General features: G+C 43.3%; 48 protein-coding genes, 21 tRNA genes, 1 rRNA gene, 1 riboswitch and 1 other annotated feature. Of the genes, 18 read left to right on the top strand and 52 right to left on the bottom strand.

Annotation, left to right across the window (positions count from 1 at the left end):
* Positions 1–243: 243 nt before the first annotated feature.
* Positions 244–1,338: a tetraprenyl-beta-curcumene synthase family protein gene (locus J7I80_RS19655; RefSeq protein WP_214740581.1), complete on the bottom strand. Its 1,095-nt coding sequence runs from the start codon at positions 1,336–1,338 to the stop codon at positions 244–246.
* Positions 1,339–1,362: 24 nt separating this feature from the next.
* Positions 1,363–2,166 carry an alpha/beta hydrolase gene (locus tag J7I80_RS19650; RefSeq protein ID WP_214740580.1) on the bottom strand — a complete coding sequence of 268 codons (804 nt, stop codon included), beginning with the start codon at positions 2,164–2,166 and terminating at the stop codon, positions 1,363–1,365.
* A gap of 105 nt (positions 2,167–2,271) precedes the next feature.
* Here J7I80_RS19650 and J7I80_RS19645 point away from each other — a divergent pair, with 105 nt between their 5' ends.
* Entirely contained in the window at positions 2,272–2,787 is a 516-nt protein-coding gene (locus tag J7I80_RS19645; protein WP_192473430.1) for a gamma carbonic anhydrase, read from the top strand.
* A gap of 85 nt (positions 2,788–2,872) precedes the next feature.
* The gene (locus tag J7I80_RS19640; protein WP_214740578.1) at positions 2,873–3,757 is read left to right on the top strand and encodes a C39 family peptidase; all 885 of its coding nucleotides are present in this window, start codon (positions 2,873–2,875) and stop codon (positions 3,755–3,757) included.
* A gap of 3 nt (positions 3,758–3,760) precedes the next feature.
* Here the strand turns inward: J7I80_RS19640 and asnB are convergent, their stop codons facing one another.
* Positions 3,761–5,656: an asparagine synthase (glutamine-hydrolyzing) gene (gene asnB / locus J7I80_RS19635; RefSeq protein ID WP_214740576.1), complete on the bottom strand. Its 1,896-nt coding sequence runs from the start codon at positions 5,654–5,656 to the stop codon at positions 3,761–3,763.
* Between the two features lie 294 nt (positions 5,657–5,950).
* Positions 5,951–7,153 (bottom strand): methionine adenosyltransferase, encoded by a 1,203-nt coding sequence (gene metK, locus J7I80_RS19630; RefSeq protein ID WP_214740574.1) that lies wholly within the window; start codon positions 7,151–7,153, stop codon positions 5,951–5,953.
* A 284-nt stretch (positions 7,154–7,437) separates the two neighbouring features.
* Positions 7,438–7,579, bottom strand: a riboswitch (SAM riboswitch).
* A gap of 316 nt (positions 7,580–7,895) precedes the next feature.
* Here metK and pckA point away from each other — a divergent pair.
* The gene (pckA, locus tag J7I80_RS19625; protein ID WP_214740572.1) at positions 7,896–9,485 is read left to right on the top strand and encodes a phosphoenolpyruvate carboxykinase (ATP); all 1,590 of its coding nucleotides are present in this window, start codon (positions 7,896–7,898) and stop codon (positions 9,483–9,485) included.
* A gap of 207 nt (positions 9,486–9,692) precedes the next feature.
* Here the strand turns inward: pckA and J7I80_RS19620 are convergent, their stop codons facing one another.
* The 3 genes from J7I80_RS19620 to J7I80_RS19610 form a co-directional block, all read right to left on the bottom strand.
* Entirely contained in the window at positions 9,693–10,703 is a 1,011-nt protein-coding gene (locus J7I80_RS19620; RefSeq protein ID WP_251027869.1) for a DUF3231 family protein, read from the bottom strand.
* A 146-nt stretch (positions 10,704–10,849) separates the two neighbouring features.
* Complete coding sequence (locus J7I80_RS19615; protein ID WP_214740570.1) at positions 10,850–11,092, bottom strand: DUF2584 domain-containing protein; 243 nt, start codon at positions 11,090–11,092, stop codon at positions 10,850–10,852.
* Positions 11,093–11,133: 41 nt separating this feature from the next.
* The gene (locus J7I80_RS19610; RefSeq protein ID WP_251027868.1) at positions 11,134–11,922 is read right to left on the bottom strand and encodes an alpha/beta hydrolase family protein; all 789 of its coding nucleotides are present in this window, start codon (positions 11,920–11,922) and stop codon (positions 11,134–11,136) included.
* A gap of 119 nt (positions 11,923–12,041) precedes the next feature.
* On the opposite strand from J7I80_RS19610, the gene J7I80_RS19605 reads away from it, so the two are divergent.
* Genes J7I80_RS19605 through J7I80_RS19595 form a run of 3 tightly spaced genes read left to right on the top strand, consistent with a single transcriptional unit; the run spans position 12,042 to position 14,617 of the window.
* Positions 12,042–13,037 carry an ABC transporter substrate-binding protein gene (locus tag J7I80_RS19605; protein ID WP_214740568.1) on the top strand — a complete coding sequence of 332 codons (996 nt, stop codon included), beginning with the start codon at positions 12,042–12,044 and terminating at the stop codon, positions 13,035–13,037.
* A 16-nt stretch (positions 13,038–13,053) separates the two neighbouring features.
* Complete coding sequence (locus J7I80_RS19600) at positions 13,054–13,830, top strand: ABC transporter ATP-binding protein (protein ID WP_214740566.1); 777 nt, start codon at positions 13,054–13,056, stop codon at positions 13,828–13,830.
* Positions 13,772–14,617: an ABC transporter permease gene (locus J7I80_RS19595; RefSeq protein WP_214740564.1), complete on the top strand. Its 846-nt coding sequence runs from the start codon at positions 13,772–13,774 to the stop codon at positions 14,615–14,617. Before J7I80_RS19600 ends, J7I80_RS19595 begins: the two co-directional genes overlap by 59 nt.
* 205 nt (positions 14,618–14,822) lie before the next feature.
* On the opposite strand, the gene ytkD is transcribed toward J7I80_RS19595, so the two are convergent.
* A complete protein-coding gene (gene ytkD, locus J7I80_RS19590; protein WP_353050140.1) occupies positions 14,823–15,287 on the bottom strand; it encodes an RNA deprotection pyrophosphohydrolase in 465 nt (154 codons plus the stop codon).
* A gap of 86 nt (positions 15,288–15,373) precedes the next feature.
* Entirely contained in the window at positions 15,374–15,694 is a 321-nt protein-coding gene (locus J7I80_RS19585) for a hydrolase (protein ID WP_214740560.1), read from the bottom strand.
* A 252-nt stretch (positions 15,695–15,946) separates the two neighbouring features.
* Here J7I80_RS19585 and J7I80_RS19580 point away from each other — a divergent pair, with 252 nt between their 5' ends.
* On the top strand, positions 15,947–16,204 hold the full coding sequence (locus J7I80_RS19580; protein WP_023626881.1) for a DUF6154 family protein: 258 nt from the start codon (positions 15,947–15,949) through the stop codon (positions 16,202–16,204).
* 107 nt (positions 16,205–16,311) lie between these two features.
* On the opposite strand, the gene J7I80_RS19575 is transcribed toward J7I80_RS19580, so the two are convergent.
* Complete coding sequence (locus J7I80_RS19575) at positions 16,312–16,752, bottom strand: Dps family protein (RefSeq protein WP_214740558.1); 441 nt, start codon at positions 16,750–16,752, stop codon at positions 16,312–16,314.
* A 133-nt stretch (positions 16,753–16,885) separates the two neighbouring features.
* Here J7I80_RS19575 and ytzI point away from each other — a divergent pair, with 133 nt between their 5' ends.
* Both ytzI and yidD read left to right on the top strand, forming a co-directional pair.
* Positions 16,886–17,047 carry a YtzI protein gene (gene ytzI / locus J7I80_RS19570; RefSeq protein WP_214740556.1) on the top strand — a complete coding sequence of 54 codons (162 nt, stop codon included), beginning with the start codon at positions 16,886–16,888 and terminating at the stop codon, positions 17,045–17,047.
* A 49-nt stretch (positions 17,048–17,096) separates the two neighbouring features.
* Positions 17,097–17,351 (top strand): membrane protein insertion efficiency factor YidD, encoded by a 255-nt coding sequence (gene yidD, locus J7I80_RS19565; RefSeq protein ID WP_041968034.1) that lies wholly within the window; start codon positions 17,097–17,099, stop codon positions 17,349–17,351.
* 2 nt (positions 17,352–17,353) lie between these two features.
* On the opposite strand, the gene J7I80_RS19560 is transcribed toward yidD, so the two are convergent.
* Positions 17,354–17,917, bottom strand: coding sequence for a beta-class carbonic anhydrase (locus J7I80_RS19560; RefSeq protein WP_214740554.1), 564 nt, complete (start codon positions 17,915–17,917; stop codon positions 17,354–17,356).
* A 224-nt stretch (positions 17,918–18,141) separates the two neighbouring features.
* On the opposite strand from J7I80_RS19560, the gene J7I80_RS19555 reads away from it, so the two are divergent.
* Both J7I80_RS19555 and J7I80_RS19550 read left to right on the top strand, forming a co-directional pair.
* Complete coding sequence (locus tag J7I80_RS19555; protein WP_214740552.1) at positions 18,142–19,167, top strand: metal ABC transporter solute-binding protein, Zn/Mn family; 1,026 nt, start codon at positions 18,142–18,144, stop codon at positions 19,165–19,167.
* Between the two features lie 117 nt (positions 19,168–19,284).
* Positions 19,285–19,440 carry a DUF1540 domain-containing protein gene (locus J7I80_RS19550; RefSeq protein ID WP_214740550.1) on the top strand — a complete coding sequence of 52 codons (156 nt, stop codon included), beginning with the start codon at positions 19,285–19,287 and terminating at the stop codon, positions 19,438–19,440.
* 37 nt (positions 19,441–19,477) lie between these two features.
* Here the strand turns inward: J7I80_RS19550 and J7I80_RS19545 are convergent, their stop codons facing one another.
* From J7I80_RS19545 to J7I80_RS19530, 4 genes are all read right to left on the bottom strand, one after another.
* Entirely contained in the window at positions 19,478–20,110 is a 633-nt protein-coding gene (locus J7I80_RS19545; protein WP_214740548.1) for a CPBP family intramembrane glutamic endopeptidase, read from the bottom strand.
* Positions 20,111–20,116: 6 nt separating this feature from the next.
* Positions 20,117–20,917 (bottom strand): alpha/beta fold hydrolase, encoded by an 801-nt coding sequence (locus tag J7I80_RS19540; protein ID WP_214740546.1) that lies wholly within the window; start codon positions 20,915–20,917, stop codon positions 20,117–20,119.
* A gap of 99 nt (positions 20,918–21,016) precedes the next feature.
* Positions 21,017–22,654: a methionine--tRNA ligase gene (gene metG, locus J7I80_RS19535; protein ID WP_214740544.1), complete on the bottom strand. Its 1,638-nt coding sequence runs from the start codon at positions 22,652–22,654 to the stop codon at positions 21,017–21,019.
* Between the two features lie 69 nt (positions 22,655–22,723).
* Positions 22,724–23,000, bottom strand: a binding site (T-box leader).
* 472 nt (positions 23,001–23,472) lie between these two features.
* Positions 23,473–24,477, bottom strand: a complete 1,005-nt coding sequence (locus tag J7I80_RS19530; protein ID WP_214740542.1) for a DUF3231 family protein — start codon at positions 24,475–24,477, stop codon at positions 23,473–23,475.
* A gap of 216 nt (positions 24,478–24,693) precedes the next feature.
* Here J7I80_RS19530 and J7I80_RS19525 point away from each other — a divergent pair, with 216 nt between their 5' ends.
* From J7I80_RS19525 to J7I80_RS19510, 4 genes are all read left to right on the top strand, one after another.
* Complete coding sequence (locus J7I80_RS19525; RefSeq protein ID WP_214740540.1) at positions 24,694–25,260, top strand: histidine phosphatase family protein; 567 nt, start codon at positions 24,694–24,696, stop codon at positions 25,258–25,260.
* 277 nt (positions 25,261–25,537) lie between these two features.
* On the top strand, positions 25,538–26,014 hold the full coding sequence (locus J7I80_RS19520) for a DUF2975 domain-containing protein (protein ID WP_214740538.1): 477 nt from the start codon (positions 25,538–25,540) through the stop codon (positions 26,012–26,014).
* A 9-nt stretch (positions 26,015–26,023) separates the two neighbouring features.
* Entirely contained in the window at positions 26,024–26,242 is a 219-nt protein-coding gene (locus tag J7I80_RS19515; protein ID WP_214740536.1) for a helix-turn-helix domain-containing protein, read from the top strand.
* A 612-nt stretch (positions 26,243–26,854) separates the two neighbouring features.
* The gene (locus tag J7I80_RS19510; RefSeq protein ID WP_214740534.1) at positions 26,855–27,184 is read left to right on the top strand and encodes a hypothetical protein; all 330 of its coding nucleotides are present in this window, start codon (positions 26,855–26,857) and stop codon (positions 27,182–27,184) included.
* A gap of 395 nt (positions 27,185–27,579) precedes the next feature.
* Here the strand turns inward: J7I80_RS19510 and hmpA are convergent, their stop codons facing one another.
* From hmpA to J7I80_RS19475, 7 genes are all read right to left on the bottom strand, one after another.
* A complete protein-coding gene (gene hmpA, locus J7I80_RS19505) occupies positions 27,580–28,794 on the bottom strand; it encodes an NO-inducible flavohemoprotein (RefSeq protein ID WP_214740532.1) in 1,215 nt (404 codons plus the stop codon).
* Positions 28,795–29,206: 412 nt separating this feature from the next.
* Positions 29,207–30,313 carry an o-succinylbenzoate synthase gene (gene menC / locus J7I80_RS19500; protein ID WP_214740530.1) on the bottom strand — a complete coding sequence of 369 codons (1,107 nt, stop codon included), beginning with the start codon at positions 30,311–30,313 and terminating at the stop codon, positions 29,207–29,209.
* Positions 30,303–31,793, bottom strand: coding sequence for an o-succinylbenzoate--CoA ligase (locus J7I80_RS19495; protein ID WP_214740528.1), 1,491 nt, complete (start codon positions 31,791–31,793; stop codon positions 30,303–30,305). Before J7I80_RS19495 ends, menC begins: the two co-directional genes overlap by 11 nt.
* Before the next feature lie 352 nt (positions 31,794–32,145).
* The gene (menB, locus tag J7I80_RS19490; protein ID WP_192473565.1) at positions 32,146–32,964 is read right to left on the bottom strand and encodes a 1,4-dihydroxy-2-naphthoyl-CoA synthase; all 819 of its coding nucleotides are present in this window, start codon (positions 32,962–32,964) and stop codon (positions 32,146–32,148) included.
* Positions 32,965–32,979: 15 nt separating this feature from the next.
* On the bottom strand, positions 32,980–33,789 hold the full coding sequence (menH, locus tag J7I80_RS19485; protein WP_214740526.1) for a 2-succinyl-6-hydroxy-2,4-cyclohexadiene-1-carboxylate synthase: 810 nt from the start codon (positions 33,787–33,789) through the stop codon (positions 32,980–32,982).
* Positions 33,786–35,537: a 2-succinyl-5-enolpyruvyl-6-hydroxy-3-cyclohexene-1-carboxylic-acid synthase gene (menD, locus tag J7I80_RS19480; RefSeq protein WP_214740525.1), complete on the bottom strand. Its 1,752-nt coding sequence runs from the start codon at positions 35,535–35,537 to the stop codon at positions 33,786–33,788. The genes menH and menD overlap by 4 nt, the downstream gene beginning before the upstream one ends.
* Positions 35,534–36,940 (bottom strand): isochorismate synthase, encoded by a 1,407-nt coding sequence (locus J7I80_RS19475; protein ID WP_214740523.1) that lies wholly within the window; start codon positions 36,938–36,940, stop codon positions 35,534–35,536. Before J7I80_RS19475 ends, menD begins: the two co-directional genes overlap by 4 nt.
* Positions 36,941–37,273: 333 nt before the next feature.
* Between J7I80_RS19475 and J7I80_RS19470 the strand changes: the two genes are divergently transcribed.
* Positions 37,274–38,206, top strand: coding sequence for a 1,4-dihydroxy-2-naphthoate polyprenyltransferase (locus J7I80_RS19470; protein WP_214740521.1), 933 nt, complete (start codon positions 37,274–37,276; stop codon positions 38,204–38,206).
* A 109-nt stretch (positions 38,207–38,315) separates the two neighbouring features.
* The gene (locus tag J7I80_RS19465; RefSeq protein WP_214740519.1) at positions 38,316–39,083 is read left to right on the top strand and encodes a TraR/DksA C4-type zinc finger protein; all 768 of its coding nucleotides are present in this window, start codon (positions 38,316–38,318) and stop codon (positions 39,081–39,083) included.
* Positions 39,084–39,697: 614 nt separating this feature from the next.
* Here the strand turns inward: J7I80_RS19465 and J7I80_RS19460 are convergent.
* The 3 genes from J7I80_RS19460 to J7I80_RS19450 all read right to left on the bottom strand — a co-directional run bounded on the left by J7I80_RS19460 (position 39,698) and on the right by J7I80_RS19450 (position 41,623).
* Positions 39,698–40,147, bottom strand: a complete 450-nt coding sequence (locus tag J7I80_RS19460; RefSeq protein WP_214740516.1) for a hypothetical protein — start codon at positions 40,145–40,147, stop codon at positions 39,698–39,700.
* A 15-nt stretch (positions 40,148–40,162) separates the two neighbouring features.
* Entirely contained in the window at positions 40,163–40,609 is a 447-nt protein-coding gene (locus J7I80_RS19455; RefSeq protein ID WP_251027867.1) for a DUF2243 domain-containing protein, read from the bottom strand.
* A gap of 114 nt (positions 40,610–40,723) precedes the next feature.
* Positions 40,724–41,623, bottom strand: a complete 900-nt coding sequence (locus tag J7I80_RS19450) for a cupin domain-containing protein (RefSeq protein ID WP_251027871.1) — start codon at positions 41,621–41,623, stop codon at positions 40,724–40,726.
* A 132-nt stretch (positions 41,624–41,755) separates the two neighbouring features.
* Between J7I80_RS19450 and J7I80_RS19445 the strand changes: the two genes are divergently transcribed.
* The gene (locus tag J7I80_RS19445) at positions 41,756–42,628 is read left to right on the top strand and encodes an EamA family transporter (RefSeq protein ID WP_214740514.1); all 873 of its coding nucleotides are present in this window, start codon (positions 41,756–41,758) and stop codon (positions 42,626–42,628) included.
* A gap of 173 nt (positions 42,629–42,801) precedes the next feature.
* On the opposite strand, the gene J7I80_RS19440 is transcribed toward J7I80_RS19445, so the two are convergent.
* From J7I80_RS19440 to rrf, 27 genes are all read right to left on the bottom strand, one after another.
* Complete coding sequence (locus J7I80_RS19440) at positions 42,802–45,204, bottom strand: glycogen/starch/alpha-glucan phosphorylase (RefSeq protein ID WP_214740511.1); 2,403 nt, start codon at positions 45,202–45,204, stop codon at positions 42,802–42,804.
* The gene (gene glgA / locus J7I80_RS19435; RefSeq protein WP_214740509.1) at positions 45,194–46,645 is read right to left on the bottom strand and encodes a glycogen synthase GlgA; all 1,452 of its coding nucleotides are present in this window, start codon (positions 46,643–46,645) and stop codon (positions 45,194–45,196) included. Before glgA ends, J7I80_RS19440 begins: the two co-directional genes overlap by 11 nt.
* Entirely contained in the window at positions 46,642–47,670 is a 1,029-nt protein-coding gene (locus tag J7I80_RS19430; protein WP_214740507.1) for a GlgC family sugar phosphate nucleotidyltransferase, read from the bottom strand. Before J7I80_RS19430 ends, glgA begins: the two co-directional genes overlap by 4 nt.
* A gap of 22 nt (positions 47,671–47,692) precedes the next feature.
* Positions 47,693–48,841 carry a glucose-1-phosphate adenylyltransferase gene (locus tag J7I80_RS19425; RefSeq protein ID WP_251027866.1) on the bottom strand — a complete coding sequence of 383 codons (1,149 nt, stop codon included), beginning with the start codon at positions 48,839–48,841 and terminating at the stop codon, positions 47,693–47,695.
* Positions 48,759–50,717 carry a 1,4-alpha-glucan branching protein GlgB gene (gene glgB, locus J7I80_RS19420; protein WP_214740505.1) on the bottom strand — a complete coding sequence of 653 codons (1,959 nt, stop codon included), beginning with the start codon at positions 50,715–50,717 and terminating at the stop codon, positions 48,759–48,761. The genes J7I80_RS19425 and glgB overlap by 83 nt, the downstream gene beginning before the upstream one ends.
* Before the next feature lie 884 nt (positions 50,718–51,601).
* Positions 51,602–51,673 (bottom strand) — tRNA-Glu (locus J7I80_RS19415).
* A gap of 3 nt (positions 51,674–51,676) precedes the next feature.
* Positions 51,677–51,767 (bottom strand) — tRNA-Ser (locus J7I80_RS19410).
* A 7-nt stretch (positions 51,768–51,774) separates the two neighbouring features.
* Positions 51,775–51,849, bottom strand: a tRNA-Asn gene (locus J7I80_RS19405).
* 13 nt (positions 51,850–51,862) lie between these two features.
* Positions 51,863–51,936, bottom strand: a tRNA-Ile gene (locus J7I80_RS19400).
* 3 nt (positions 51,937–51,939) lie between these two features.
* Positions 51,940–52,013 (bottom strand) — tRNA-Gly (locus tag J7I80_RS19395).
* 6 nt (positions 52,014–52,019) lie between these two features.
* Positions 52,020–52,095, bottom strand: a tRNA-His gene (locus J7I80_RS19390).
* A 38-nt stretch (positions 52,096–52,133) separates the two neighbouring features.
* A tRNA-Phe gene (locus tag J7I80_RS19385) sits at positions 52,134–52,206 on the bottom strand.
* 145 nt (positions 52,207–52,351) lie between these two features.
* Positions 52,352–52,427 (bottom strand) — tRNA-Asp (locus J7I80_RS19380).
* Positions 52,428–52,469: 42 nt separating this feature from the next.
* Positions 52,470–52,543 (bottom strand) — tRNA-Met (locus tag J7I80_RS19375).
* 21 nt (positions 52,544–52,564) lie between these two features.
* A tRNA-Ser gene (locus J7I80_RS19370) sits at positions 52,565–52,657 on the bottom strand.
* Positions 52,658–52,676: 19 nt separating this feature from the next.
* A tRNA-Ile gene (locus J7I80_RS19365) sits at positions 52,677–52,753 on the bottom strand.
* A gap of 39 nt (positions 52,754–52,792) precedes the next feature.
* A tRNA-Met gene (locus J7I80_RS19360) sits at positions 52,793–52,869 on the bottom strand.
* 23 nt (positions 52,870–52,892) lie between these two features.
* Positions 52,893–52,968 (bottom strand) — tRNA-Ala (locus J7I80_RS19355).
* Between the two features lie 15 nt (positions 52,969–52,983).
* Positions 52,984–53,060 (bottom strand) — tRNA-Pro (locus J7I80_RS19350).
* Between the two features lie 17 nt (positions 53,061–53,077).
* Positions 53,078–53,154, bottom strand: a tRNA-Arg gene (locus J7I80_RS19345).
* 25 nt (positions 53,155–53,179) lie between these two features.
* A tRNA-Leu gene (locus tag J7I80_RS19340) sits at positions 53,180–53,268 on the bottom strand.
* 10 nt (positions 53,269–53,278) lie between these two features.
* A tRNA-Gly gene (locus J7I80_RS19335) sits at positions 53,279–53,353 on the bottom strand.
* 22 nt (positions 53,354–53,375) lie between these two features.
* A tRNA-Leu gene (locus tag J7I80_RS19330) sits at positions 53,376–53,460 on the bottom strand.
* A 17-nt stretch (positions 53,461–53,477) separates the two neighbouring features.
* A tRNA-Lys gene (locus J7I80_RS19325) sits at positions 53,478–53,553 on the bottom strand.
* A gap of 10 nt (positions 53,554–53,563) precedes the next feature.
* A tRNA-Thr gene (locus tag J7I80_RS19320) sits at positions 53,564–53,636 on the bottom strand.
* A gap of 39 nt (positions 53,637–53,675) precedes the next feature.
* A tRNA-Val gene (locus tag J7I80_RS19315) sits at positions 53,676–53,751 on the bottom strand.
* Between the two features lie 10 nt (positions 53,752–53,761).
* A 5S ribosomal RNA gene (rrf, locus tag J7I80_RS19310) occupies positions 53,762–53,877 on the bottom strand.
* Positions 53,878–53,989: the final 112 nt, after the last annotated feature.

Raw genomic sequence — 53,989 nt, 5'->3', positions numbered from 1 at the left:
ATCAAGTTTTTGTCCATCATCAACCTAATGACGGACACTTTTTCATGATTCCATCGAGTTTTTGTCCATCATCGCCTTGATGACGGACACTTTTTCATGATTCCATCAAGTTTTTGTCCATCATCTTCCTAATGATGGACACTTTTTCCAGGATTCCGACTGATTTTTGTCCATCATCCCCTTTATGATGGTCGGTCCTCATAAAAACACAGCCTGGAAATCAAACTCCTGGCTGTTGCCATCCTACTTTATAAACGCCTTCACAACTCCAGCAGGAACCCACCTCTGCAATGACCGATATGCTCGTCCATTGATATAAAAGAAGTAGCTGACAGGGCCGGCGGTTTTGATCATTTCCCTGGCCAGCTTCCTGATCCGCTCCTGGCGCCTTACTTTTTCATCGGACAGGTAAACGCCGAGCAGCCCGCGATTAATTAGTTTGTGGAAGTTTCGATGCGGCAATCGAGCCGTGTGATGATCGGCATTTTCCACGAAGTGCCGGAGCCGCTCGAATAATGCTTCTTCATTTTCATAATAGAAGCAGAAGTTCAAATCGCCGCCTTCGCGGTCCTCCTCCTGGTCAATAAAATAATCGAGCAGGATGTGCAGCCCTTGTATGTATGGAAAATAGCCATTCCGGATACTGTCAGCATACTCTGGTGTGAAATCATTGCGAAGCGCGTAGCTCACTAGGCAAAAGATTCCGAGCGTCGAGCCGGTACAGGCAGAGAATTCATACCACTCCATGTCCGGAACCCCTTCTCGGTGGCCGTCGAACCATGTTTGCAGTCTCGGGACACGCTCTTTGACCTCAACATGCTTGTGAATCTGCAAATCACAGTAATAATCACATAGCTCCAGCAGATGGTGCTGAATCTCATGATAATGATCCAGCTCTCTAAGTACTTCTCGGCAAACGGTCACCAGCTCGATCAGATATCCGCCATCATTCTGGTCTTCCCGTTCGCGATAGTAATTTTTCAGCTGGCTGTCAAGAGTAAGGGCATCCGCCATTGATTCATGCAGCGCTGAAAAATCCGCGGGGTCCATGGACGTGCTGCGATCACAGAGATTGTCGAGATAATCGCTGATTGTCTGGTATGCGACAATGAACCGGATTGCTTGCTTATATTGTTTTTTCGCGGTCAGGCTTAAAATCGAACCACCCTCACAATGGAATGTCTTATGCTCGATACTGGCCAGCGCCTGTTTTCTTAATTCCGGATTGGGAATCTCCTCTGCCCTGCTTTTCCAGTAGGCAAGCTCACGGTGTACTTGAGGCAGGACTTGCCTGTATACACGGTACATCAAACTGATGGGCATTGATGGGATCATCATGCTGCAGCTTCACCCTCTCCATATCTAATACACATAACCAATCGCCTTCAGCTGACTGATGACAAAATCATGTGCATAATCAAAAACCTCTTCTCGTTCAGGTTCGTTGAACACTTCATGATAACACTTCGGCCATTCTTTATATCTTTTTTCCGACAAGGGAGCATTATTGAACCATTCCTTAACAGAACGTTTATCTACAATCTGATCATCGCCGCCTTGAACTAGCAAAGTCGGGACGTCCTGTACTTTGTCTATATTTTCAAAGGCCTGCTCCATTGCAGCCACCAGTTCGCGGTACCAGCGCACCGACACCTTGGTGATGTACAGTGAATCATTCGCGTCGACTGCCCTGACATCCTCATTCCTGGTGGCCATCTCGACTGACAGACCAGGTGAAATCCTGAAAGTCGGCACAATGACATTCAAGCCATGCGACAGCATATCCAGCATTTTCGAAGGATAATTCACCAAACCGAGGCAAGGCGATGACAAAATCAGCCCGGCAATTTCGACCCTCTCCTCCTGCAGCATGCGGATGGCAACGAGCCCGCCCATGCTATGGCCCAGCAAAAACACCGGGAGGTCAAAGTCATACGCAGCTTCAACCCACTCTTTCACTTCCATGATATATTCGTCAAATGAATCAATATGGCCACGGTTCGCCCTTGTCGTCATGCCCTGCCCAGGCAAATCACCCATTATGACATGAAATCCGGATGAGCGCCAGGCTTCAATCAGCCAGCCATACCGGCGATGATGCTCCAGCGCACCATGAATCATCACGATTACAGCCTTAGGATCCCCATCAGCTTCCCATTTCCACATGACCATTCCCCCACTCAAATACTTTTTCTTTCTTTAAAAGAACTATAATATATAATTAGTAAAAAATAAAAACGAAAGCATCAATAAATTATAGGAGTGTGCGCAATGATTTACCCTTACAAAGGAAAAACACCTAAAATAGCGGATTCCGCTTTTATTGCGGATTATGTAACGATTACCGGAGACGTTGAAATCGGCGAGGAATCGAGTGTCTGGTTCAACACCTCGATCCGCGGCGATGTCTCCCCTACCATTATTGGGAATAAAGTGAATATCCAGGATAACTCAGTCTTGCACCAGAGTCCGAACAATCCATTAATCCTCGAAGACGAAGTAACGGTCGGACATCAGGTCATCCTCCACAGCTGCATCATCAGAAAAAAAGCCTTAATTGGGATGGGCTCGATCATCCTTGACCAGGCTGAAATCGGAGAAGGTGCGTTTATCGGTGCCGGCAGCCTTGTTCCGCAGGGAAAGAAAATCCCGCCCAACACGCTTGCTTTTGGTCGTCCGGCAAAAGTCATCCGTGAATTGAATGAAGATGACATCCGCGATATGGAACGTATTTCCAGAGAATATGCTGAAAAAGGACAATACTATAAAAGTTTGCAACAAAGGTGAATGAATCTCTAAAAAAACTCCCTCACCAGTCCGATATTAAATAATATAATATACCCTTTTATTTTTGAAATATGCGGACGTGGTGATGGATGTGGAAAAACTGTATTTACCGCTTGCGGCAATCATACCTCTGCTGCTCTTGTTTTATCTGTTGATCCGAAAACAAAATAGCATGATGAAATCCATCCTGATGTTCCTGTTTGTTTTCACATCGATCCTCGGGGCTTTCCTGATGGAAAATGTGCAGGCTTCCCATGTTGCGAAAGCCGTTCAGTCAGTGAAAAGCTGGCTTGAAGAACCTGAACCGTCTGCCGAAAAGGCACCTGTGATCATCGAAAATGATGAACCTGATATTATCCCGATCAAAAAACAGGTAGTCCTTGACGCTCCAGTTATCTGGCAAATGCCAGAGCTCCCAAGAGGATGTGAGGTCACAAGTCTGGCCATGCTCCTGCAGCATCAAGGGGTTCAGGCTGACAAGCTGACACTCGCAAGAGAAGTGAAGAAAAACCCTGCCGAATATCGTCTCAGTGATGGCAAAATCTATTTTGGCGACCCGAATAAAGGGTTTGTCGGCAATATGTACACCTACACAGAACCTGGACTTGGAGTCTACCACAAGCCGATTGCCGACCTGGCAGAACAGTATCTTCCCGGCAAAATAAAAGATTTGACGGGCGCCGAATTACAAGAGCTGAAAATCCACCTGTCAGATGGCCGGCCGGTTTGGGTAATCACGAACACGGAATACAGAAAACTGGACGAAGGCTTTTTCCAGACATGGTACACGCCTGATGGGCCAGTAAAAGTAACCATGAAGGAGCATTCGGTCCTGATTACAGGCTATGATGAAAATTCCATTTACTTCAATGACCCATTAACGGGCGAAAAAAATAAAAAAGCACCCATGAAAGACTTCGTGGAAGCCTGGGTGCAAATGGGAAGGCAGGCCATTACCTACCTTCCCTGATTTTTAAGACTGCAATACTTTTTGAGCCTCATACTCCTTCTGGAAGGAGTATTTTTTTTCGACATACACATCATGCCACATCATGAACATCAATACCGTCCAGATTTTGCGGCTGTTATCCGCCTTGTTCTGGCAGTGGTCATCCAATAGCTTCAAAAGGTATGACTTATTGATGAGATGCTCTGTGTTGCTTTCCTTGATGATATTCTTTGCCCATTCATTCATTTCGTTCTTCAGCCAGTGGCGGATCGGCACCGGGAAGCCCAGCTTCTTGCGGGTTAACACGTGCTCAGGAACCACACCTTCAGCCGCTTTACGTAAGATATACTTTGTTGTATTATTAGCCGTCTTCAGGCTTGTAGGAATCTTCGAAGCTGTTTCGAAAACAATCTTATCCAGGAATGGTACACGAAGCTCCAGTGAATGAGCCATCGTCATTTTATCAGCCTTCAATAAAATGTCGCCGCGCATCCATGTATGGATATCGATATATTGCATCGTATCAACCGGGTCATATCCTCTGCTCTCTCTGTAAAGAGGCTTCGTGATATCCCTGTAATCGTACTGGCCGTTATATACGTGCAGCAGCTCGCTCTTCTCTTTTTCAGAGAACATCTTCGCATTTCCGATATAACGCTCTTGCATTGGTGTCACGCCGCGTTCAATGAAGCTTTTCCCCTTCATTCCCTCTGGCATCATTTTCGCGATGCCTTTGAGCATGACCTTCCCTGCCTGAGGGATTTTGTTGAACATCTCAAGATCCTGCGGTTCACGGTAGATATTATATCCGCCGAACAATTCATCCGCTCCTTCACCTGAAAGGACAACCGTTACATGCTTCCGCGCTTCACGGGCAACGAAATACAAAGGGATCGCTGCCGGGTCGGCAAGCGGGTCATCCATATGCCACATGATTTTCGGCAGTTCATCCATGTACTCCTGCGGGCTGATCACATAGCTGATGTTTTCGACACCAAGTCGATCAGCTGTTTCCTTCGCGACGTCAATTTCACTGAAGCCATTCTGTTCAAAACCAACAGAGAATGTCTTGATCCCAGGATGGTACTGTTTCGCAATCGACGCGATGATCGAAGAATCAATTCCGCCAGAAAGGAATGATCCAACTGGCACATCACTGCGCATGTGGATTTTTACGGATTCAAACAGGACGTCCCTGATCTCCTTCGTAAATTCATCCTCGGTTTTGTGGATTGGCGAAAAGCTCGCTTTCCAGTAACGCTTGATTTCCATCGGCGAACCGATTTTCTTTGTAAAATAATGCCCCGGCTCAAGCTTGTAAATGCCTTCGGACATTGTATTTGGTTCTGGAACGAACTGATATGTCAAATAATGCTGCAGTGCCTTGTAATCAAGGACATCGTTTTCCAGCGCAAGCAGGATACTCTTTTTCTCAGAACCAAAGAACGTACGGTCGCCATCTTCAAAATAGAAGAATGGCTTGATTCCGAAATGGTCACGCGCACCGTAAAGAACCTGCTCTTCTTTATCCCAGATGACAAATGCGAACATACCACGCAGCTTGTCGACAGCCTGCTCTTTAAGATGGCTGTAAAGAGCAATGATGACTTCAGTATCCGAGTGAGTTTCGAAGCTGAGCCCTTCTTCCATCAACTCTTCACGAAGCTCAAGATAATTGTAGATTTCCCCGTTGAAAATGATCCAGTAACGCTCATTTTCATAGGTCAATGGCTGATGACCAGCCTCGAGATCAATGATGCTCAGACGGCGGAAGCCGAATTGGATATGCTCATCATAGAAATATCCATCATCATCAGGACCGCGATGGGTGATGATGTCATTCATATTTTTAAACAGCTGCTTATCATCGCCGCTGAATTCTTGTGCATTCTCATGTACACAACCGATAAAGCCACACATTATGTACTTCACCTTCTCCATTTCAGAAAAAATTTAGTTTTGCGCTGATTTACGTTCAAAGCGCGATTTTTATAACAAAGAACCTAATAGAAATGATCTTCCTAAAAACATACCATCTAATACTATCATTAAACGCAATTTTTTTGCAGTAAAATCTAAGGGAAATTTAAGGTAATACTCTATTTTACACCTTTTGGACCATACACAAACCTGATGGGATTTTGAGTGTTCCCTGATTAGACGGCAAATAATAAAGGGAGTTACATATTTCTATGCAACTCCCTTTGTACTTTTTTATTTTCCTAGTGCTTGAGTGCGAAGTGTTTCAGCTTTGTCTGTACGTTCCCAAGGAAGGTCTACGTCAGAACGGCCGAAGTGTCCATAAGCAGCTGTCTGCTTGTAGATTGGCTTGCGCAGGTCAAGCATATTGATGATCCCAGCAGGACGAAGATCGAAATTGCTTTCTACAACGTCGATCAATACATCTTCGCTGACTTTGCCTGTTCCGAAAGTATCAACTGAAATCGATACCGGACGAGCAACACCGATTGCGTATGCAAGCTGAACTTCAACTTTTTCAGCAAGGCCGGCAGCTACGATGTTCTTGGCAACGTAACGTGCAGCGTATGCAGCTGAACGGTCAACTTTTGTTGGATCCTTACCAGAGAATGCGCCTCCGCCGTGGCGAGCGTATCCGCCGTAAGTATCAACGATGATCTTGCGACCAGTAAGACCTGCATCACCCTGTGGTCCGCCGATTACGAAACGGCCAGTTGGATTGATGAAGTATTTTGTGTTTTCGTCGATCAATTCTGCTGGAACAACAGGTTTGATGACATGTTCTTTAAGGTTGCGCTGGATTTGCTCGAGTGAAACTTCCGGGTGGTGCTGAGTTGAGATAACGATAGTATCGATACGGACTGGCTTGTCGTTCTCATCGTACTCTACTGTTACCTGAGTTTTTCCGTCTGGACGAAGGTATGGAAGGATTTCTTCCTTGCGCACTTCAGTCAGACGGCGGGAAATTTTGTGTGCTAATGAGATTGGAAGAGGCATAAGCTCTTTTGTCTCATTACATGCAAAACCAAACATTAAGCCTTGGTCCCCTGCACCAATTGCTTCGATTTCCTCATCTGACATTTGGCCTTCACGAGCTTCAAGAGCCTGGTCGACGCCCATCGCGATGTCTGCAGACTGCTCGTCGATAGAAGTCAAAACTGCGCAAGTTTCAGAGTCGAAACCATACTTCGCGCGAGTGTAGCCAATTTCCTTTACTGTTTCACGAACGATTTTCGGAATATCTACGTATGTAGATGTAGTGATTTCGCCTGCAACTAGTACAAGGCCTGTCGTAACTGATGTTTCAGCAGCAACACGTGCATTAGCATCTTTTGCAAGGATCGCATCCAAAATCGCGTCAGAAATCTGGTCGCAGATTTTATCCGGATGGCCTTCTGTTACTGATTCAGAAGTGAACAAACGGCGTTTGTTTGACATCTGAGTTCCTCCCTTATTTATAAAAATTGATCGAGGCTGTCCCAATACAGACCCCGGGTTGATACGGTACTCATTCCCTATGTAGTATGAAATAAACGCTGAGTTTTTATTAGAAAAATTTGTTTAGAGTTCATGGTGAATTTCTTTTTTCCTAATTTCACCCACGGGAGCAATGACACCTAAGAAGGCAGTCCAGCAGCATTTCCTGCATTGGACAGAAATAAGCAATATAAAAAACCTCTCCAATTACGAGGAAAGGTTTTTGCTTAAATCCGCGCCTTTCGCTCTTATCGTTCAAGGGCAGTTCCCTTGCGTCAGGTTAGCACCTTTGCCCGGAAAAAGATCAGCATTCCAAAGGCTGTTTTTTCACGTCTGCAGGTTGCTGGGTTTCATTGGGCCTGTCCCTCCACCAGCTCGGGATAAGAGAGTATCCGTTCAAGTCCAAATCATAACGAAACTATAATTGCATGTCAATGGTTTTCTCGGTAATTTTGTCGATTGTTGTTGAAAGTTTTTTTGGAAAATAAAGTCGATTGTTGTTGAAAGTTTTTTTGTGAAAAAAAGCGCCTGAAAAGCATCCTTTTCGCTTGACTATATAAAGAAAGAATTATATAACGCAAGTTAGGTACAAGGTAATTTTTCGAGTCATTAGTATAGATTAATTAAACAAATGTGTTATACTAATATCGATATGTAAACACTTACAAATTATTAATCTTTTAAAAAAGGAAGGTATTCTCCGATGAATGTTGTAGGAATATCAAATGAACTTTCAGCTTTATTAAAAGGAAGCAATGTACAGGTGCAGTTATCCGTTCCCCAGCTTGTTGAAAAAGTCCTGAACCGGAACGAAGGGCTTCTGACTTCAACTGGTGCAGTCAGAGCGACTACTGGTAAATATACGGGCCGTTCACCTAAAGATAAATTCATTGTCGAAGAAGAGTCCGTGAAGGATAAAATTGATTGGGGTTCTGTCAACCAGCCGATATCCGAGGAATCTTTTACAAAACTATATAACAAGGTATTGAATTTCCTTAAAGAAAAAGAAGAAGTATTCGTATTCAAAGGATTCGCGGGTGCCGACAAGAAATACCAGCTTCCGATCCAGGTCATTAACGAATACGCCTGGCACAACCTTTTCGCACATCAATTGTTCATCCGCCCAACGGAGGAAGAGCTTGTTGACCACGAATCTGAATTCACGGTCATCTCTGCACCGACTTTCAAAGCGGATCCCGAGGTTGATGGAACGAATTCCGAAACATTCATCATCGTTTCCTTTGAACAGCGGGTCGTGTTGATCGGCGGAACAGAATATGCGGGTGAAATGAAAAAATCGATTTTCTCTGTGATGAACTACCTGCTTCCTGAAAACGGCATCCTTTCCATGCATTGCTCTGCAAACGTCGGACGCGAAGGTGATGTTGCCTTGTTCTTCGGCTTATCCGGAACTGGAAAGACCACTCTGTCAGCTGATAACAATCGCCGTTTGATTGGTGATGATGAGCATGGCTGGTCAGCTAATGGTGTTTTCAACATCGAAGGCGGCTGCTACGCGAAGTGCATCAACTTATCGAAGGAAAAAGAACCGCAGATTTATGATGCGATCCGCTTCGGATCTGTTCTTGAAAATGTCGTGATCGATGATGAAACCCGCGTTGCGGATTATGATGATGGCAGCCTGACTGAAAATACTCGTGCAGCTTATCCGATCCAGGCGATCGATAACATCGTGGACCCTAGCATTGCCGGTCATCCAAACGCAATCGTATTCCTGACTGCTGATGCTTTCGGAGTATTGCCTCCAATCGCCAAGCTTACGAAGGAACAGGCTATGTACCATTTCTTGAGCGGATATACATCAAAGCTCGCTGGAACTGAGCGCGGCATCACTTCACCGCAGGCAACGTTCTCGACTTGCTTCGGCTCACCTTTCCTTCCGCTTGCAGCAACAAGATACGCGGAAATGCTCGGTGAAAAAATCGACGAGCACAATGCGAAGGTCTTCCTAGTGAACACAGGTTGGACAGGCGGGGAGTATGGCACAGGCAGCCGCATGAAGCTGGCTTACACACGCGCCATGGTCCAGGCAGCTCTTGAAGGAGAACTGAACAATGTCGAAACCGTCAAAGACGAAATCTTCGGCCTGGATATCCCTGCACATGTACCTGGTGTACCTGACGATGTCCTCCAGCCAGTCAAGACATGGAATGACAAAGAAGCATACTACGCAAAAGCAAACGAACTCGCAGGCAAGTTCCGCGAAAACTTCAAAAAGTTCACAAACGTACCATCCGTGATCGAAGAAAAAGGCGGACCGACAGCGAAATAATTAGAAAAGCGGAAGCGCCTTGGTCAGCGCCGACAAGCGCTGGAAGGCCGACCGGGTGAAGTCGTTCTTTGACTTCATTGGGCGGACTGAAGCGACTCGAGGGGCTAGGCGCTGTAGCTGGACAATTCTCAAAGTAAAATCTATCCTTTCTTATTGCAACAATGAGGCCATTTCCGATTGGAAATGGCCTCATTGTTGCAATTCATACTAATTACTTCTATTTCTTAATGCTTCCCTGTCAACATTTTGTGGAGGCTGTTCCATCCATCTGTTATTAATCATTATTTTAATTCCGTCATTTGCATATTGAAGGATTTCAGTCACAAGTCTTGTGTAATGTCCGCCTATATCTTTTCTTAGGCTCGCTCCAATTGCAGTTCCGTACCCGCCAACACTGATAGCACTTAAACTGTTGGTTTGAAACATCATTAGCTTATCTGAAAAAGGCGGGACAATTGATTGGGATATCGCTGAATCCCAGGTACTTGGGAGCGGAACTCCATCTTGTAATAATATTTCTCTAAATACAGTCTCATGCTTAGCGGCTATTTCTGTACCTCTTTCCATAAATTTTCGTACCTCTGGTGATTGGGCTGTTTGAGAAAAACCAGCCAAAAATGTTCTGCCAATCGAATTTGTCTCTGTATTTTTAGATATATGAGCCAGTTCCACTGCGGTTAGTGGCCGATGTCTTCCAATTAAACTAGATAAAAATGATTCATCCTGCAGATATTCTGCTTTCTCCATTGGAGGTATTGTTGGCGAGCGTACGAATGTACCTTTTTTAAGAAGTAAGTCACATGATTCATTATAAAGTTTCATAAATATCTCAGAAGTCTTCGAAAATAATTCTCTTACATCATTCCTTGCCAATACTTCCAGAAATGCTGCTGATGCAACAGTTCCTGCCGAAGCCATATATTTAATATATCGCAAAGTGAAAAGATCTGAATACACTCGGCCTGCCTCTAGATTTACGTCCTCCTGAGTAAAACCGATAGGCAGAGCATGTTGGTCTTTTTCGAAAATCGATTTGACTTGATCCGCAACAAATTTGCAGTTTGATAATGCAGTATTTAAGATTTCCGTCATTGAGGTATCTTCATTTACCTTTGCAAAATGCTGAACAATACAGTGAGCCATTGAATTCTGCATATACGCTCCCCACATTGCCGCAACCTCTGATGAAGTCAATTGAGGGTTATGTTCCATTTTCATTCATAACTCCTTTTTTCCTTATTTTTGCACTAAAAAAGAGATAATATTCTTTGATAACTATTCAGCTATTTTAAGTACTGTTATTAAAGAGTTTAAACTCAAATAATGACTGTAAAGAAAAAAACAGAGCACAATATGTGCCCTGCTTAGTTGGTGGAGTTTAAGGATATTAATTGATACGTAAGGGTTGTGGTGTTTTCTGTCCACTCGACTTTCTTGATGACACCTGTTCCTGTAAGGTCACCTTCGATTGTCTTTTTGACTTCTAGCGGAATGTCAACTGGATAAAGCCTGTAGCCTTCCTTTTTTAAAGAGAAGAAGTTGTCTTCGAGCCTTTCTTCCCGGCCCTTTGTCACAATCATCGTATTAAACTCTAATGGCATCCCCATGATTTTCGCTCCTCTACACTAATAACTTCACATTCATTTTATCATTGTTGTGGCAGCAATTTCATCCAATTCGTTAAATCGGTGACCACTTTACGGTTCATCACCGGCGGGAAATAGTGTGTATATTCATCAAAGTACCAGCTTTCCACAGGCTTTTCCAACTCTTTTAACCGTTTTTCCAGCCGGTATGAATGCTCAGCTGATACATTGCGGTCATTGCGGCCGTGGATGAGCAGCACTGGTGCCTTGAGGTTTTCAATTTCGTACAAAGGTGTCCTGAATTTATATCTGCTTGGCACCTTTTTCGGCGACCCGCCGATTACCCTTTTCATCATCCTGCGCAAATCCTTCCTTTCCACATACGTTAAAAACATATCTGTAACACCGCCCCAAGTCACGACCGATGCTGTCTCCGGAAATTGAATGGCCGTCAGCAAAGCCATCAACCCACCGCGTGAAAATCCAAAGATATGAACCTTTCCCACGCCTGGCAAGGATTGAAGCAGCTTGAATCCGGCGAATGCATCAATCCGATCGTCACCTCCGAAGTCCTCATCCCCTTCACCCCCCTGGTTCCCCCTGTAAAAAGGAGCGAAAACCGTGAATCCTTCAGACGCAAATTGCGCAATCCGTGCGGGGCGTACCTTGCCTACATTTTTGATTCCGCCACGCAGATACAAAAATCCTTCTGTACCGCTTCCGTCAACTGGCCTGGCCAGAAGACCCTTGACCCGCAACCCGCCTGCATAATAGGTGACCATTTCCAGCTCGACGGCCGGATTGGGGGAAGGAAATTTATAAGCTGAGATTATTTGCCCGTCATATTCCAAAGTAAACACTCCTCTTATATGGATTTTTCCAAATTTGGTTCCTGGGCATTCACACATTTTTAGGTGATTCATACGATACTGTAAGCCCAAATTAAGACAGATTTTTAGGAGGCATCATTATGAAAAAATGGTTCAAAGCTGGTTTTGCTTTATTTTTGATTGCAGTACTTATTATACCTCTAGCTGCCTGCGGTCAAGACAAGGTACAGACTGTCAAAGTTGCAGAGGTAACACGTTCAATCTTCTATGCTCCTCAATATGTTGCCCTTGAAAAGGGATTTTTTGAGGAAGAGGGATTGAAAGTTGAATTAACGACAACATGGGGCGGCGACAAGACCATGACAGCCGTACTCTCTAATGCAGCAGATATCGGCCTCGTCGGTTCTGAGACATCGATCTATGTTTATGCCCAGGGATCAAATGATCCGGTCATCAACTTTGCCCAGCTGACGCAAACCGATGGCACCTTCCTCGTTTCCAGAGAAAAAATCGATGATTTTTCATGGGATCAGTTAAAGGGAGCTACCTATCTCGGCCAGCGTACAGGCGGGATGCCGCAAATGGTCGGTGAATTCGTCCTCAAGAAGCATGACATCGATCCAAAGGCAGATTTAGAGATGATCCAAAATATTGATTACGCGAATATACCTAATGCCTTCGCTTCCGGAACTGGAGACTTCGTCCAGCTATTTGAACCGCAGGCCAGCATGTTTGAATTAGAGGGCATAGGCCATATCGTCGCTTCTTTCGGAACCGAGTCCGGTCATGTACCATATACCACATTTATGGCCAAACAAAGCTACATGAAGAAAAACCCGGAGACAATCGAGAAATTCACCCGCGCAGTCTATAAGGCCCAGAAGTGGGTGGAATCACACAGTGCAAAAGAAACAGCGGAGATCATCCAGCCATATTTTAAGGATACAGATTTGTCACTGATTGAAACAGTTGTTGATCGATACAAGAGTCAGGGATCATTCGCAACTGACCCGATTCTAGATGAAGAGGAATGGGAAAACCTGCAGGACATCATGGATGAAGCAGGGGAACTTCCTGAGGAAGTCAGCCATGACACCTTAGTCAACACAGAGGTGGCAGAAGAAATCATGAAATAACAGGAGGTTGCAGCCAATGGACTTTTTGACATTAACAGGGATTCAGCACACTTATTTCACACAAACAACCGCTGTCAATGCTTTGAATAATATTTCACTCGATGTCCAGGAAGGTGAGTTCGTTTCCTTCCTGGGTCCGAGCGGCTGCGGCAAAACAACGTTGCTTTCGATCATCGCCGGGCTGATTGAGCCTACTGATGGACTGGTAAAACTGGCAGGAAAATCAGTCAAGGAGTCTGCAAATCAAACCGGATATATGCTGCAGCAGGATTATTTATTTCCTTGGAAAACAATTGAGGAAAATATCTTTCTTGGCTTGAAGATTAGCGGAACTATGGAAGCTTCAAAAAAGGATGAGGTTTTATCGCTGCTAAGGCAAATGGGTTTGGAAAATGTAGAAAAGCATTATCCAAAACAGCTTTCCGGCGGAATGCGCCAGCGTGTGGCACTGGTAAGGACACTGGCAACAGAACCGAAGCTGCTCATGCTCGACGAACCTTTCTCCGCATTGGACTATCAAACGAAATTGAAACTTGAAGACCTGGTTTCTAATACATTCAAGACTTTCGGAAAAACCGCGATTCTCGTCACCCATGATATCGGGGAAGCAATCGCAATGAGCGACCGGATCTTCCTGTTTTCGCCAAGACCAGGCCGTTTGCATAGAACTTTTACCATTCCGGAGGAGCTGCGGAACCTAAGTCCATTCGAGGCAAGAAACCACCCTTTGTACAATGAACTATTCCAGAAGATATGGAAGGAGTTGGAATCAATTGAACCAGAAGAACACTGAACTCCTCCATCAACAATACCTGAAAAAGCTAAGCCGCGAGCGGAAAACCGTCCGAGTCTACCAACTGCTGATTTTCATTGCCTTTTTTGCCCTTTGGGAAATCTCAAGCCAGCAAAAATGGATTGACCCGCTGCTTTTCAGTTCCCCGTCAAAAATCTGGAATATGTTAATTGAGAAAACGATGGATGGGTCATTAGCTGTTAACCTTGGAGTGACACTGGCGGAAACCGTACTGGGATTTATCCTGGGAACACTGGCCGGCACGATATTGGCCGCTCTTTTATGGTGGTCGCCGATGCTGTCAAAAATTCTTGACCCATATCTTGTTATCCTGAATTCAATGCCAAAGGTCGCGCTGGGTCCAATACTCATCGTAGCCCTTGGCACTAATATGACGTCGATCATAGCGATGGGCGCGATTATCTCCGTGATCATCACGACAATCGTAGTGTATACGGCTTTCAAAGAGGTTGACCCGAACTACCTGAAAGTGCTGCAGACATTCGGAGCAACAAGGACACAGTGTTTTCGGGAAGCTATCCTTCCAGCCTCCTTCCCGACTATTATTTCTACGTTGAAAGTGAATGTCGGCCTGAGCTGGGTAGGTGTTATTGTTGGAGAATTCCTCGTTTCGGCACGTGGTCTTGGATATATGATCATCTATGGATTCCAAGTTTTCAACTTCACGCTCGTCTTTTTGTCACTGCTCGTCATTGCTTTGTTTGCCACCGTGATGTATCAGCTCGTCGAACTGCTTGAAAAGAAACTGATTAAAAGCAATCAGTAACGAAGCCGGAATAAGATGTCCGGCTTCTCTTTATTTCCTCAGTAAGCAGCTTATTTAGAGTAAGTAGCGGCAGCGCCAATAAAGTTGTGAACTCCGCCAATAAAATCTGATTTTCGCCAATATCCAGTTTCAGGGGTTATACCTACAGTCAAATCCGATGCAAATTAATCACATAAGAATAAAAAAAGCGGCGAATCCGCCACTTTCACAACTTTTTCTGCAAAAATCTCAGACTATGCTTCATCACATCGTCCTTCATGATAAAACTGTACTCGTCCTTCATTCTTTCCACCAGCATATCGCCAGTTACAAGGACCGGTCCGGCAGTTTCCAAGTAATCATCTTTTGGCTCGATTTTTTCTGCTTCACCGTAAAAGATTCTTTTAACAAACGAACCCTCTTTATCACTCACCTGATACTCCCCAATGCTCACTAACCTGGCTAAGGCTGCGCCAGTCTCCTCCATGACCTCACGGCGAGCTGCGTCCTCCAGCGTTTCCCCTTTTTCCACTTTGCCGCCGGGGAACTCAAGACCTCTGACTCTATGTTTGGTCAAAAGCCATTTGCCTTGATATATACAGATGACCAGCACGTGGCGTGCACTTTTTTCAAAGGCATTTTCCTGAAAGGATAAGTTAACCTCTCCACCGTTCATGTCTTTAAATTTCATCATGAAAACTCCCTGCCTAAATTCATAACCTAATTATATAGAAAACCAGAAAATGAATAAACCGCAGACATCTGCCTGCGGCTGCTCTATTTTTCAGGAAGGATCCCCATGCTTTCAATATGGTTCTTGGCTTCTTCATCGCCGAGATTATAGATCATTTCATATGTCTGGATCAGCTGTCTGTCGAGGGCATCATTTTCACGGTCATAATGGTATTGTACATATGGGACGTGCGCCCTCATGAAATTCTGCCAGCCTGTGGAATGGCTCTGATCGAATATTTCCCTCAATGCGGTGATTTCCTCATCATTTGCCTCAATTTTAAAATTCCATGGAGATGCAGTTGAATCGCTTGAAATATGGCCTTCACTGATGTTGATATAATATGTTTTTTTGCCTTCTGGCATGTGCCTCACCTCATGGATATCGTTCCCTGCGTCTATATTCGTTTATACTGAATATCTATAAAATAAATAATTTTTTCTGCCCTCCAAATTACTCTTAAAGTTGTCAGTATGTTAAAATTAGACCAAATATAGATATAAGCAACCCACTACCCCAATAGGAAAATACTTCAATTCCAAGGCATATTTTTTCCGATGGAGGGTATTTAATAAGTATAAGGAATTATGGACGATTAAGAAGGAGAGGTGAAATTCATGAAACTGATTGATGAGCTATACGAACTGTACCGCAATAAATTGACCGGTGATGAAGAGGATATCGATATGCTCGCTTTTGCCTTCCTTGAAGAAATGAGCCGTGAAGACTTGTTGAAGATCATCCAGGACCTTGATAAACAGGAGCTATATGATTTGATGGGCCTTTATTTGATTGAGAGCTTGAAAGGAAAGTTTGCCCAGGACGATTTCGGCGCGCGCTCTGTTAATTCATATCCTTCCAGGAATGTGCACTAACCTTTATAATAACCATACATATAAACCGGCTGCGGCCGGTTTTTCTTTTTGTCTTGATTTCCTATAACATTGAAAAAAACTGGCCGTTTTTTCGGCCAGTTCTCCTTTTATCCAAGATAAGCTTTGAACATCCACATATGTTTGCGCAGGCTCATTTTCACTTCTGTCAGCATATCGGCTGTAGCTGTGTCTTCTGCGTTTTCCGCAAGTTCAATTGCACTATGGAGCTCGTCCACGATTGTAGCAAAATCATCGTGCAATTGTTGGACCATTTCTTCTTCATTTTCAGACCCTGTTGCTTCTTTAACTGATGATAGTTCAAGATATTCCTTAAGCGTTGCAACAGGCTTTCCTTCTAATGCGAGAATTCTTTCGGCGAATTCATCAATGATTGTCGCAGCTTCGTTATAAAGCTCTTCGAATTTCGTATGGAGTGTAAAGAAATGACGGCCTTTCACATACCAGTGATAGTTATGAAGCTTTGTGTAAAGTACCGTCCAGTTTGCAACCTGCTTATTCACTGCTTGGATTAAATCTGTTTGTGCCATTAAATTTCATCCTCCCTTTCAGTCATAGTATATATTCCCCTTCCAGCTTTATAAAAAACATGATGGCAGCAACTTTTTTCCTATCGCTGAAAAGAACATGCTACAATAATTTTGAAGCAAAGGAGGCCTTTTTATGTATACCGTTTTGATTATCTCAGTCATTATCGTTATCATTGTTTTAATATTAAGCGTAGTCACTACTTCGAAGGCTTATCAGTTTAAACATACTGTCGATCCGATTGATAGAAGTAACGCCCATGAGGATTCTACTGATGCATCTGAGGAAAAAAAATAAAGGAGCTGCTCTCAGCTCCTTTTTAGGATTAAAGAAGGGATGAACCACCATGCTAAAAAAAGCATTCATCGGCATCATACGTTTTTATCAGGTTGTCATTTCTCCATTGAAGCCGCCTACATGCCGATTTTACCCGACATGCTCCCATTACGGGCTTGAAGCGATCAAAAGGTTTGGTCCCTTCAAAGGCGGATGGCTGACGATTGTACGCATCCTTAAATGCCAGCCGTTTCATCCAGGAGGCATGGACCCGGTACCGGAAGAGTGGCCATCAAAGAAGAACGCTAAAGCTCATAACCATTAAATTTACTTTTGGTATCCATCGATGACTTGATCAAGCCTTCCCGTTGAAGGATCGATTACAAGGCCATGGACCGGAACATCCTTAGGCATCAAGGGATGGTTTCTTACGATTTCAACACTGTGGGCAACGCTGTCCTTTACGTTCTCGAAACCGTGAAGCCATTCCTTCACGTCTATACCTGAGTAATTCAATGTATTCAACATGTCATCGCTGACTCCGCGCCGCTTCATTTCCTCAATCATACCATCTGGCTTCATCCCGCTCATACCGCAGTCGTAATGGCCAATGATCGCCACTTCCTCCGCCTGCAGCTGGTAAACCGCGACAAGCAGACTTCTCATGATACTTCCAAACGGATGCATGATCAGCGCACCGGCATTCTTGACAATTTTCACATCACCATTGCGAATATTCAAAGCTCTCGGCAACAGTTCAACAAGCCTTGTATCCATACAAGTTAAAATGACCATCTTTTTATTTGGAAACTTAGTAGTGGTGAATTCTTCATATTTTTTCTCTGCTACGAACTTTTCATTGAAATCAAGAATTTCATCAAGCATTCTCATTGTTATCATTCTCCTTTTAAACATTCTCTTTCTAATAGAATACCGTAAATTGAATATGAACCAAAATGTTTTACTTGATTTTGCTCCAATCCTTTTGTATGATACAGAAGGTAAATCGTAACCATTACGAATTAATATTTTTTCCTTATGACAAGAAAACTAATAACAAATAAAATTTATTTTCTAAATCGTAATGAGTCCGTTTTGACTAACAGGAGGCATATATGAAAAAAACTGCAATTATTTTATCTCTATTTATGGTCATTGCTGCTTTTCTAAGCGGTTGTGGTCAGGATGCTGCTAATCAAGAGAAGAACGATGATTTGCTTCAAGTCTATACCACGGTTTATCCACTCCAGTTTTTCGCACAGCAAATTGGCGGTGAATATGTAAAAGTTGAAACCATCTACCCACCGGGAGCGGATGAGCATACATTCGAGCCTTCCCAAAAAGATATGATGGCACTGGCAGACGCAGACTTATTTTTCTATATCGGTCTGGGCCTTGAGGGATTTGTTGATAAAGCCAGCAAAACACTTAAAAACGAGGATGTAAAAATGGTTCCGGTTGGTGAATCTTTGCATCTTGATGAAAATGACGAACATCAGGACGAGGCGCACAATGAGGATGGCTCGGCTGAAGAAGGACATGACGAGGAAGAGCATGCTGATGAGAATGCGCATGATGAGGAAAACCATGCAGATGAGGATGATCATGGTCATGGAGACTTCGATCCGCATGTATGGCTTGACCCGATTTATGCAAACGAGCTGGCCCTTGCAATCAAAGAACAGTTAGCAGCTCAGATGCCTGAGCGTAAAGATACCTTTGAACAAAATTATACTGAGCTGACTGCTCAATTGAAGGATCTTGACCAGGAATTTTCTAAGGTTATTGGTTCAGCCAAGCGCAATGAAATCCTGGTTTCACACTCGGCCTTCAGTTATTGGGAGGAGCGTTACGGAATCCAGCAAATTAGCATTTCTGGCCAATCAACGACAAATGAGCCATCGCAAAAAGAGCTTCAAAAATTGATTTCACATGCGAAAGAAGAAAAGATTAAATATGTTTTGAACGAACAAAACTTTAATTCCAAGCTGGCCAAAATGGTCCAGGAAGAGATTGGAGCAAAATCGCTGACACTCCACAATCTTTCTGTATTGACCGACGAGGATATTAAAAATAATGAAACCTATTTTACCTTGATGGAAAAAAATATTGCTACCCTTGGAAAAGCATTGAATGAATAACACACAGTCGCCTCCCTTTTTGGGAGGCGTTTTTTAGCTTCCTGATTTTAGCTGGAATCACCAGGCACTTTTCGCTGCATGCTAAGCTTGTATCAACCAAAAAGGAGTGGTACAGCTATGGCAAAAGATGTATTATGCGAAGTCAACAACTGTCATTATTGGAAAGACGGAAACCTTTGCAGCGCTGACAAGATATATGTCGTCAGCCATGTAGGAGAGCAAGCCGACAATAGCCGTGAAACAGACTGCAAAACGTTTGAGGCTTTAAGTTAATTTTTCAGACCGGGTACCAGCCCGGTCTTATTTCTGATTACCTAATCAGAAACCAATACACAAAGATGATTCCCAGGTCACTCAATACATGCCCGATGATGGCTGCTGTGATGGAACCAGTTTTTTCTCTGATATAGCCCCAAAACATGCCTGCAACGAAGACTGGCACGGCTGCAACGACACCGTACATACCATCGAAAATCGGAATCACCGAGAGCAAATGGTATAACGTATAAAAAGCAGCTGTCATCAATATTGCATACTTGGCTGTTCCTTCTTTTCTCAGCTTCTCAAATATAAAACCTCTCCAATAGAATTCTTCCAAAATTGGATTAGCCACCAACAGGACCAGAACGAGCCAAATCTCACCCTTTGCAGAAAAACCCCATTCCAAAAGCAGCACCCTAAGCTGGTCAATATCCAGAAGATAAACATGCAGCCAATTTAACCCTCCAAAAATGAAAAGGAAAAACAGCAGTCCGCTCCCCAAGCCCAACATAACAGACTTACTTGTCGTTTTGAACCTTTCCAGGGGAACTCCGCCAACAAGCAAAGGCACAGCTAAAAGCCAGCTATAGAAAAGCATAAACGTAATAATTACATTCTCCAGCACTTGAAGCCCGATGAAAATCATGAGCGTCGGCCCAAGCAACAGTAAAAGTCTTTTCATGTCCACCTACCCCAGTCCTGCTTGCTTCTCTTTGTTATCATTGAGCGGCTGCAAAAAAGTGTCGACAATCGCATTGAATTCCTGATGTGACCTGGGCGGCAGCTGATGTGTACCATTCTTTATATAGACTACCTGTGTTTGCGGAGCTTTTTTTTGAAAAGGTATGCGGTAGCGGTGCATCGGCTTTTCCAGGGAGCCGTATATTAGTAGAACAGGCATATCCAACTTAGAAAGCTGGCTGGTGGAATCATAATGAAGCCCAGATTTTATATACTCATACGAACGCTGGGCATCTGATTGCCTGGCTAACTCAAAGATCTCGTTTTCATCCTCCGGATCCCATTTGTGAAACTTTGCCTGCCATTTTGCAGCAAGAGACACTTGGCCGAATTTAACCATAATCTGCACTAGCTTAATGATAAGCTTTGGGATAAAGGTTTCAATCTTTGAAAACCCGCCAGACAAGATTAATGCTTCTGAGCGTTCAGGATACTTCAATGCAAATTCCTGGGCAACCAATCCGCCATGAGAATAGCCGCAGAGCACAGCTTTCTCAATACCTATCTCGTCCAGCAAAATCTTTAAATCATCTGCAAGTGCCGCAATGCTTGCCGATTTATTCCCCTTCGAACTTCGCCCATGCCCGGCCAGGTCGAAAAAGATGGTCTTGTAGCGATGTGACAGAGCCTCCTGATACTTAAAAACATTGTGTCCCATCACAAAAGGATGGATGAACACAACAGGCAGTCCTTCACCTTTTATATGATAGTAAAGCGAGAGAGAATCGTCGATTTTGGCATATGGCATAAAAAGCTTCACCCCTTATGCTGCCTATACCCGAATATATGATTGGTTAAAAGGATTTAATATTAAGGCCCTGTCACGCGAATTTATGTGCAGAATATCTTAAATTGTTTCCCGCCTCTTTAACTCCTCCAGCTCTTGGGTGATTCTATCTGTGTCAATCCGATTGAATAATGGTTCTACATTATCTAATTCAAAAGACTTCACTAATATAGGACCCCAGCTTTGGTCCGTTAGTTGCAGCATATGTTTAATCTTTTCACTTGAAAAAGGAAGGAATGGCGTCAGGATATTGGCCAGGTTCGCAATGATATATACGCAATCTGCAAGTGTCTGCTTGCATGCTTCAGCATTTTCATGAACCTGCTTCCATGGCTGTTTGTTATCGAAATATTTATTCGAATACCTCACTAATTCAAACACCTTTTCCAGTGCCTTTTTAAAACTGGCGCTTTCAATACTCCGCCCTGCTTCTGCGTATAGCAGATCCACTTTGTCTACTACTTCTTTGGTAATCTCCTTTTCCGGAAGAACACCATCAAATGTTTTTTGTATAAATTTCATGGTCCGATTCACAAAGTTCCCATAAGCGCCCAACAGTTCACTATTGTGACTATAGATGAACTCCTTCCATGAAAAATCTGCGTCCCGGCTTTCCGGTGCATTGATGGTCAAAAAATAGCGAATGGAATCAGGGTCATATTTTTCTATGATACCCGGTACCCAGACTGCCCAATTTCTGCTAGTGGACAATTTTTTCTTTTCCAAGGTGAGATATTCATTTGAAACGATGTGGGCAGGCAATGCATCGATATCAAGTCCTTTAAGAATTCCGGGCCAAATGATGGAATGGAACGGGATATTATCTTTACCGTGAACATAATAGGACTTAGCGGCGGAATTCCAAAACGCTGCGTCATCCTGTCCTTTTTCTTCAGCCCAGAGCTTGCTTGCTGTGTAATAACCCGACACCGCCTCGATCCACACATAAATTTTCTTATCTTCATAGCCCTTAACAGGCACACTTACCCCATTAGACAGATCCCTTGAAACCGCCCGATCCTGAAGGCCTTCATGCAGGTACCTCTTAGTCAACGAAATGGCATTCTCTCTCCAGAGTTCATTCTGTTCAGCATTCTCTGTATACCTCTCCAATTCGCCTTGAAGCGAGTTTAATGCAAAATAAAAATGCTCCGTTGTTCTCGTCGTCGGCGGATTGCCGCATATTTTGCACCTTCTCTCCAGTAAATCGAGCGGCTCCAGTACGTTTGAGCAATAATCGCATTGATCACCTCGCGCGTTCGCCCCGCACTTCGGACAGATGCCCTCAACATAACGGTCAGGCAAGAACTGTTGATCCTGTTCACAATACGTCTGCTCAATTTCCTTTTTGTAGATCAACCCTTTATCAAGCAGCTTAAGAAAGATTTCCTGTACGATTTTATGGTGGTGTACCGTATCGGTTCTTGTGTAGATGTCATAAGAGAAACCCAATTTTGTAAAACTATCCGTGAACTCGCGGTGGTACCTGTCAGCAATTTCTTTTGGTGACACACCTTCCTGCTTTGCTCTAATGGCAATGGGAGTTCCATTGCAGTCACTGCCTGACACATATAAAACCTGTTCTCCTTTTAAACGGTAATACCTAGCTAAAATATCCCCCGGAAGCAGACTCGAAATATGCCCCAGATGCAGCGAACCATTGGCATACGCCCATGCTCCTCCGATAAAAATACTCATTTTAAAAACCTCCTTATGATATTGGAATAAGAACTTAAAAAACAAAAAACCCCGCCCTTAACTGCAATAGTTAAGGACGAGGTTTGGAATCCCACGTGTTACCACCTTATTTCGCAAACGGCTCACACCATTTGCCTCATCAAGTACGGAGCATGTAATGCCTGCTCTTATACTGTGACATTGATAACGAGTGCCAAATCTCGCCGTATCCTACTTATGACAAAAAAGCATGTTCAGGACGGAGCTCAGAGACCATTTTTCAAGTGACTGTCTTTGCTTCTTTTCAGCTGCCGAAGCTCTCTGTAAAAAACAGGATCACTCTACTTTTTCTCTTCATTGCTTTTAAAAAGTTTTTAATCAGTATTTTATTCAGATTTTTCCAGGAAGTCAACATCCTTTTTAAAAAAATAAATATCCCTTTACTAAACTATTGGAGTGCAGAACGTGAAAAGGCGACATAAATGGCATGCTACATCACATACGATGTAGCATCCCATTCTCATTGATATACCAAGGTTTATCCATTTCATCATAAGAATTAACACTGTAAATAGCACACTGATTAGCACCACAGAATGGTCATTAACACTGTTAGTTTTTATGCTAAAATACTAACAAATTTATTCGACTATCTCCTTCATGACATTCAATATATGAGTTCCTAATACATCAAATTTAGTAATTTACATGGTAAAATTATGAAGAAGCTTATTCAACTATCGGAGTTTAGTTGAATAAGGAATACCACTTTATATTGGAATTATCCATTAAAATAAGAACTAATTAAAAACATACCCCTCAAAAATGAGGGGTATATATTATTTATCTTGTGCAAGTTCTTTTCTATCAGGAGCAAGCGGCGGTTGTTCTAACCACTTGTTTTTCACCATAAGATCGAACCAATTTTTGGTGATTCCTAGTACTTTTAGGACTGCTTTTTCATAAGCTACAGCTAGGTCTGTTCGCATGGATCCTGCTAGACCTGTCCCGTAATATACTTGTGCAGTTTGAGCCAAGAAACCCATATGATACAATATTAATTTATCTGAAAAAGGAGAGTCTTTTGACGTTGTAACCTCTGATTCCCATGACATTGGAATGGGTAAATTATCCGTTTGCATAATTTTTGCAAGCGCTTGTAGGTTTTCATCTGCGGTTTTTCCTAAATCCTCAAGAAACTTTCTTACTTCTTTCGATTCTGTGACTTGACTGAAACCGATTGAAAGAGCCTTTGCCATAACGCCTTTTTTAATGTTGAGAGAAATACTGATTATTTCTGTAGCAGATAAAACTCTCCCTTTTCCAAAGAATCCATCAGTAAAATTTTTGGTAAAAATAATGTCAGGGCTATCGGTAGGATAGAAATAGGGGTCTCTTTGGAATTTCCCTTTTTCAAGCAGTAACTCAATGGTTAAATCGTACATGCTTTTTGCATCATTATCACATGAATTGTAAAATTCCCGTAGGTCCTTTCTGACAGAAACACTTAAAGCAGTTGTATGTCCCAATAAACCATGTATAGTCATAATATGTAAATAATTTAAGCAGAATGTGTCAGAAAACAATCTCTTTGCACCTTTATTAAGGTCAGATTCAGTAAATCCAATCGGAACCGGAAATCCATCTTTCTCAATGAATGAAACAATCTGCTTCTTTTGCTTTTCCCATGTCTCAATTGCAATTTGAAAAACTTTTTTTATTGATTCGTCTTCTAAAATAGAAATCATATACCTATTTACTATTTCGGCCATTGTTCCGTTTACATACTCCCCCCATAGTGTTCCTATTTCGGAAGATGTAAGTTTTAAATGATCAGTTTCCATTTGTTCTCACCTCTTCAGTATTTTTTACTAATACAGAAATAGGTATACATTTCTTTGGACTTAAACCATTTAGATGATTAGTTGAATAGTTTCTTGTTGAACTAACAGGTGCGTTGATCCAGAAGGATTAACCGCCTTTTTGTTGAATTCCTTATTAAACAAACGAAGCAGGATTGTTGAAGAAGAAAAGAGGAACTTGTTGGGGGAGTATATATTATGAGTACATTTGTTTATATGGTGAGACACGGTGAATCGCCAAAAGAAGGTAATGAAAGAACAAGAGGACTAACTGAAAAAGGTTATTTAGATGCTCAGAGAGTGACTGACATATTGATAAATGAAGAAATTGATGTAGTTGCTTCAAGTCCATACATACGCTCAATTTTAACTGTCGAAAGTTTAGCTCAGCAAATAGGTGAAGAAGTTTTAGTGTTTGAAGATTTAAAAGAGAGAATATTTTCTTCTGAAGCCAATCGTCTTTCTGATAAAGAATTAGGTCCACTTTTGGAAAAGTCATTTTCCGAATCTGATTTCTCTTTAGAGGGAGGAGAATCAAATGCTGATTGTCAAAAAAGAGCTATAAAAGTCTTAAAAGAACTTTTAAAAACTTTTAGAGATAACAAAATACTAATAGGTACTCACGGAGCTGTTATGACCTTGATGATGGGATATTTCGATTCTTCTTTTGACTTAAACTTTTTACATAGCACATCAAAGCCTGATATTTATAGAATGGAATTCATTGAAAAGGAATTAGTGAAGGTTCAAAGACTATGGGAGTAGGTGTTAACTAATAAAAATTACTTTTCATTCTAAAACTGAGGGGTTGCGTTGACCAGGAAGAATCAACCGCCTTTTTTGTTAAACTCCTTATTGAACAAACGGTCCAGAAGGGTTTAATAAGGATCAAATTGTTGGTGATTTTTTTGTGGACTTTTCTCTCTTATGAGTAAAGTCCTTTTTATGTTTTAGTAAAAAACAATGATAATCAGTAAAAATATATTGAATATCAATAAATATTGTAATAATATGGTTGTAAACAAAATGAATGAGGTGCCTTATGAAACGAGGAACAATAACCTTTTTAAAATTAGCTGTGTGTATTATTGCCATTTTAATTTTAAGCTTATGTATCTTTGCATTACCTTCACTTGCTGAATATACAGCAAGTATGTATCCAGAGTTTGCATTTTTAAAATATCCTGTTCTAATTGGGTTGTACTTTTCAGCGATACCATTTTTCTTCGCTTTGTACCAGTCATACAATCTTTTAGATGTTATAAAGAACAAAAAAGCCTTTTCAGAATTAGGCGTTATGCCGTTAAGACATATTATGGTTTGTGCAATCACAATATCGGTACTATATGTAATAGGAATTGTTATAATGGCTGTCTTGAACGCTTTGCATCCTGGCATAGCTATTATAGGTATTACAATAATATTTGCCAGTCTAATTATTGCGTACTTTTCGGCTGTTCTACAGCATTTGTTAAGTAGTGCGATTGAATTAAAATCAGAAAATGAATTAACTATTTAAGGTGGTAAAATGGCTATTATAATTAATATTGATGTAATGCTAGCTAAAAGAAAAATGAGTGTTACCGAACTTTCGGAAAAGGTAGGAATAACAATGGCTAATCTTTCAATTTTGAAAAATGGAAAAGCAAAAGCTATTAGATTCTCAACTTTAGAAGGAATTTGCGAGGCTTTAAATTGTCAACCTGGTGATATTTTAGAATATACAAAAGAAGAGACAAATTCATAAAGGTTTTGAAGTTTTACACTTAACTTACGGGAGCTAAGCTTAGGAATAATAATGGAACTGCTGCTCAATACCCTTTATAAAAAAAGGGACAGCATTCCTGTATTAGATGAAAAATGGATAAGCTTGTGAACTAATGTACTTAAACATAAGGGTGCGTTAATCCAAGAAGGATTGGCGGCCTTTTTTGTTAAATTCCTTATTGAACGGTGCAGTTTAATTGAATGAAGGAGCCATTGATATAAGCACGATTAGTGGCTGTTTTTTTGACTTAAAGACGAGCTGTAAATAGAAAAAGTATAATCCGGGCTTCGAATCAGACGTGTTCATGACTTCTTTTCGATATGTATCTGAACTTCTGTCAGAATGTTCTCAACAATATAATCAGGCTGTAAATTGGTAATATCAGTTAGCAGGAGATCCATCATCGGACCAACAGCCCTATAGTTATTATCTGTAAGCCATGATTGAATAAATGATTATATTTCTCCAAAGGTGTCTTTTCCTGAATATTGACTATCAGCAATCAGAAGAAACACCGATTCCAATGTACAGGTTTTATATGTGTGCAGAAGATCTGGCCAGATTCGGCTCGCTATATGCCAATGAAGGTAAATGGAAGGGGAACAAATCATTCCTGAAGAGTGGATTGAGGCAAGCTTTACAGCTTATTCTGAAATAAACGATGTAGACCAATTTACTGGTCACGGTTATTTATGGTGGCTAGACAGCGAGAATCAACCAACCTCACAATGGGCAGTTAGATCAAGGGGACAATTTATTGTCGTAGACCGAGAAAACAAGATTTCTCTTGCATTGATGAACAATACTGGGACTTCTCCCTTAGGAGTTTTTTGGTACCGCAATTTTAACGGAGGGGAAGAACCTCATTCCGAGGCCAGGAAAATATATGAGATTGTAAAAAGCAGTGTATTGAATCAGTAGTTTTCCCTCTATATACATTAAAAAAAGTCCTTGAAATCGAGGGCTTTTTTCCACTTTGGCAACAATTAATTTATAACCCTACCTTCTTGTTTGCTTATGTAGTTATTTATAACGAGATCTTTACTACACAGTACAAATATACTGTTCAGAAGGAAATAAGGACGAATCTCATAAATTGGTGAATTTCATTCTTCAGTGAACGGGTGCTTTACTTTAACAAATAATACAACAGAAAGGAGCTAGGATTTTTCAGACCCTAGCTCCTTCTTTATTGCTAAATAAGTATGAGGTTTTGTTTACTCATTCATATGTGAAATGCGTTGTTATTTGCTATGCTTTTTTCTATTTTTCACTTCAAAAGAGAACCTGTCACTAAGAAGGGAGCAAAGTGTTATTTAAGCCTCAAGGCTTGCCATTGGTCCGAAGAATTCGAAGTGAATTCTGTCTTCTGTTACGCCAAGATCCTTTAACGCTGCGTTGATTGCTTTCATGAATGGTACTGGTCCGCAGAAATAGAAGTCAGCTTGAGCAAGATCAACATTTTCTTTTAGCCATTCTTTTGTAATATAGCCTTCCTCATCAAAGCTGTTGTTTTCACGGTCTTCTTCAGTTGGCTGGTCGTAGAATACGACTGAATTCACCTTTGCTTTTGCAGCTGTTGCTGCAACTTCGTCTTTCAGTGCATGGACTTTGCCGTTCTGAGCTGCATGGATGAAGGTAACTTCTTTTTCCGGCTGCAGTTCTGCTACTGTGTTCAGCATGCTGACCATCGGAGTCAGGCCAACTCCGCCGCTTAACAGGACAACTGGAGTATCTTTTTCTGTATCGAGGAAGAAGTCACCTGCTGGTGCGCTGATCTGAAGGACTTCTCCTTCTTCTACGGTATTGTGAAGGTAATTGGATACCTTTCCGTCCGGAGTTTCCATTCCAGCTTCCTTTTTAACGCTGATACGGTAATAGTCTTTTCCAGGAGCATCTGACAAGCTGTACTGACGGATATGCGTGAAATCTTCCCCTTCGATTTCGAGCTTGATGCTGATATACTGTCCTGGCTTGAAGGAAGCGATAGCCCTTCCATCAACCGGCTTCAGGTAAAAAGAAGTGATGACTTCACTTTCCTCAATCTTTTTCGCAACAATAAATGGACGGAAGTCTTTCCAGCCGCCTTTTTGGTTTGCAGCTGCATCATACATTTCCGCTTCCACAGAGATGAACGCGTCCGCAATCACTCCATAAGCATCTGCCCATGCGTTGATGATTTCATCTGTAGCCGCATCTCCAAGAACTTCTTTGATCGCAATCAGCAAATGCTTCCCAACAATCGGGTAATGCTCAGGCAGGATGCCAAGACTGCGGTGCTTATGAGCGATCTGGTTTACAACCGGAAGGATCGCTTCAAGGTTGTCGATATATTTGGCAGCAGCATAGACAGTTCCAGCCAAGGCTCTTTGCTGTCTGCCCTGCTTTTGGTTCGCATGGTTAAAAATATTCAAAAGCTCTGGATGATTTTCAAACATTGTTTTATAGAATACTGTTGTGATTTGCTCACCGTGAACTTCAAGAACCGGCACAGTGGATTTAATGATTTCAATCGTTTTTTGATCTAGCATAATATACACTCCCCTATGTTTATATCTTCTCGTTGAGGTTTGTTTACCTCATTCCCATAGTGATTATAATAAATTATGTTGGAAGACTAAGTGATTCAAATCACACTATTGTAAAATAGTGCTTTTCAACTAGGGTTTTTCACTTACATTCGCACTAAATCAAGTCATTAAAGAGGCAAAAGTGCCATTTCACCCGAAACATGGGGGTAAAGAGCGATTAAAGCCTTCCATAAAAGAGCGGCAACACTTTTTTATAGCGGAAAATTCATTTTTATAGCGACTTTTTTATTTTTATAGCGACTTTTTAAGTTTTATAGCGAAAATCAAATTTTTATAGCGAATTGGAAAATTACGCTGATTTTTTCCAGTTCCAAAAAATAAAAGCACTGCCCAAGCAGTGCTTTCCGCCAGTCTAGAATTCAAACCGTTCTTCAAAAACAGTAACTTCCTTCAATCTCTTCCTGTTCAATTCAAAGCCGATGCCAGGGCTCTCTGGCAGCTTGATCATTCCGTTTTCCACTTTGATTTCTGGCTCAATGATATCCTGCTCCCAATAACGGTCTGAGCCTGAGATATCACCTGGAATCGTAAAGCCTGGGAGCGATGCGAGAGCGATATTATGTGCTCTGGAAATGCCAAACTCAATCATCCCGCCGGCCCAGACTGGAATCCCTTTAGCAGCACAATAGTCATGGATCCGTTTCGCTTCGCCAAGTCCGCCGACCCGGCCGATTTTAATATTGATGATCCCACAGCTGCCTAACTCCACTGCTTTCCTTGCATCATCAAAAGTAACGATGCTTTCATCAAGGCATATTGGTGTCTCAATCTGCCCCTGCAGCTTGGCATGGTCAACAATGTCATCAAAACCAAGCGGCTGCTCGATCATCAGCAAACCGAACGCATCCAGTGCCTTTAAACGGTCCACATCCTCCAGAGAGTAGGCCGAGTTGGCATCCGCCATTAACGGCAGATCAGGATACTCTTTACGAATTCCTGATATATATTGATAATCACTTTCTGGACTGATTTTTACCTTAACCCGTTTGAATCCTTGCTCTAGATAGACTTCTATTTGTTTCAGTGCCTCAGGCAAATTTGGATTGGCTACAACGACACCTGCAGGGATGGCTTCCATCGTTCCGCCCATCAGCGTGGATAACGGAACACCTTCCTTCTTAGCATGCAAATCCCAGAGCGCTGTTTCGAGCGCAGCCTTTGCCATATGGTTTCTGCGCACGAAACTGAACAAGTTGATAGCTTGGTCAGGATGACTAATCCCCTTCTCTTTCAAAAGAGGAATTAAAAAATCCTTTAGCATATGGTATGAAGTCTGCACGGTTTCCTCGGTATACCATGGAGAGGAAAAGGCTACACCCTCTCCATATCCGATAAAACCGTGCCGGTCTTCAACCTCAACGATGATCGCTTCTCTCTCCGTAACAAAGCCCAAATGGGTAGTGAAAGGGTGCTTCAACGGCATTTTGATGATGGCTAATTTAACGGTTTTAATATCCACTGCCATTACCTTCAGCTTCGAGCCACTCGCGCAGTTTACGCCTTAATAATTTCTTCGCGGCATTCCTTGGCAGGTTGTCAACAAAGTAGATTCTTTTCGGTAGCTTGTATTTTGCGAGTTTCGCTTCACAAAGAGCCAGCAACACATCTTCTGATACGCCAGGATCGCTTTTCACAATAAAAGCCACTGGCACCTGTCCCCATTTCTCATCTTGTGCTCCGATCACACCGGCATCAGCAACACCAGGGTGGGAAAGCAGGATGCCTTCGATTTCTGCTGGATAGATATTTTCACCGCCTGAAATGATCAAATCGGAACGGCGGTCAAGGACATAAAGAAAACCATCGCCGTCAATATAGCCTATATCACCGGTATGAAGCCATCTTTCCCGGATTTTATCAGCAGTTTCATCGGGACGGTTCAGGTATCCGATGGTTACGTTCGGCCCTTTGACGACAATCTCTCCCTCTGCACCTGAAGGAACCTCCTGGCCATCACCATCGACAATCCTGATTTGGTTAGGGAACAGAGCTTTACCCGCAGACCCAAGTCGTTCAATGCTATATTCAGGTGATAATGTCGCAAACTGTGATGAAGTTTCGGTCATGCCATAGGTCTGGAATACAGGGATTTCTTTTTCGAGACAGGACTCCAGCAAAGGAAGCGGTGCAGGCCCTCCCCCAAGTAGCATGCAGCGGAAAGATTCCGGCAATCTTCCTGTTCCCAGTTCTTCAAGGATCTGTCTCAACATCGTGCTGACAACAGACATGATGGTTATATTGTATCGCTCGATATCCTTGATTACCTTTTTTTCGTTAAAAAAAGAATGCAAAACAACTGGCATGCCATATATCTGGCTCCTCATCAAAATAGAGTAGCCGCTGATATGGAAGATAGGGACTGTGCAAAGCCATTTATCATGTCCATGCAGACCGAGATTGAGTGCAGATGCATTCGCACTCCACCAATGGTTGCCATATGTTTGCATGACTCCTTTCGGATTGCCGGTCGTTCCTGATGTATACATTAATGTCGTTACGCTGTTCATGTCGTATTCTTCAAGGATGGAAACGGTCTTTTCCTGCAGCTGGCTCCATTCATCTGAGCTGATTTTTCTTATATCAGAATTAATCTCTGATACTTTGTCATCAAAGCGGTGCTCATATACGAGCACCTTCGCTTCACTGTCATCAAGCTGCCATGAAAGCTCCTCTGGAGTAAGACGATTATTCAAAATAACCGCCCTTATTCCAGCCATTTGCAAGGCATATAAAATAAACACAGACTCAGCCTGATTGGAAAACAGCACAGCCGCGGTTTCACCTGTTTGAAGATCGAGTGCGTCCAGTTTGCCAGCATAAGCTTTCGCTTTTTCAAAAACTTGCTTGAAGGTATATGTTTTTCCTTCGAAAATCAGTGCTTCGCGGTCTGGAGACAGTTCTGCACGTTTTTTCAGCCAGTTAGGCATGGTTTCAGTCATGGATGTCACCTCTCTCTACATACTAAAACAGCTTGATGGAAGTCCATCAAGCTGTGTGTAAATAAGAAAAGTGCAAGCGCCTTGGTCAGCCCCGACAAGCGCTGGAGGGCCGGCCGGTGAAGTCATTTTGTGACTTCATTGGGCGGACCGAACTCGAAAAGCCTAGGCGACTGCCAAACTCCGACAAGCGCTGGAGGGCCTGACAGTGAAGTCGTTCTTTGACTTCATTGGCAGGACCGAAGCGTCTCGAGGAGTTAGGAGCCGAGCTAGACAAGCGACTCAAGGGGCTAGGCGCTGGAACTAGACACAAATCTTAGTGTAAAAGGTTAGACTTTCTTTTAGTGCATTAAAATCAAGGGAATCTTGGGAACTGGCCGAAGTCTGGCTTGCGCTTTTCCTTGAACGCATCGCGGCCTTCTTTTGCTTCTTCAGTTGTGTAGTAAAGCAATGTTGCATCTCCAGCCATTTGCTGAAGTCCTGCAAGACCATCAGTATCAGCGTTCATTGCAGCTTTCAAGAAACGAAGTGCTGTCGGGCTCTTCTCAAGGATTTCCTCACACCACTTGAGTGTTTCTTCTTCAACCTGATCAAGAGGTACAACTGTGTTGACAAGACCCATGTCCAAAGCTTCCTGGGCATTATACTGTCGGCATAAGAACCAGATTTCACGAGCTTTTTTATGGCCAACAATTCTTGCCAGGTAACCAGAACCGTAACCAGCATCAAAGCTTCCTACTTTAGGGCCTGTCTGGCCGAAGATTGCATTATCAGCTGCGATTGTAAGGTCACATACGACATGAAGCACATGGCCGCCGCCGATTGCATAACCTTTTACCTGAGCGATAACTGGTTTAGGAATTACACGGATCAAACGCTGAAGGTCAAGGACATTCAAACGAGGAATCTCATCTTCACCAACGTAGCCGCCATGTCCGCGGACTTTCTGGTCTCCGCCGGAGCAGAATGCATCGTCTCCAGCACCAGTAAGCACGATGACGCCAACACTTGAATCATCACGAGCATAAGCAAATGCGTCGATCATTTCCATAACCGTTTTAGGACGGAAAGCGTTGCGCACTTCCGGGCGGTTAATAGTGATTCTGGCAATGCCATTATATGTTTCATAAAGAATATCTTCATACTTGCGTTCTGAAACCCATTCTACTGTCATCAAGACAACCTCCTATTATGTATTCGACAAAAACTCACTTACTATTGTACCAAATTTTTCACGTTCTTCCACATGAATTGCATGGCCGCAGCCATTTATCGTCAAATGTGTCGGATTTCGGAGTCTGGAAGCTATGTCTGTGGCTATTTTACAGAACTTTTCATCGAACTCTCCCGTAATCAAAAGTGTCTCAAAATTAAAATTCTCCAGCTTGTCCCACCAGGATGGTTGGGCACCTGTTCCCATTCCCCTCAGGCTGTTTGCCAATCCGGCAGGATCATTCCTCAGCCTTTGACTTCTTATTTGTTCCCTTACTTCTTTAGGAAGATTCAACTGTGAGCGAAATAACGGGATGGATTCCCAGAAATCAATGAATCTCTCCAGGCCCTCATTCTCGATTCTATTTGCCAGCTTGTGATCCTGCTGTATCCTCGCATCACGGTCCTCAGGATTGATCAAGCCTGGTGTCGTGCTTTCAAGAACCAGCTTCCTTACTCTCTCAGGAAACAGACTCGCAAACGTAATCGCCGTCCGGCCGCCCATTGAGTATCCAAGGAAGTCCGCTTGCTCAATGCCAAGCTGGTCTAACAGCTCCTTCAAATCGATTGCGGCGTTCTTGATGTCATATCGCTCCATATCGCCAGGCGATTCGGTCTCCCCATGTCCAATAAGGTCGACCATCAGCAGCTGGGAATGCTGCCCCCATATAGGACAAAACGGCTTCCAAGTAGAAGCCGCTCCTGTAAAACCATGAAGCAGCACAAGAGGAAAACCATCGCCGCATTGCTCGACATTATATCGTACGCCGTTGATCATGGTCTTCATTTTGTGTCACCTTTTAGCATAGTAGTTATTTCCCGGGAAACAGAATTCCACAAATCTCGATGTTCCTTTAGGTTGGAATCCCTCGTAGTCCTGATTTCCATCACTTTTAAGCCGCCAATCTCTTGGTTTTTGGCAAAAGTATCTGAAAAATGCTCCCAATCTTGGATTAAATCATATTTCCCTTTGTACATTTCGACAACATGGCTGAAATCCAGGTCCAATGGTGTACCGAAAAGCTTTTCAAAATGCTTCGGTTCCTTTGCTTGAGGGAGGAAAGAGAAGATTCCGCCGCCATTATTGTTGATCAGCATAATATTGATATCGATATTATATAATTTTGAAGCCAATAAACCGTTCATGTCGTGGTAGAATGTGAGATCGCCCAATACAAGGTAGCATGGCTGCGATACACTGGCCACCCCAAGTGCAGTAGAGACGATTCCGTCTATACCATTCGCTCCCCTGTTTGCCATCACCTTGATTTTCTTTTTATTTAAAAGGAAGAATGAATCAAGATCCCTGATTGGCATGCTGTTGCCGACAAATAAGGTTGAGCCTTCCGGAAGCATTTCAGTAAGCTGTTGAAAAAGTTTACCTTCACTTAATTCCTCAACCTGGGAAATTGCCGATAATTGTTCTTTGGCTAGTTCATTTACTGTAAGCCACTTATTCAAGTAATCAGATTTATCTGCTTGTGCAGCGTTCTCGGCAATTTTTTTACAAAATAAAGCCTCGTTACAATAGAACATATCTGAAGCTGACATTGTAGGCTCCCGCCAGCCTGCACCGCTGTCGACCACGAATTGACGGGCATTGCGGTTTTCTTTTATAAAAATAGTCAGAGCTTTAGAGATTGGCATGGCTCCGAAGCGGATAATCACATCAGGCTTCAATGCTTCCTTCGCTTCTTCATTCCTTAAAAAAGCATCATAGGCATCAACGATGTATTGTCCTTCATGCTCTCCACTGCGCAATTGTGACAGAGGATCAGCAATGATCGGAAATTGTAGTCTTTTAGCAAGGGCAATGACTTCTTCTGTAAATTCGCTGTTGTCGAGCTGTCCGCAGACAATGATTCCTTTTTTATAGGAAGCGATATCCTCACTGATTGCGGAAAAGGTTTGGTCAGATAAACTGAGATGGCCTGTCTCGATTTCCACATAACCGCCAACTCGTTCAGGCAGTTCGAACAGGTTTTCATCCATTATCGGAATCAATGGTTCCCTGAACGGGAAATTCAAATGGACAGGTCCTTGCGGATAGCTAGCAGCCGTTGCCGCTGCCCTGCCGCAAACGGTCCGGGCATAGCGGATCATATCCTCCGTTTTTTCCGGGGGTGCCATTTCGACAAACCATTTTACATTTTTTCCGTAAAGATGGATCTGGTCAATTGCCTGAGGCGCACCGACATCACGCAATTCATGCGGACGGTCTGCTGTCAGGACAATCAACGGAATCCTTGAAATACTGGCTTCAATTACTGCTGGATAATAGTTCGCCGCAGCCGTACCTGATGTACAAAGCAAAGCGACGGGCTTATGGGTGGCCTTCGCAATCCCAAGCGCAAAAAATGATGCAGATCGCTCATCAACTTGGATATGGATGCGCAAATCTGGGTGCTCAGCCATAACCAGTGCCATTGGCGTTGACCTTGAGCCAGGACTGATGACAACATCCCTTACACCTGTTTTCGATAATTCCGCAACGAATGCTGCGATATAAGCTGTTAAACCTTCCTGGTGGCTCATTTGATCTTTCCTCCAAGTGCTGTAAGCATCGGCCTGAACTTGATGCTAGTTTCTTTATATTCACTTTCGGCATTTGAATCTGCTACGATCCCACATCCGGCAAATAGCGATGCTTCATTCCCCTGAATCAGGCCTGAGCGGATCGCTACGGCAAATTCTCCATTTCCCTTATAATCCATCCAGCCAACAGGTGCGGCATAAAGGCCTCTGTCCAAAAGTTCAATTCCCCTGATCTTCTCAATCGCCGCCTGCTTTGGCAGCCCGCCCAATGCAGGTGTCGGGTGAAGTCTTTCCACTAAATGAAGAAGTGATGTTCCTTCACGATTTTTCCCGATTACAGGTGTATACAAATGCTGGATATATTTCATTTTCATCAAAACAGGCTGTTCAGGAAGAATTACCTGATCACAGGTTTCTTCCATTGCTCCCTTGATCATATCCACCACATATTGATGCTCAATCAAGTTTTTCTGGTCAGTTAAAAGTTCTTTGCCCAGCTTTTCATCTTCTTCAGGAGTGCTGCCCCTGGCGATCGATCCTGCCAGACAGGCTGAAAACAAGCTCGCTCCATCCTTCTTGACCAGTCTCTCGGGAGAAGCGCCAATAAAGCAGTCACCATTGGATTCAAAGGCAAATGTAAAGCTTTCTTGTTGATTCTCCAAAAGATTCGCCAATACACTTTCTGCCTGGACTTCATCTTTAAAATGAAGACGAAGCTCCCTCGCAAGCACAACTTTCTTCAGTTCGCTATTTTCAAAACCGTCTACAACATCCGTTACTGTCTGCTTCCACGCCTCAGGATCGATTTCGATAATATCCTTTAGATCAAGCCTGGCTAGCGCTGGTTTCTGTCCAGCCTTCGAGAGAACCTCTTCCCTCTCCCTAGTGACTTTATCAAATAGTGACATATCATCATGCTGGGTGCAGACTACATTGGTTGTAAAATAAGCCTCTCCCTTTACAATCGTCAGCATATATTTTGGTATGTGGAAAAGAGCTTCCGAAAATTTCGACCATAATCCCGTCTTCTTTTTCAGAGGATCAAAGGTAAATCCACCAAGCATCGATGGCCCCGTTCCATTTATATTATATTTATTAAAAACCAATGCCGTATCCATGAAGCGCTTCCACTCTTTTTCAACATGAAAAAAGCGGTCAGCTCCCTGATCCGACTGTATTTGTCCGCATATACCCAATCCAATTAGATAGTGTTCGCCTTCAGGATCCTTCCAGAAAAAGCGTTCTCCAAAAAACTTTTCCCTGCCTGAAGCAAAAAAATAAAAAGGATCTATACGATTTATTTTATGGACCTCGCTGACCAAAACCGACTGAGATTGTCCTTTTGCCCGCTCAATCGCCTCAAGAATTCCTTGTCTAAGTTCCGTTTCCTGAATGGCAACCAAAATTATCCCCCCAATAACAGCCTCTCATCTGTTATCACACGTTTTAAAGCTTATTTTAAGATACACCTCATACACCACGATGTCAACGATGGCGGGCTTTCCTAACCTTTTATCATCCTTATTGTATATATTGCACGCAGACAGCTGAGGCAATCTGGAAAAACCATCCTCATTATACGTGAAAATACTAATTGACAGTGCATATGTGAATATCTACACTAATAATTGTAAGGTAATTTAACCTAGAAATGAAAGGTCTTTTTGACAATTTTGGTTCTTTTAGATAAAATGTTAAGGTTTGATAGATTGATATAATAAGGGAGAGAATTAGTTATGCAACCACAGCTACAGCCTAGTTCTTCACCAGCAGTCAATGGAGCAGACTGGAGAGTCTGGTGGCAGCTTACAAGGCCGCACACTTTGACAGCCGCATTTGCACCTGTCCTTCTGGGGACTGCTTTAGCGATTGAATACAGCGGTGGAATCCATTGGGGAATGTTCCTCGCGATGTTAATAGCCAGTCTGTTGATTCAGGCAGCAACGAATATGTTCAATGAATATTATGATTTTAAACGTGGACTTGATAATGAAAACTCCGTTGGAATCGGCGGGGCGATCGTCCGTCACGGTATAAAGCCTAAAACCGTTTTGAATCTCGCTTTTGGCCTATATGGAATTTCAGTCCTTCTTGGCGTATATATTTGCATGAGTACCAGCTGGTGGGTCGCTGCTGTCGGAGTCGTTTCTCTCGCTGCTGGTTATCTTTATACAGGCGGTCCGCTGCCGATTGCCTACACTCCTTTTGGAGAGCTTGTCGCTGGATTTTTCATGGGTGTACTGATCATCCTTATTTCCTTCTACATCCAGACTGGCACTGTCACTCCAACTAGTGTACTCGTTTCGTTTCCTAGCTTTTTGCTTGTCGGAGCAATCCTGCTTGCCAATAATATTCGCGACCTGGATGGCGACAAGGAATTCGGCCGGAAAACTCTGGCGATCCTGCTTGGACGCAAAGGTGCCATCAGGCTGCTAGCAGGAATGTTCATTGTATCCTACGCCTGGGTTATCGGATTAATCATTGCAGGTGTCGTTTCACCTTGGCTGGCGATTGTCGCGCTCAGCATTCCGAAGGCTGTAAAAGCAACGAAAGGCTTCATCGGAAAATCGAATCCATTGCAAATGATGCCGGCCATGGCTAACACAGCAAAGACCAATACGATTTTCGGCTTACTTTTATCTGTAGGGATATTCATCAGTTTGATATAGTCTCACTCGAGAAGCTTCTGCCTTTGGCGGAAGCTTTTTCTATGTTTCTTAAAATGACGAGCGGGTATTTAGTACGTATGACACGAATCAAAACTAAGGATGTGTAATGATGCTGACAAATGACCAGCTTACCCAATTGAAGCAAACGCTTATAGATGAAAAAGAAGCACTGATTTCACAAATAGATAATAATGAAGAGGAAGGTTATCTGGAGGGCAGCCAAAGGGATGCTACCGGAGAGCTTTCTTCGTACGATAATCATCCGGCTGACAGCGGCACAGAGCTGTTTGAGCGCAGTAAAAACATTGCGCTGGACGAGCATTTTGATGGCCAGATTGGAAAAATTGACAGCGCCCTAAAGGCAATCGAGAACGGCACTTACGGTAAATGCGCAGAGTGCGGTAAGGAAATTCCTTTTGAACGATTGGAAGCAGTTCCATATACTTTATATTGTGTCGATCACTCTCAAGAACAGAACTTATCAAACGACCGTCCCGCGGAAGAGGACGTGCTGGAATATACTCACGACACCAACTTTGACCGCAGGCAAAACGAAGAAATGGCCGACAACAGAAACAGCTTTGATGACGTAGCCGAATTCGGTACATCGGAAACACCATCTGATCTTACCGGTGATCATGAAGATTATAATAAGCTCTATATTGATAATGAAAAAGAACGTGGCTTTACGGAAGACTATGAATCCTTCAGTGCAACTGATATTGAAGGTGATGACCGCCAAGTGTTCCAGAGTGATGCCGAAGAGGAATACGAAGAAAAGCTCGACGAAGCCGGCATAGAGTCCGAGCTTGGGGATATCCCTTATAAAGAGGGTGATAGTTATATCAATGAAGATCACAAAAAGAATAATGAATAGACAACAGCCTCAGTCCACTTTTATGGACTGAGGCTGTTTCTTGCGCAGGATTAATTACCGATTATCAACATGAGTTCTAAATTCATAGACATGATCCCCATTTATATTGTCATATTTGGAATCTAATTTGTAATTTTTTCTGAAAACAACAAGTGTCCATCGGGCAGATTGGCGATGAGATTATCCGGTATTGGGACGATATTTGGTGACCTAAATTTCATATTTTTGGAGAAAGAGGACGCTAATCAGCCAGATTGGTGACCGTTTTTTCCTTTTTTAGGTAAAACCAGGCACCAATAAGCCAGATTGGTGACCTATTTTTCCTTTTTTTAGGTAAAAACAAACACCAATAAGCCAGATTGGTAACCCTTTTTTCCTTTTTTTAGGTAAAATCGAGTACCAATAAGCATGATTGGTGACCTGAATTTCCTTTTTCTAGAAAAAATGGACACCAATAAAACAGATTGGTAATCTATATTTCCTTTTTCAGGAAAAACCAAGCACCAATAAACCAGATTGGTGACCTTAATTTCTTTTTTTTAGGAAAAAACGAGCACCAATAAGCCAGATTGGTAACCTAAAAAGAAGCTCGATTATAGTTCCCCCTTCGCCATTCAATTTCCGTTTTCCACAACTACCCTACTGCTGATTGGTTTCCCTCTATAAGCCAATGCCCCGTGATTGTTGGAATTAAGTGTGACCATAATCTCATTCTCGCCTTTTTTCAAAGTGTCCAAATTATAAAAATGTCCGTACAGCCGATTGATTTTTTTGCCGTTAACATAAATATGGGCATGGCCCTCGTTAAAACTAGGATCATCGCTCCCTACCTTTTCAGGAGCGAACCTAAAATGAGTAGTATCAACACTTAATAGCCATGTGCCTGACAGGTCCTGGGTGACGCTTAAATACACTGATGGAACCTGGTAACCCTCTGGAATTTCAACATAGTCATGCTGCATATGGTTCGCTGAAGATGGATTGTGTTCATTATTACTTGTAAAATAAATAAAGAACACAATAAACGGTATAAAAAAGACTAAAAAACTCTTAAACCTTTCCAACTGTGCACCTCACCTTCACGCATTTGGCTCCAGCCGCTTAATCATCAACCCGATTATTACTAACAGAGCACCGATCGCCAAAAATGCCAGGTCGTACATCAAAGGATTTTCTGCCAGTGGCTTGACACGATGCACTTGCAGGATATGATGGTCGACAATTCCTTCAACAAGATTGAACGCTCCGCCACCGATGAATATCCCGCCAAGGAATATTCTCCAACTGGTGCCAAGCTGATTTTTCCGAGCATCCTGGAAGATTTTTACGCCGCCCCAGAGGAGCTTTGCAGAAAACAATGCAGTGAATAAGCCGTCTGTAAAAATTTCCAGCTGTATATTATCGCTAAGAACCATATGATGCCATTGGAGCAGCTGGTGGAACACAATTCCATCTATCGCGCCCAATAATCCTAATCCCAGGATCAGGCCGGCGATAAATAAATTCTTGTTTTCTTTTTTCAACAAAATACACCCTCTTAAAAGATTTCATACTATCACGATTAGTGCCCAAAAATTATCCATATTATACGGCAAAACAAAAAAAGATTGGAGAATGATCTCCAATCACGTTACCACCATTTACTCCGCTTCCATCGCATCTGCTTTTGTTTCATGTACTGTCCCAAAAGGATGCTCAGGCGGTGCATAAATCACATAGACTTTCAGCTTTGAATCACCGATATTCGTGACATTATGCCATTTTCCCTCAGGAATCAGAATGGCAAAGTCATCAGAAACTCTTGTTTCGAAATCCAGGTTCTCCTTGGTGTCACCCATTTGTACAAGTGCTTCTCCTTCTTCTACCCGGATGAACTGATCCCCGGTTTCATGGACCTCCAGGCCAATGTCTTCACCAACATCGATGCTCATGACCGTCACCTGAAGGTTCTTCCCTGTCCAAATCGCTGTACGGAATGTTTCATTTTGCACGGTAGCATCTTCAATATTGATGGTAAAAGGCTGCTTTCCATAATCGATTAATGGTCTGTGCCCTTCTTGCCTTAAACAGCCAAATCTTGTCGCATGCTCGATTTCATCTGCAAAGGCTCTAAAGAAGACATTTCCTACCGGAAGATATTGTGTCAGCAAATAACTGTTGCGATATTCATGATAATCTTTTACTTCTGCTTCATATGCCTTTTGCAAGCCTTCCTGATAAGAGCGGAAATCAACTTGTTTAATCTGGTATTGCGGCGATTGTCCTGTAAGTGTGGCAAACAGATCGGTAAATTGTTTTAAGTGGACTTGCTTATCCTCCAAAGCCTGCTGTATCGCCTTCTTATGCCTTTGATTTGGTGCAGATTGCGCTAGGCGACTGTAAAAATCAACGGCTGAAGCTTCCCCTTTTATTCCAGCAAGCAACGCTTCAAGTACCTGCTGATGGCTATTCTGACTGGATCTTGCCATAAAGCTTGGGCTATTTGTTTTTGAGTAATCATATGGATAGGAATAGGATGGTACGTTATACAAATTGCTCATTCCCTTCACAGGTTTTATCAACCTATCCTATGCCCAGTACCCAGGAAACGTACATTGTTCGATTTATGGACAAGAATATTCCTGCTGCAGAGTCCCAAACTAAGAGTACCTTTTTAGAAATGGAGTTAAACGATGAGTATTATTTTAGCCTTATTGGCTGCGCTATTCGCTTCCTTTACTGCCATTCTTGCTAAAATCGGAATCGAGGATGTCGATTCAAACCTGGCAACTGCTGTCAGGACGATTGTGGTCGTCATCATGGCCTATCTGATGGTTGTGATTACCGGTCAAACGGAAAATATAATGGAAGTGTCAACAAAGTCGTTCATCTTTCTAGTGCTCTCTGGATTGACGACCGGCCTTTCCTGGCTTGCCTTTTTTAAAGCGATCCAGATTGGGGATGTTTCCAAAGTAGTACCGATTGATAAGGCCAGTGTTGTATTGACCATCCTGTTATCATTCATAGTATTAAGGGAGCCTGCAACAATGCCTGTTGTGGCTGGTGGTGTCATTATATCTATTGGTACCTTTGTACTGATCGGAAAGGACAAAAAGAAGAAAAAGCAGGGGAAAAAGGTTTTCAACACCAAATCATATATTTTTCTCGCCATCATGTCAGCAGTCTTTGCCGCCCTGACCAATATCCTCGCTAAAATCGGAATTGAAGATGTTGATTCTAATGTGGCTACCTTTATCAGAACTGTGGTGATCATTATTTTTGCCTGGGGAATTGTATTTTTCCAGGGGACTGTGAAGGAGCTCAAGAGAATCTCCAGGAAATCATACATATTCCTGATCCTGTCCGGCGCGGCAACTGGCTTCTCATGGTTATGTTATTTCGCTGCTCTGGCAATCGGCAAAGTGAGCATCGTCAATCCAATTGACAAATTCAGCGTCGTATTGACGATGATCCTAAGCTTCATCATTTTAAAAGAAAAACCAACCAAATCCACTGTTGCAGGTGCTGTACTGATCACGATTGGGACTGCGTTGTTGATTTTATAGAGAAAAGCGAGCCTTTTTCAGATTCAATGGTCCCATCTAGGCTTATAGACTTTTTCTATATACCTTTTTAGCTTCCTTGATCTCATTCGGGCTTATAGAATTCCCGGCAAGCTTTCCAATCGAATGAATATAGCAAAAAGGCCAAATCGTCCCACGACCTGGCCCCTTGCATCTTAAACTTTTAAAGCAGATTGTACCTTCCAGATTTGGTCGGCATATTCCATAATGGTCCTGTCACTGGAGAAATAACCGGATTTCGCGATATTAATCAGGCTCTTCTGCAGCCAAGCGTTTCGGTCCAAATAACTTCGGCTGACTTCCTGATGGGCCTCTGCGTAAGAGGCAAAATCCCTCAAAACGAAGTACTGGTCATTATGGCCGAGCAGTGTATCGTAGATTTCATTAAAATGGTTTTCCGTATCCGGGAAGAATCCATTAATTAACTGGTCGACCACTCCACGAATCCTTTCGTCATGGTGATAATATTCGAGTGAATGGTAGCCGCCATTATTCTGGTAATCCAGCACTTCCTCTGCCGTCAGCCCAAACAGGAAGATATTTTCCCTGCCGACCAAATCTGTGATTTCGACATTGGCGCCATCAAGCGTTCCAAGTGTCATAGCTCCGTTCATCATGAACTTCATATTCCCGGTACCGGAAGCTTCTTTACTGGCGGTTGAAATTTGTTCACTGATATCCGCTGCTGGAAAAATTTCTTCCGCCAGAGATACCCGGTAATTTTCAAGAAAAACGACCTTAAGCTTGCCATTCGTTACCGGGTCATGGTTCACCTTGTCAGCAACACTGTTAATGAGTTTAATGACCTTCTTGGCAAAATAATAACCTGGAGAAGCCTTTGCCCCGAAAATAAATGTGCGCGGATACAGCAGTGCTTCAGGATCCTTTTTCAATGCATTATAGAGATGCATGATGTGCAGCACATTCAGCAGCTGCCGCTTATAGGCGTGTAACCTTTTTACCTGGACGTCAAAAATCGATTCCGTATCCACCTGGATCCCCGTCTTATCCAAAATCCTCTTTGCCAGACGCTCTTTGTTTGCCTGCTTGATTTCATGCATTTTCCCCAGGAAAACAGAGTCATTCTTAAACCTCATTAACTCCTCCAACTTTTGAGGAGAAGTGACCCAGTCACTGCCAATGGCATCTGTAATCAATCCGGACAAGCCAGGATTTGCTTTCAGCAGCCAGCGGCGGTGGGTGATTCCATTTGTCTTGTTATTGAAGCGGTCAGGATAAAACTGATAAAACAGGTTCATCTCCCGGTTTTTCAGGATATCCGTGTGAAGCTGTGCAACCCCATTGACACTATGGCTGCCGACAATGGCGAGAGGCGCCATCCGCACCTCGTCATGGGCGATGATCGCCATGTTCTCAACCCTGGCCCAGTCTCCTGCATACTGATCCCAAACCTGCTTGCAGAAGCGCTCATTGATTTCCTCGACAATCATGAAAATGCGCGGAAGCAGCGGCTTGAAGATCCGGATCGGCCATCTCTCCAGTGCCTCAGCCAGTGTCGTATGATTCGTATAGGAAAGCGTCTGTACCGTGATTTGCCAGGCGTCTTCCCAGCCCAGGCCCTCCTCATCCATCAAGATCCTCATCAGTTCAGGAACGGCAATCGCCGGGTGGGTATCATTAATATGGATGCTCACATAGTCATGGAACTCTAGCAAACTCTTATTCTTCTTTTTAAAAGATTTCACGATCGCCTTCAGGCTAGCGGCGACAAGGAAATATTGCTGCTTGAGGCGAAGGATTTTCCCCTCATCATGCGTGTCATCCGGATACAAAAATTCGGAAACTGATTCGGTATCCTTCTTATATTTAAAAATATCCGCGTTTGCCGGGAACCTTGATGGCTCTGCATTCCAAAGCCTCAATGTGTTAACAGTCTGTGTTTCATAGCCGATGACAGGCAAGTCATATGGTACTGCCATGATTGTCTCAGCGTTCAGATGCCTGAAGACAAGCCGGCCATTCTCCATCCTGCTTTCGATTTCACCCCAGAACGGAACCTCGACCGCATCATCCGTTTTGCGTATTTCCCAGACATGACCATGTCTAAGCCATTGCTCAGGAAGCTCCACTTGATAACCATCGACTATTTTCTGCTCAAAAAGTCCATGTTTATAGCGGATTCCGCAGCCATGTCCCGGCAGGTCAAGGGAAGCAAGGGAATCAAGGAAACAGGCAGCCAGCCGGCCGAGACCGCCATTGCCAAGCCCGGCATCCGCCTCGATTTCCTCCAGTTGATCCAGATCAATGCCCAGCTCCCCGAGCCCTTCGCTGACCACTTTTTCCACTCCTAAATTGATGAGGTTATGCCTCAGCAGCCGGCCCAGCAGGAACTCGATCGACAAGTAATAGACCTGCTTTTTCGCACCGGCACGATAAAGTTCGTTTGTTTTGATCCAATCAGAACTCACATGCTCCCTGATCATATGTCCGAGAGTCTGGAACTGCTCCCGGCTCGTGCTTTCTTCAAAGCTGGTTCCAAACATCATCTCGAGTTTTTTCAAGAAAGCATTTTTGAATTGGGGAACACTAGAAAACATGCGATTCACTCCTTGAGATGAGATCGGAATATAATTCTTCGTATTGTCTGGCAGACTGTGCCCAACTGTAGTCTGTCTCCATAGCATTTTTCGCCAGCTTAAGCCATTTTTCGCGCTTATGGTAAAAAGACAGCGCCCTTTCAAGCGTAAACAGCATGTCATGGGCGTTAAAATTCGCAAAGGTAAATCCATTGCCTTCACCGTTAAATTCATTGTAAGGCTGTACAGTGTCGTTCAGGCCGCCTGTTTCTCTGACAACAGGAATGGAGCCATAGCGCATCGCGAGCATCTGGCTTAGCCCGCAAGGTTCGAACTTGGAGGGCATCAGGAACAAATCAGAGCCTGCGTAGACTTGATGAGCCAAATTCTCATCAAAGCCAATGTATACGCCACACTGCTCAGGATAACGCGCTGACATTTCTTTGAAAAATTGCTCAAACTCAGGGTCGCCTGTTCCCAGCACTACCAGCTGCATTCCAGTCGCCATCATTTCATGGAAGACTCCCCTGACCAAATCGAGACCCTTCTGCTTCGTCAGCCTTGTGATCATCGCGACAACAGGGATCTCCTCGTTTTCCGGCAAACTGAACTCACGCTGTACTTGAAGCTTGTTTTCGACTCTTCTTTCAAGTGAGTTCACTCCAAAATTGGCAGTCAATCCAAGATACTTTTCAGGGTCGTATAAATCGTGATCAATCCCATTCAAAATCCCGGATAAGTCCTCGTTTCTTTTCCGCAGGATGCCATCCAGCCTTTCACCATAAAAATCTGTCTGGATTTCTGCCTTGTAGGTAGGACTGACAGTAGTAATATGGTCAGCAGCAATTAAAGCTGCTTTCATGAAGTTGGTGTTCCCGAAAAATTCCAGCTGCTCTTCATTGAAATAACGGCTGTCAATCTGCAGCAGGTCCCCCAATACTTCTGGGGGGAAAATTCCCTGGAACTGCAGATTATGAATCGTGAACACGGACCTGATCAATCCGTATCCGGGCCGCTTATAGTACTCAGTCCTTAGTAAAAATGGAATCATCCCTGTATGCCAATCATGGCAATGGATCACATCAGGGTAATATTCGATTTCTGCGAACAATTCAAGGACGGCCCTGTTAAAAAATGCGAACCGTTCCCCATCATCATAATGGCCGTAAAGACTATCGCGCTTGAAATAATACTCATTATCTACAAAATAGAAAGTAACACCGTCGTATTCAAGAGTTTCAATGCCGCAGTATTGCGAGCGCCAGCTTAATTGCACATTATACTCTTTCACTTTCTGCATTTCAGAGCGGAACTTATCGGGGATCAGTCCATACTTCGGTAAAATGACTCGGACATCCGTTCCCAGCTTTTTGAGTTCCTTCGGAAGTGAACCTGCTACATCAGCCAAGCCTCCTGACTTGATGAACGGGACACATTCCGATACAGCAAATAAAACCTTCACGAGCTGCTCCCCACTCCCTGGACCGTACCCTTGCGGATGACAGCCGGTGATTCTGCTGGCGCTGTAATCACTGTCCCTGCTTCGATTCTTGCATCCTTATCAACAATCACTGAATCCAATAGACAATTCTCCTTAATTTGTGTCTTCTGCATGATGATGCAATTGCGGATGACAGTACCTTTGCCGATTTTTACCCCGCGGGCAATGATGCTGTTTTCCACCGTGCCCTCGATCATTCCGCCGTTGGCAACCATCGAATTTCGTACCGATGCGTCCACATCATAACGGGTCGGCGGCTCATCTTTTACCTTGGTCAGGATTGGCCTTTCTTTCGGGAATAACTCTTTCCAAACCTCTGGCTTCAGCAAATCCATGCTGGTCTTGAAATAGTTTTCAATCGTATCAACCATTGAAGCGTAGCCATCAAAATTGTAATAACAGAGATGGAACTGGCTATCAAGATCAGTCACGACATCCCTCATATTTGAATAGCCCGTTTCATTCCGCGTCAAGACCAAATCCATCAACAATGTCTTTTTCACGAGGTATATGCCCAGTGATTTCCCTTCCTTCTGTACCTCGGTGATATCGCAGCCAGATTTAATATGCCAATCAAGCAGCGGCTGGAAATCCATATTGAATACCGTATAGGAATTCGAAATCAAAGCATACTCCTGGGTACTGCGTTCAAAGAAGTCTATGTTGTCAGCAAAATGGTCCAGCGTGCCAATCCCTGTATAATGTTTATCAAGGTTAGGGGCAGGGAAGAAAAATAGTCCATCCCTTTTCCGGTTAAGATCCCAATTCCTGCCTGAGCCCAAATGGTCCATCAGTGACCTGTATTGGAATTTAGGAAAAATAGCCACGCTCTGGATTCCTGAGTTGACCATATTGGAAAGGATAAAATCAATCAGCCTGTATCGCCCGCCGAATGGAATTGCTGCCACTGAGCGGTGAACGGACAGTTCCTGGAGATCATCGTGGACAGTTGTCGCATCTATTACTCCTAATAATTGTTTGTTCATTTCTTTTTCCTCCCGAATCGGTTCAATTGGATTGCAATTCTCCGATTGTTTCTTCAGATACTAGTGTAATGTCATTCACGCTCTCGCCCGGCCTGATGATTGTTCCATCAGGAACATAGACTCCTGGGGATACAATCGCCTTTTCAATCACACAGTTGTGTCCGATAATAGCATCCGGCATGATTACGGATTCCTTTACAACCGCTCCCTTTTTTACGGTCACTCCCTGGAAAACAACCGTCCTGGAAACCTCCCCTTCAATTTTGCATCCCTCATTGACCAGCGACTCTGACACTCCGCCTTCTGGACAAATATACTGAGGCGGCTGGTTAGGGTTCACCGAGTAAATACGCCATGAATGATCAAAAAGATTCAATTCGCAGTCCTTATCCAATAAATCCATATTCGCTTCCCAAAGACTTTGAACAGTCCCAACATCTTTCCAGTAGCCTTTAAAAGGATAGGCAAATAATTTCATATTTTCTTGTATTAACAGAGGAATGATATCCTTGCCGAAATCATGGCTGGATTCTGGATTCTGGTCATCCCTTATCAGATATTCCCTTAAAACGCTCCATTTAAAAATATAAATCCCCATTGAAGCGAGATTATTTTTCGCCACATCCGGCTTCTCCTCAAATTCAGTGATCCTCAGGTCAGAATCCGTGTTCATGATCCCAAAACGATTCGTCTCTTCCCATGGCACTTCAATGACCGAAATCGTCGCATCAGCACCTTTTTCAATATGGTAATTGAGCATCAATTCATAATTCATTTTATAAATATGGTCACCGGAAAGAATCAAAACATATTCCGGGTCATACTGATCGAGATAATTCAGATTCTGAAAAATCGCACTTGCCGTGCCAGAATACCATTTAACTTCGGAACTTTCCGCATAAGGCGGCAGTACCGTCACACCGCCATCCTTCCTGTCGAGGTCCCATGCGCTGCCGATGCCAATATAAGAATTGAGCAAAAGCGGCTGATATTGAGTTAAAACGCCCACTGTATGGATGCCCGAATTCGTGCAGTTGCTTAATGGAAAATCAATAATCCGATATTTGCCTCCAAAAGGGACAGCTGGCTTAGCGAGATTCTTCGTCAGTGAGTGCAGCCGGCTTCCTTTTCCTCCTGCCAACAGCATTGCTACGCATTTCTTCTTTTGCATGATTGTTTCTCCCCTTTCTTTTTATAACAGGACGTAAAACTGAGATTCCGAATGGAGAAATACTCATCTCTATAGAATATGGCCTTCCATGGAAGGCTATTTCTTCCGCTTTCAAAACTTTTTTGTTAATGATGCCTGAACCGCCAAAGTCTGTAGCGTCACTGTTTAAAATCTCACGGTATTCACCATGCTTTGGGAGACCGATTCGATAATCGCTATATACTTTTTCAGTAAAATTACAAACGATGACCAGTAGTTCTTCCGGATTCTTTCCTTTCCTGATAAAAGAAAAAATCGACTGATCCCGGTTATCAGCATCGATCCATTCAAAGCCTTCATAGCTTTGATCGACCTCATACAGCGGCTTAGACCGCTTATACAATTTGATAAGTTCCTTATTATAATGGTTCATTTTTTCATGCATTTCATAATCAAGGAGATTCCAGTCAAGCTGCTCCCTGTCCTTCCATTCCGAAAACTGACCAAATTCAGTACCCATGAATGTCAGCTTCTTTCCGGGATGTGCAGCCATGAACCCAAGCAATAGTCTAAGCTGTGCGAACTTTTGCCAGTAATCACCCGGCATCTTATCAAGAAGCGATTTCTTCCCGTGAACAACTTCATCATGTGAAAAAGGCAGGACAAAGCTCTCTGAAAATGCATAAAGCAGCGAAAAGGTAACTTTATCATGTATATGCTTCCTGTTATGCGATTCTTCCTCCATATACTTCAAGGTGTCATTCATCCATCCCATGTTCCACTTGTATGTAAAACCAAGACCTCCATACTCCACGGGAGCCGTCACCTGCGGCCAGTCAGTCGAGTCTTCAGCAATCATCAATGCCCCTGGCTCAAAATCTTTTACCGCTTTGTTCAGCTTTTTTAAAAATTCCACACCATACTGGTTCGCTGCCTGGATTGAATTAGGCCAGTAGATGATATTGGCCACCGCATCAACCCTGAAGCCATCGATATGATATTTTTCGAGCCAGAAAAGGGCACTCGAAATCAGAAAGCTCTGGACCTCCGTTTTTCCGAGGTCAAAATTGGCTGTTCCCCAAACCTGATTCTCACGATCATTCTCCCGCTGATATTCAAACACATAGCTGCCATCAAATTGGTACAGCCCGTGCGCATCTTTGCAAAAATGCCCCGGAATCCAATCAAGGATGACTCCAATGTTGTTTTGATGGCACATATCAACGAAATACATAAAATCCTGAGGAGTTCCATATCGACTCGTAACGGAAAAATAACCTGTGGATTGATAGCCCCAGGAGATGTCGAGCGGATGCTCAGTTAGTGGCAATAATTCAATATGTGTGTAACCATGCGCAACAATATATGGGATCAATTCATCTACAAGCTCACGGTATGTAAGGAACGAACCATTATCATGCTTCTTCCAGGAACCCACATGAAGCTCATATATGAACATCGGCTCGGCGAGGGTAGTCCGCTTTTCACGCTTTTGCAGCCATTTTTGGTCATCCCATTTGTAGCTGTCCACTGAATAGACAATTGAAGCCGTATTAGGCCTCAATTCAGAGAAAAACGCATAAGGATCAGATTTTAGTCTTCGCTCACCTGATGCAGTCAAAATCTCATATTTATAAATGGCACCGGTCAAATCACCCTCTAGAGCGAGCTGCCAGACCCCCTCCTGATTGACTTTATGAAACTCATATCCATTCCCATCCCAATTGTTAAAATCACCTGCAAGCCTTACCTGCATCGCCTTAGGAGCCCACACACAAAATCGAGTATATGTTCCAGTTCCAGTTTTAATGACATGTGCTCCAAATAAATTGTAGCTCTGGAACAGATTGCCTTCATGGAACAAATGCAATTCAAACTCAGTTGGATTAATCACCATTGCCCTCCACCTGCCTTTTGTAAAACTAAAAAAACTGCCTATTTCAGTAGTATTCTAGTTACCAGAAGGAATTCCTTGTAAACATTTTTTTAATATTTCGACAATAACTCTTAGAATAAATTATATTTCGACAAAACCCCTCAAATGGTAGCGCTTTAATGTACTAAATCTTCCAATTATGCGAAATTTGGAGAACGAAAGTTAAAAAATGAATAATGATTCATTAATAAGATTAGTTGAATTTATTAGGTTTGATAGAGGAAATAGGAGAAAAAATGTTTTTCACTGATAACGTTTTCATCTTTTTGAAGGAAATGATTGAGTCGTGATTTTAAGTTTAGGAGGATACTAGGTTCGAGTTGTTACTGGTTTAGACCTACCGTATTGTATGGATAGCTGGGTTAGGGTAATTTGATTGATCTGTTAAATAACATGTATTATGGGGCTTTATTCTCGCTTCTTCGGGCATTATAATGAACCCCTATCACTGCTTTATGTGACGGAATTTCTCTTTCTACCACTGACCGTGGACATATCTCTTTTTTATGTTACCCGTTTTGACCTTGGCCCTCATCACCGGGTATATATCTCTTCTTTATGTTACCGGCTTTGAACTAGCCTCTCAGAACGGGGCATATATTTCTTCTTCTTGTTACCGGTTTTACCTTTGCTCCTCATAACCGGGCACATATTTCTTAAACGATTTTTTTTGCTTACACCACTGACCGGGCAATGATATCTTAGTCACTTTTTGAACATCTTACTTCCTTCTAAGTTCATGCTGCTTGATGTATTTAAAAGTACATTTGAATTAAATACCTGGATTCCAAAATTACATGGACATAAAAAAAAGCCGTTAGCATAATTGCTAACAGCTTTCCTTATGACCCCTACGGGATTCGAACCCGTGTTACCGCCGTGAAAGGGCGGTGTCTTAACCGCTTGACCAAGGGGCCTTATGGCGGAGAAGGAGGGATTTGAACCCTCGCGCCGGTTACCCGACCTACACCCTTAGCAGGGGCGCCTCTTCAGCCTCTTGAGTACTTCCCCATAAAAATGGCTCCGCAGGTAGGATTCGAACCTACGACCGCTCGGTTAACAGCCGAGTGCTCTACCACTGAGCTACTGCGGAATAATATAAAAAATGGGCCTAAGTGGACTCGAACCACCGACCTCACGCTTATCAGGCGTGCGCTCTAACCAGCTGAGCTATAGGCCCTTATGGAGCGGGTGAAGAGAATCGAACTCTCATCATCAGCTTGGAAGGCTGAGGTTTTACCACTAAACTACACCCGCAAAAAATGGGGCGACTGATGGGAATCGAACCCACGAATGCCTGAACCACAATCAGGTGCGTTAACCACTTCGCCACAATCGCCATATCTATAATTAAATTTTAATTGAAATTAAATAAGGTGGCTCAGGACGGAATCGAACCGCCGACACAAGGATTTTCAGTCCTTTGCTCTACCGACTGAGCTACTGAGCCACTATAATATTAACTACCAAACTTATGTTGCTTTAAATCCTTTGCTCGAATGACCTTCGGTCTTTCTCGCAGATTGCCGCAGAGCTTATTCAGGAAGTGAGCAATCTGCTCTACCGACTGAGCTACTGAGCCACTAAAATAAAAATGGCGGTCCCGACCGGGATCGAACCGGCGATCTCCTGCGTGACAGGCAGGCATGTTAACCGCTACACCACGGGACCAGGGTCTTTTCAAGTGAAGTACTTGAAAAGAAGTTACTTTGATTGCGGGGGCAGGATTTGAACCTGCGACCTTCGGGTTATGAGCCCGACGAGCTACCGGACTGCTCCACCCCGCGACGATACTATTTAAAAAATTATGGAGGAGGTAGAGGGATTCGAACCCCCGCGCGGTGTTACCCGCCTGTCGGTTTTCAAGACCGATCCCTTCAGCCAGACTTGGGTATACCTCCGTATGAAAAACAAGTAAAATGGTGGACCTTGTAGGACTCGAACCTACGACCGGACGGTTATGAGCCGTCTGCTCTAACCAGCTGAGCTAAAGGTCCAGGATATCCTAGATTGAATAGGTTCAACCAGATTAAAATTGGTAGCGGCGGAGGGGATCGAACCCCCGACCTTACGGGTATGAACCGTACGCTCTAGCCAGCTGAGCTACACCGCCAAATTATTAATTTTTAAAACTTATGGTGGAGCCTAGCGGGATCGAACCGCTGACCTCCTGCGTGCAAGGCAGGCGCTCTCCCAGCTGAGCTAAGGCCCCATATTATAGAAAGGATGGTCGGGAAGACAGGATTCGAACCTGCGACCCCTTGGTCCCAAACCAAGTGCTCTACCAAGCTGAGCTACTCCCCGATAAAGAGAAAATATAATGGCGCGCCCGAAAGGAGTCGAACCCATAACCTTCTGATCCGTAGTCAGACGCTCTATCCAATTGAGCTACGGGCGCATATTTAGTACATTAGCTAACTTGGTGGTGCCGAGGACCGGAATCGAACCGGTACGGTAGTCACCTACCGCAGGATTTTAAGTCCTGTGCGTCTGCCAGTTCCGCCACCCCGGCTTAAGAACTATGGAGCGGAAGACGGGATTCGAACCCGCGACCCCAACCTTGGCAAGGTTGTATTCTACCACTGAACTACTTCCGCATTATATTGTTTTTTGAAGAAATGGTGCGGGTGAAGGGAGTCGAACCCCCACGCCTTGCGGCGCCAGATCCTAAGTCTGGTGCGTCTGCCAATTCCGCCACACCCGCATACTATTTCAAAAAAGTGGTGAGCCATGAAGGACTCGAACCTTCGACCCTCTGATTAAAAGTCAGATGCTCTACCGACTGAGCTAATGGCTCGTACAAAAGGTGCCGGCAAGAGGACTTGAACCCCCAACCTACTGATTACAAGTCAGTTGCTCTACCAATTGAGCTACACCGGCATGGTTAAAGTAGATTATTTTCACTATGTGAAAAAATTATGGTGGAGGATGACGGGATCGAACCGCCGACCCTCTGCTTGTAAGGCAGATGCTCTCCCAGCTGAGCTAATCCTCCATTTGAAACTGCCCGGCGACGTCCTACTCTCACAGGGGGAAACCCCCAACTACCATCGGCGCTGAGAAGCTTAACTTCCGTGTTCGGTATGGGAACGGGTGTGACCTTCTCGCCATCGTCACCAGACATTTTTTTAAAGACAATATTTATTATACTGGCTTTAAGTTATTTTGCAAGAGAAATTTTAAAAGAAATTTTACTTTGAAAATATCTTTATTCCCTCAAAACTAGATAATGT

This window comes from Bacillus sp. ISL-41 (assembly GCF_018613235.1).
In the GTDB taxonomy this organism is placed as follows: Bacteria; Bacillota; Bacilli; order Bacillales; family Cytobacillaceae; genus Mesobacillus.
This window is presented reverse-complemented; position numbering and strand designations above follow the sequence as displayed.

Bases quoted from the DNA above. Each gene is read 5' to 3' on its own strand.
- J7I80_RS19655 (WP_214740581.1), bottom strand. From the start codon at position 1,338: ATGATGATCCCATCAATGCCCATCAGTTTGATGTACCGTGTATACAGG.
- J7I80_RS19650 (WP_214740580.1), bottom strand. From the start codon at position 2,166: ATGTGGAAATGGGAAGCTGATGGGGATCCTAAGGCTGTAATCGTGATG.
- J7I80_RS19645 (WP_192473430.1), top strand. From the start codon at position 2,272: ATGATTTACCCTTACAAAGGAAAAACACCTAAAATAGCGGATTCCGCT.
- J7I80_RS19640 (WP_214740578.1), top strand. From the start codon at position 2,873: ATGGATGTGGAAAAACTGTATTTACCGCTTGCGGCAATCATACCTCTG.
- asnB (WP_214740576.1), bottom strand. From the start codon at position 5,656: ATGTGTGGCTTTATCGGTTGTGTACATGAGAATGCACAAGAATTCAGC.
- metK (WP_214740574.1), bottom strand. From the start codon at position 7,153: ATGTCAAACAAACGCCGTTTGTTCACTTCTGAATCAGTAACAGAAGGC.
- pckA (WP_214740572.1), top strand. From the start codon at position 7,896: ATGAATGTTGTAGGAATATCAAATGAACTTTCAGCTTTATTAAAAGGA.
- J7I80_RS19620 (WP_251027869.1), bottom strand. From the start codon at position 10,703: ATGAAAATGGAACATAACCCTCAATTGACTTCATCAGAGGTTGCGGCA.
- J7I80_RS19615 (WP_214740570.1), bottom strand. From the start codon at position 11,092: ATGGGGATGCCATTAGAGTTTAATACGATGATTGTGACAAAGGGCCGG.
- J7I80_RS19605 (WP_214740568.1), top strand. From the start codon at position 12,042: ATGAAAAAATGGTTCAAAGCTGGTTTTGCTTTATTTTTGATTGCAGTA.
- J7I80_RS19600 (WP_214740566.1), top strand. From the start codon at position 13,054: ATGGACTTTTTGACATTAACAGGGATTCAGCACACTTATTTCACACAA.
- J7I80_RS19595 (WP_214740564.1), top strand. From the start codon at position 13,772: ATGAACTATTCCAGAAGATATGGAAGGAGTTGGAATCAATTGAACCAG.
- ytkD (WP_353050140.1), bottom strand. From the start codon at position 15,287: ATGAAATTTAAAGACATGAACGGTGGAGAGGTTAACTTATCCTTTCAG.
- J7I80_RS19585 (WP_214740560.1), bottom strand. From the start codon at position 15,694: ATGCCAGAAGGCAAAAAAACATATTATATCAACATCAGTGAAGGCCAT.
- J7I80_RS19580 (WP_023626881.1), top strand. From the start codon at position 15,947: ATGAAACTGATTGATGAGCTATACGAACTGTACCGCAATAAATTGACC.
- J7I80_RS19575 (WP_214740558.1), bottom strand. From the start codon at position 16,752: ATGGCACAAACAGATTTAATCCAAGCAGTGAATAAGCAGGTTGCAAAC.
- ytzI (WP_214740556.1), top strand. From the start codon at position 16,886: ATGTATACCGTTTTGATTATCTCAGTCATTATCGTTATCATTGTTTTA.
- yidD (WP_041968034.1), top strand. From the start codon at position 17,097: ATGCTAAAAAAAGCATTCATCGGCATCATACGTTTTTATCAGGTTGTC.
- J7I80_RS19560 (WP_214740554.1), bottom strand. From the start codon at position 17,917: ATGAGAATGCTTGATGAAATTCTTGATTTCAATGAAAAGTTCGTAGCA.
- J7I80_RS19555 (WP_214740552.1), top strand. From the start codon at position 18,142: ATGAAAAAAACTGCAATTATTTTATCTCTATTTATGGTCATTGCTGCT.
- J7I80_RS19550 (WP_214740550.1), top strand. From the start codon at position 19,285: ATGGCAAAAGATGTATTATGCGAAGTCAACAACTGTCATTATTGGAAA.
- J7I80_RS19545 (WP_214740548.1), bottom strand. From the start codon at position 20,110: ATGAAAAGACTTTTACTGTTGCTTGGGCCGACGCTCATGATTTTCATC.
- J7I80_RS19540 (WP_214740546.1), bottom strand. From the start codon at position 20,917: ATGCCATATGCCAAAATCGACGATTCTCTCTCGCTTTACTATCATATA.
- metG (WP_214740544.1), bottom strand. From the start codon at position 22,654: ATGAGTATTTTTATCGGAGGAGCATGGGCGTATGCCAATGGTTCGCTG.
- J7I80_RS19530 (WP_214740542.1), bottom strand. From the start codon at position 24,477: ATGGAAACTGATCATTTAAAACTTACATCTTCCGAAATAGGAACACTA.
- J7I80_RS19525 (WP_214740540.1), top strand. From the start codon at position 24,694: ATGAGTACATTTGTTTATATGGTGAGACACGGTGAATCGCCAAAAGAA.
- J7I80_RS19520 (WP_214740538.1), top strand. From the start codon at position 25,538: ATGAAACGAGGAACAATAACCTTTTTAAAATTAGCTGTGTGTATTATT.
- J7I80_RS19515 (WP_214740536.1), top strand. From the start codon at position 26,024: ATGGCTATTATAATTAATATTGATGTAATGCTAGCTAAAAGAAAAATG.
- J7I80_RS19510 (WP_214740534.1), top strand. From the start codon at position 26,855: ATGGAAGGGGAACAAATCATTCCTGAAGAGTGGATTGAGGCAAGCTTT.
- hmpA (WP_214740532.1), bottom strand. From the start codon at position 28,794: ATGCTAGATCAAAAAACGATTGAAATCATTAAATCCACTGTGCCGGTT.
- J7I80_RS19495 (WP_214740528.1), bottom strand. From the start codon at position 31,793: ATGACTGAAACCATGCCTAACTGGCTGAAAAAACGTGCAGAACTGTCT.
- menB (WP_192473565.1), bottom strand. From the start codon at position 32,964: ATGACAGTAGAATGGGTTTCAGAACGCAAGTATGAAGATATTCTTTAT.
- menH (WP_214740526.1), bottom strand. From the start codon at position 33,789: ATGAAGACCATGATCAACGGCGTACGATATAATGTCGAGCAATGCGGC.
- menD (WP_214740525.1), bottom strand. From the start codon at position 35,537: ATGAGCCACCAGGAAGGTTTAACAGCTTATATCGCAGCATTCGTTGCG.
- J7I80_RS19470 (WP_214740521.1), top strand. From the start codon at position 37,274: ATGCAACCACAGCTACAGCCTAGTTCTTCACCAGCAGTCAATGGAGCA.
- J7I80_RS19465 (WP_214740519.1), top strand. From the start codon at position 38,316: ATGCTGACAAATGACCAGCTTACCCAATTGAAGCAAACGCTTATAGAT.
- J7I80_RS19450 (WP_251027871.1), bottom strand. From the start codon at position 41,623: ATGAGCAATTTGTATAACGTACCATCCTATTCCTATCCATATGATTAC.
- J7I80_RS19445 (WP_214740514.1), top strand. From the start codon at position 41,756: ATGAGTATTATTTTAGCCTTATTGGCTGCGCTATTCGCTTCCTTTACT.
- J7I80_RS19440 (WP_214740511.1), bottom strand. From the start codon at position 45,204: ATGTTTTCTAGTGTTCCCCAATTCAAAAATGCTTTCTTGAAAAAACTC.
- J7I80_RS19430 (WP_214740507.1), bottom strand. From the start codon at position 47,670: ATGAACAAACAATTATTAGGAGTAATAGATGCGACAACTGTCCACGAT.
- J7I80_RS19425 (WP_251027866.1), bottom strand. From the start codon at position 48,841: ATGCAAAAGAAGAAATGCGTAGCAATGCTGTTGGCAGGAGGAAAAGGA.
- glgB (WP_214740505.1), bottom strand. From the start codon at position 50,717: ATGGTGATTAATCCAACTGAGTTTGAATTGCATTTGTTCCATGAAGGC.